The 57,538-nt window shown below is 51.1% G+C and carries 55 protein-coding genes and 1 tRNA gene (2 of these 56 only partly in view); 29 read left to right on the forward strand and 27 right to left on the reverse strand.

The window, feature by feature from the left end; all coding sequences use genetic code 11:
• Both FFS57_RS06240 and FFS57_RS06245 read left to right on the forward strand, forming a co-directional pair.
• Positions 1-1,104 carry the 3' portion of a tetratricopeptide repeat protein gene (locus FFS57_RS06240; RefSeq protein ID WP_137936905.1) on the forward strand. 96 nt of this gene lie to the left of the window's left edge, so only the last 1,104 of its 1,200 coding nucleotides appear in the window; the start codon falls outside the window, past its left edge; its stop codon occupies positions 1,102-1,104.
• Positions 1,101-2,231: a HupE/UreJ family protein gene (locus FFS57_RS06245; protein ID WP_137936906.1), complete on the forward strand. Its 1,131-nt coding sequence runs from the start codon at positions 1,101-1,103 to the stop codon at positions 2,229-2,231. Before FFS57_RS06240 ends, FFS57_RS06245 begins: the two co-directional genes overlap by 4 nt.
• A 162-nt stretch (positions 2,232-2,393) precedes the next feature.
• On the opposite strand, the gene FFS57_RS06250 is transcribed toward FFS57_RS06245, so the two are convergent.
• Positions 2,394-3,167 (reverse strand): dioxygenase family protein, encoded by a 774-nt coding sequence (locus FFS57_RS06250; RefSeq protein ID WP_137936907.1) that lies wholly within the window; start codon positions 3,165-3,167, stop codon positions 2,394-2,396.
• Positions 3,168-3,360: 193 nt separating this feature from the next.
• Here FFS57_RS06250 and FFS57_RS06255 point away from each other — a divergent pair, with 193 nt between their 5' ends.
• From FFS57_RS06255 to FFS57_RS06270, 4 genes are all read left to right on the forward strand, one after another.
• Complete coding sequence (locus tag FFS57_RS06255; protein ID WP_137936908.1) at positions 3,361-3,915, forward strand: sigma-70 family RNA polymerase sigma factor; 555 nt, start codon at positions 3,361-3,363, stop codon at positions 3,913-3,915.
• Positions 3,912-4,625 carry an anti-sigma factor gene (locus FFS57_RS06260; protein WP_137936909.1) on the forward strand — a complete coding sequence of 238 codons (714 nt, stop codon included), beginning with the start codon at positions 3,912-3,914 and terminating at the stop codon, positions 4,623-4,625. Before FFS57_RS06255 ends, FFS57_RS06260 begins: the two co-directional genes overlap by 4 nt.
• Positions 4,626-4,925: 300 nt before the next feature.
• Positions 4,926-5,477, forward strand: coding sequence for a neutral zinc metallopeptidase (locus FFS57_RS06265; RefSeq protein WP_249383918.1), 552 nt, complete (start codon positions 4,926-4,928; stop codon positions 5,475-5,477).
• 94 nt (positions 5,478-5,571) lie between these two features.
• On the forward strand, positions 5,572-6,354 hold the full coding sequence (locus FFS57_RS06270; protein ID WP_137936910.1) for a hypothetical protein: 783 nt from the start codon (positions 5,572-5,574) through the stop codon (positions 6,352-6,354).
• Between the two features lie 465 nt (positions 6,355-6,819).
• On the opposite strand, the gene FFS57_RS06275 is transcribed toward FFS57_RS06270, so the two are convergent.
• The 5 genes from FFS57_RS06275 to FFS57_RS06295 all read right to left on the reverse strand — a co-directional run bounded on the left by FFS57_RS06275 (position 6,820) and on the right by FFS57_RS06295 (position 10,993).
• Positions 6,820-7,299 carry an Hcp family type VI secretion system effector gene (locus tag FFS57_RS06275; RefSeq protein ID WP_137936911.1) on the reverse strand — a complete coding sequence of 160 codons (480 nt, stop codon included), beginning with the start codon at positions 7,297-7,299 and terminating at the stop codon, positions 6,820-6,822.
• A 663-nt stretch (positions 7,300-7,962) separates the two neighbouring features.
• Positions 7,963-8,775 (reverse strand): crotonase/enoyl-CoA hydratase family protein, encoded by an 813-nt coding sequence (locus FFS57_RS06280; RefSeq protein WP_137936912.1) that lies wholly within the window; start codon positions 8,773-8,775, stop codon positions 7,963-7,965.
• A gap of 39 nt (positions 8,776-8,814) precedes the next feature.
• On the reverse strand, positions 8,815-9,309 hold the full coding sequence (locus FFS57_RS06285; protein ID WP_137936913.1) for a DUF4442 domain-containing protein: 495 nt from the start codon (positions 9,307-9,309) through the stop codon (positions 8,815-8,817).
• 142 nt (positions 9,310-9,451) lie between these two features.
• The gene (locus FFS57_RS06290) at positions 9,452-10,048 is read right to left on the reverse strand and encodes a TetR/AcrR family transcriptional regulator (protein ID WP_137936914.1); all 597 of its coding nucleotides are present in this window, start codon (positions 10,046-10,048) and stop codon (positions 9,452-9,454) included.
• A 63-nt stretch (positions 10,049-10,111) separates the two neighbouring features.
• Positions 10,112-10,993, reverse strand: coding sequence for a LysR family transcriptional regulator (locus FFS57_RS06295; RefSeq protein WP_249383919.1), 882 nt, complete (start codon positions 10,991-10,993; stop codon positions 10,112-10,114).
• A 115-nt stretch (positions 10,994-11,108) separates the two neighbouring features.
• Here FFS57_RS06295 and FFS57_RS06300 point away from each other — a divergent pair, with 115 nt between their 5' ends.
• Positions 11,109-11,402, forward strand: coding sequence for a putative quinol monooxygenase (locus FFS57_RS06300; protein WP_137936915.1), 294 nt, complete (start codon positions 11,109-11,111; stop codon positions 11,400-11,402).
• A gap of 33 nt (positions 11,403-11,435) precedes the next feature.
• Entirely contained in the window at positions 11,436-12,455 is a 1,020-nt protein-coding gene (locus tag FFS57_RS06305; protein WP_137936916.1) for a zinc-binding alcohol dehydrogenase family protein, read from the forward strand.
• 60 nt (positions 12,456-12,515) lie between these two features.
• Here the strand turns inward: FFS57_RS06305 and FFS57_RS06310 are convergent, their stop codons facing one another.
• The 6 genes from FFS57_RS06310 to FFS57_RS06335 form a co-directional block, all read right to left on the reverse strand.
• Positions 12,516-12,959: a VOC family protein gene (locus FFS57_RS06310; RefSeq protein ID WP_137936917.1), complete on the reverse strand. Its 444-nt coding sequence runs from the start codon at positions 12,957-12,959 to the stop codon at positions 12,516-12,518.
• A 94-nt stretch (positions 12,960-13,053) separates the two neighbouring features.
• Positions 13,054-13,884 carry a helix-turn-helix domain-containing protein gene (locus tag FFS57_RS06315; protein ID WP_137936918.1) on the reverse strand — a complete coding sequence of 277 codons (831 nt, stop codon included), beginning with the start codon at positions 13,882-13,884 and terminating at the stop codon, positions 13,054-13,056.
• 101 nt (positions 13,885-13,985) lie between these two features.
• Positions 13,986-14,441 carry a GNAT family N-acetyltransferase gene (locus FFS57_RS06320; protein WP_137936919.1) on the reverse strand — a complete coding sequence of 152 codons (456 nt, stop codon included), beginning with the start codon at positions 14,439-14,441 and terminating at the stop codon, positions 13,986-13,988.
• On the reverse strand, positions 14,429-15,169 hold the full coding sequence (locus FFS57_RS06325; RefSeq protein WP_137936920.1) for an SPOR domain-containing protein: 741 nt from the start codon (positions 15,167-15,169) through the stop codon (positions 14,429-14,431). The genes FFS57_RS06320 and FFS57_RS06325 overlap by 13 nt, the downstream gene beginning before the upstream one ends.
• Positions 15,166-15,888 (reverse strand): type III pantothenate kinase, encoded by a 723-nt coding sequence (locus FFS57_RS06330; protein ID WP_137936921.1) that lies wholly within the window; start codon positions 15,886-15,888, stop codon positions 15,166-15,168. The genes FFS57_RS06325 and FFS57_RS06330 overlap by 4 nt, the downstream gene beginning before the upstream one ends.
• Before the next feature lie 38 nt (positions 15,889-15,926).
• Positions 15,927-16,904, reverse strand: coding sequence for a biotin--[acetyl-CoA-carboxylase] ligase (locus FFS57_RS06335; protein WP_137936922.1), 978 nt, complete (start codon positions 16,902-16,904; stop codon positions 15,927-15,929).
• An 814-nt stretch (positions 16,905-17,718) separates the two neighbouring features.
• Here FFS57_RS06335 and FFS57_RS06340 point away from each other — a divergent pair.
• The 12 genes from FFS57_RS06340 to FFS57_RS06395 all read left to right on the forward strand — a co-directional run bounded on the left by FFS57_RS06340 (position 17,719) and on the right by FFS57_RS06395 (position 32,444).
• The gene (locus FFS57_RS06340; protein ID WP_137936923.1) at positions 17,719-19,239 is read left to right on the forward strand and encodes a sensor histidine kinase; all 1,521 of its coding nucleotides are present in this window, start codon (positions 17,719-17,721) and stop codon (positions 19,237-19,239) included.
• The gene (locus tag FFS57_RS06345) at positions 19,217-19,672 is read left to right on the forward strand and encodes a response regulator (RefSeq protein ID WP_137936924.1); all 456 of its coding nucleotides are present in this window, start codon (positions 19,217-19,219) and stop codon (positions 19,670-19,672) included. Before FFS57_RS06340 ends, FFS57_RS06345 begins: the two co-directional genes overlap by 23 nt.
• On the forward strand, positions 19,672-22,269 hold the full coding sequence (locus FFS57_RS06350; protein WP_137936925.1) for an EAL domain-containing protein: 2,598 nt from the start codon (positions 19,672-19,674) through the stop codon (positions 22,267-22,269). The genes FFS57_RS06345 and FFS57_RS06350 overlap by 1 nt, the downstream gene beginning before the upstream one ends.
• Before the next feature lie 424 nt (positions 22,270-22,693).
• Positions 22,694-25,144 carry a nitrite reductase large subunit NirB gene (gene nirB, locus FFS57_RS06355; RefSeq protein WP_137936926.1) on the forward strand — a complete coding sequence of 817 codons (2,451 nt, stop codon included), beginning with the start codon at positions 22,694-22,696 and terminating at the stop codon, positions 25,142-25,144.
• Positions 25,145-25,221: 77 nt separating this feature from the next.
• A complete protein-coding gene (nirD, locus tag FFS57_RS06360) occupies positions 25,222-25,533 on the forward strand; it encodes a nitrite reductase small subunit NirD (RefSeq protein ID WP_137936927.1) in 312 nt (103 codons plus the stop codon).
• A 292-nt stretch (positions 25,534-25,825) separates the two neighbouring features.
• Positions 25,826-27,046: a nitrate/nitrite transporter gene (locus FFS57_RS06365; RefSeq protein WP_137936928.1), complete on the forward strand. Its 1,221-nt coding sequence runs from the start codon at positions 25,826-25,828 to the stop codon at positions 27,044-27,046.
• A 159-nt stretch (positions 27,047-27,205) separates the two neighbouring features.
• Positions 27,206-27,679, forward strand: coding sequence for a GNAT family N-acetyltransferase (locus FFS57_RS06370; RefSeq protein ID WP_249383920.1), 474 nt, complete (start codon positions 27,206-27,208; stop codon positions 27,677-27,679).
• A 67-nt stretch (positions 27,680-27,746) separates the two neighbouring features.
• Positions 27,747-29,429, forward strand: a complete 1,683-nt coding sequence (locus FFS57_RS06375; protein WP_137936929.1) for a bifunctional protein-serine/threonine kinase/phosphatase — start codon at positions 27,747-27,749, stop codon at positions 29,427-29,429.
• Positions 29,430-29,569: 140 nt separating this feature from the next.
• Entirely contained in the window at positions 29,570-30,412 is an 843-nt protein-coding gene (locus tag FFS57_RS06380) for a basic amino acid ABC transporter substrate-binding protein (RefSeq protein WP_137936930.1), read from the forward strand.
• Between the two features lie 2 nt (positions 30,413-30,414).
• Positions 30,415-30,732 carry a 2Fe-2S iron-sulfur cluster-binding protein gene (locus FFS57_RS06385; RefSeq protein ID WP_137936931.1) on the forward strand — a complete coding sequence of 106 codons (318 nt, stop codon included), beginning with the start codon at positions 30,415-30,417 and terminating at the stop codon, positions 30,730-30,732.
• Positions 30,733-30,970: 238 nt separating this feature from the next.
• Entirely contained in the window at positions 30,971-31,828 is an 858-nt protein-coding gene (locus FFS57_RS06390) for a basic amino acid ABC transporter substrate-binding protein (protein ID WP_137936932.1), read from the forward strand.
• 160 nt (positions 31,829-31,988) lie between these two features.
• The gene (locus FFS57_RS06395) at positions 31,989-32,444 is read left to right on the forward strand and encodes a carboxymuconolactone decarboxylase family protein (protein ID WP_137936933.1); all 456 of its coding nucleotides are present in this window, start codon (positions 31,989-31,991) and stop codon (positions 32,442-32,444) included.
• Positions 32,445-32,609: 165 nt separating this feature from the next.
• Here the strand turns inward: FFS57_RS06395 and FFS57_RS06400 are convergent, their stop codons facing one another.
• From FFS57_RS06400 to FFS57_RS06410, 3 genes are all read right to left on the reverse strand, one after another.
• Positions 32,610-32,900, reverse strand: coding sequence for a hypothetical protein (locus FFS57_RS06400; protein WP_137936934.1), 291 nt, complete (start codon positions 32,898-32,900; stop codon positions 32,610-32,612).
• Positions 32,901-33,007: 107 nt separating this feature from the next.
• A complete protein-coding gene (locus tag FFS57_RS06405; protein WP_249383921.1) occupies positions 33,008-34,381 on the reverse strand; it encodes a sigma-54-dependent transcriptional regulator in 1,374 nt (457 codons plus the stop codon).
• Complete coding sequence (locus FFS57_RS06410) at positions 34,378-35,976, reverse strand: two-component system sensor histidine kinase NtrB (RefSeq protein WP_137936936.1); 1,599 nt, start codon at positions 35,974-35,976, stop codon at positions 34,378-34,380. Before FFS57_RS06410 ends, FFS57_RS06405 begins: the two co-directional genes overlap by 4 nt.
• A 213-nt stretch (positions 35,977-36,189) precedes the next feature.
• Here FFS57_RS06410 and FFS57_RS06415 point away from each other — a divergent pair, with 213 nt between their 5' ends.
• The 6 genes from FFS57_RS06415 (at position 36,190) to FFS57_RS06440 (ending at position 42,402) form a co-directional block, all read left to right on the forward strand.
• On the forward strand, positions 36,190-37,461 hold the full coding sequence (locus tag FFS57_RS06415) for a glutamate-5-semialdehyde dehydrogenase (protein WP_137936937.1): 1,272 nt from the start codon (positions 36,190-36,192) through the stop codon (positions 37,459-37,461).
• 189 nt (positions 37,462-37,650) lie between these two features.
• Positions 37,651-38,226, forward strand: a complete 576-nt coding sequence (locus tag FFS57_RS06420; RefSeq protein ID WP_137936938.1) for a TetR/AcrR family transcriptional regulator — start codon at positions 37,651-37,653, stop codon at positions 38,224-38,226.
• Positions 38,219-39,175, forward strand: a complete 957-nt coding sequence (locus FFS57_RS06425; RefSeq protein WP_137936939.1) for an HlyD family secretion protein — start codon at positions 38,219-38,221, stop codon at positions 39,173-39,175. Before FFS57_RS06420 ends, FFS57_RS06425 begins: the two co-directional genes overlap by 8 nt.
• 1 nt (position 39,176) lies before the next feature.
• Entirely contained in the window at positions 39,177-40,100 is a 924-nt protein-coding gene (locus FFS57_RS06430) for an ABC transporter ATP-binding protein (protein ID WP_137936940.1), read from the forward strand.
• Between the two features lie 6 nt (positions 40,101-40,106).
• Positions 40,107-41,240 carry an ABC transporter permease gene (locus FFS57_RS06435; protein ID WP_137936941.1) on the forward strand — a complete coding sequence of 378 codons (1,134 nt, stop codon included), beginning with the start codon at positions 40,107-40,109 and terminating at the stop codon, positions 41,238-41,240.
• Between the two features lie 136 nt (positions 41,241-41,376).
• Complete coding sequence (locus FFS57_RS06440) at positions 41,377-42,402, forward strand: DUF2804 domain-containing protein (protein WP_137936942.1); 1,026 nt, start codon at positions 41,377-41,379, stop codon at positions 42,400-42,402.
• 6 nt (positions 42,403-42,408) lie between these two features.
• Here FFS57_RS06440 and FFS57_RS06445 read toward each other — a convergent pair whose 3' ends face one another.
• Complete coding sequence (locus FFS57_RS06445; RefSeq protein ID WP_137936943.1) at positions 42,409-42,606, reverse strand: YqaE/Pmp3 family membrane protein; 198 nt, start codon at positions 42,604-42,606, stop codon at positions 42,409-42,411.
• A gap of 260 nt (positions 42,607-42,866) precedes the next feature.
• Between FFS57_RS06445 and FFS57_RS06450 the strand changes: the two genes are divergently transcribed.
• The 3 genes from FFS57_RS06450 to FFS57_RS06460 are packed head-to-tail and all read left to right on the forward strand — an operon-like array spanning position 42,867 to position 43,860.
• Entirely contained in the window at positions 42,867-43,178 is a 312-nt protein-coding gene (locus tag FFS57_RS06450; protein WP_171013671.1) for an ElaB/YgaM/YqjD family protein, read from the forward strand.
• A gap of 8 nt (positions 43,179-43,186) precedes the next feature.
• A complete protein-coding gene (locus tag FFS57_RS06455; protein ID WP_137936944.1) occupies positions 43,187-43,567 on the forward strand; it encodes a phage holin family protein in 381 nt (126 codons plus the stop codon).
• A complete protein-coding gene (locus FFS57_RS06460; protein ID WP_137936945.1) occupies positions 43,564-43,860 on the forward strand; it encodes a hypothetical protein in 297 nt (98 codons plus the stop codon). Before FFS57_RS06455 ends, FFS57_RS06460 begins: the two co-directional genes overlap by 4 nt.
• A gap of 132 nt (positions 43,861-43,992) precedes the next feature.
• Here FFS57_RS06460 and FFS57_RS06465 read toward each other — a convergent pair whose 3' ends face one another.
• The 11 genes from FFS57_RS06465 to FFS57_RS06515 form a co-directional block, all read right to left on the reverse strand.
• The gene (locus FFS57_RS06465) at positions 43,993-45,903 is read right to left on the reverse strand and encodes a polysaccharide biosynthesis protein (RefSeq protein ID WP_137936946.1); all 1,911 of its coding nucleotides are present in this window, start codon (positions 45,901-45,903) and stop codon (positions 43,993-43,995) included.
• Positions 45,896-46,936 (reverse strand): MraY family glycosyltransferase, encoded by a 1,041-nt coding sequence (locus FFS57_RS06470; protein ID WP_137936947.1) that lies wholly within the window; start codon positions 46,934-46,936, stop codon positions 45,896-45,898. The genes FFS57_RS06465 and FFS57_RS06470 overlap by 8 nt, the downstream gene beginning before the upstream one ends.
• 4 nt (positions 46,937-46,940) lie before the next feature.
• A complete protein-coding gene (locus tag FFS57_RS06475) occupies positions 46,941-47,909 on the reverse strand; it encodes a UDP-glucose 4-epimerase family protein (protein ID WP_137936948.1) in 969 nt (322 codons plus the stop codon).
• Positions 47,906-49,075: a glycosyltransferase family 4 protein gene (locus FFS57_RS06480; protein ID WP_249383922.1), complete on the reverse strand. Its 1,170-nt coding sequence runs from the start codon at positions 49,073-49,075 to the stop codon at positions 47,906-47,908. Before FFS57_RS06480 ends, FFS57_RS06475 begins: the two co-directional genes overlap by 4 nt.
• A 128-nt stretch (positions 49,076-49,203) precedes the next feature.
• Positions 49,204-51,162, reverse strand: coding sequence for an asparagine synthase (glutamine-hydrolyzing) (gene asnB, locus FFS57_RS06485; protein WP_137936949.1), 1,959 nt, complete (start codon positions 51,160-51,162; stop codon positions 49,204-49,206).
• A complete protein-coding gene (locus FFS57_RS06490) occupies positions 51,147-53,039 on the reverse strand; it encodes an O-antigen ligase family protein (RefSeq protein WP_137936950.1) in 1,893 nt (630 codons plus the stop codon). Before FFS57_RS06490 ends, asnB begins: the two co-directional genes overlap by 16 nt.
• The gene (locus FFS57_RS06495; RefSeq protein WP_137936951.1) at positions 52,999-54,159 is read right to left on the reverse strand and encodes a glycosyltransferase; all 1,161 of its coding nucleotides are present in this window, start codon (positions 54,157-54,159) and stop codon (positions 52,999-53,001) included. Before FFS57_RS06495 ends, FFS57_RS06490 begins: the two co-directional genes overlap by 41 nt.
• 21 nt (positions 54,160-54,180) lie before the next feature.
• Positions 54,181-55,338 (reverse strand): glycosyltransferase family 4 protein, encoded by a 1,158-nt coding sequence (locus FFS57_RS06500; RefSeq protein WP_137936952.1) that lies wholly within the window; start codon positions 55,336-55,338, stop codon positions 54,181-54,183.
• The gene (gene murJ / locus FFS57_RS06505) at positions 55,311-56,804 is read right to left on the reverse strand and encodes a murein biosynthesis integral membrane protein MurJ (protein WP_137936953.1); all 1,494 of its coding nucleotides are present in this window, start codon (positions 56,802-56,804) and stop codon (positions 55,311-55,313) included. Before murJ ends, FFS57_RS06500 begins: the two co-directional genes overlap by 28 nt.
• A gap of 311 nt (positions 56,805-57,115) precedes the next feature.
• Positions 57,116-57,191: transfer RNA gene (locus FFS57_RS06510), tRNA-Phe, on the reverse strand.
• 84 nt (positions 57,192-57,275) lie between these two features.
• Positions 57,276-57,538: the 3' portion of an SRPBCC family protein gene (locus FFS57_RS06515; protein ID WP_171013673.1), read on the reverse strand. The gene runs 214 nt beyond the window's last position; 263 of the gene's 477 nt are visible here — the last part of the coding sequence; the start codon falls outside the window, past its right edge — the gene reads right to left on this strand; it ends in the stop codon at positions 57,276-57,278.

A 57,538-nucleotide genomic window follows, 5' to 3' on the forward strand; every position in this document is an offset into this window, starting at 1 on the left:
GTACCGGCAAGTGACGAAATGGTGGTGGAAACGCTGCCGACCAAAACCGATCCGGCCCTACGTGAACTGAAATCGTTGCGTCTGCAGGCAAACCGGTCACCAGAGAACTTGACGCTGGCCTTGCAGGCCGCACAACGCAGTATCGAGCATGCGCGACACAGTGCCGATCCGCGTTTTCTGGGTTATGCCGAAGCGGTGCTGGTACCTTGGTTACGGCAACCTGTAGTACCGATCGATGCGTTGGTGATGCAAGCGGTGATTTTGCAGAGCAGCCATCGCTTTGCTGAGGCCATCAACATGCTGCAAGTTGCATTGAGGCGTGACCCACACCATGCGCAAGGTTGGCTGACGCTGGCCAGTATTCATCAGGTGCGTGGTGAGTTGACGATGGCTCGTCGGGCTTGCCTGAAACTGGTGCCATTGCTGGACAGCGAGGTGGCACTGGACTGTGTGGCCGGTGTGGACGCGATGACCCATCGTGCAGCCGCCAGCTATCGGCGGTTGCAGCTGCGCGTGAATCATCCCGATACGCCAACCTGGTCACGCCCGTGGCAACGGGTTCAGTTGGCAGAGCTGGCAGTACGTCTGGGGCAACCGGACGAGGCCGGCGCCTGGTTTGCACAAGCCATGCAACAAACGCCAGATGGCTATGTGAAGGCCGCCTACACCGATTGGTTGCTAGATCGTCAAGCCTATCAAGCGGTCGTGGAGGCCCTGGGTAACGATAGCCGAGCCGACTCGCTGCTGTTGCGTTTGGCATTGGCGCGGCAGGGCTTGCGGCTGCCGCAGGCCACTCGGGATATCGAGACCTTGGCCAGCCGATTTGCCGCCGCTCGTCTGCGTGGCGATTCTACTCATGCCCGGGAAGCGGCCCGTTTCGAACTGCATTTACGGCGCCAGCCCAAGCTGGCATTGGCCTTGGCTCAACGCAACTGGCAACAGCAAAAGGAACCTGCCGATGCGCGTATCTTGCTGGAATCCGCTCTGGCTGCGGGCCAGTATGAGGCTGCCAGGCCCGTGCTGACTTGGTTGGCGACAACAGGGGTGGAGGATGCCTCGCTGACGCCACTGATCCGCCAATTGAAAAAAGGGATGACATCATGACGCGTATTCAGTGCATTGGACGCTTGCTCATGGCCCTGCTGTGCAGTGCGTGGGTAGCAACGTCTGCGCAAGCTCACAAGGCGAGCGATAGCTATCTGGTACTCCAGGCTGCTGGCAACACGGTGACCGGGCAGTGGGATATCGCCTTGCGTGATCTGGATGAAGTCATGGGGCTGGATGCCGACCAGGATGGGCAATTGACCTGGGGTGAAGTCCAGGCTCGGCACGGCGCCATCGCTGCCTATGCGTTGTCCAGGCTGGTGCTGACTGGCAACGGTCAGGTCTGCCAGTTACAGGCGGGTGGCCAGCAACTGACTCGTCATACCGATGGCACCTATACTGCCCTGCCGATCCGGGCCGATTGCCCGGCCGGCGCAGATACCTTGCGTATTGGCTATCGGCTGCTGTTTGATATTGACCCACAACACCGTGGTCTGGCCAATCTGACCCTTCAGGGAACGGTGCGGTCATTGTTGTTCTCGCCGGGCAACGTTGAACAGCAGATTGATCAACATGGCCTATGGGATACCGTGCTGGCATTCGTCGGCCAGGGGACTTGGCATATTTGGATCGGGTTTGATCACATCCTGTTTCTGTTGTCGCTGTTGTTGCCAGCCGTGCTGGTATGGCGTGATGGCCGTTGGGAAGCAGCGAACAGCCTGCGTGATAGCGTCGTCGATGTGGTACGGATCGTGACTGCCTTTACCGTCGCGCATTCCATCACCTTGTCGCTGGCGACGCTGGGGGTGATTGGTCTGGATAGCCGTTGGGTGGAATCTGCCATTGCGGCTTCGGTGCTGCTGGTGGCCGCAAACAATGTTTATCCGTTCATTCGGGGTAAACGTTGGCTGGTCGCGTTCGGGTTCGGCTTGATCCATGGCTTTGGTTTTGCCGGCGCATTGGCAGCACTTGGGTTGCCGACCACGCAGCTGACGGCTGCGCTGGCCAGCTTCAATATCGGCGTGGAACTGGGCCAGCTGTGTATCGTGCTGGTATTCGTACCCCTTGCGTTTGCTTTGCGGCAGCGTTGGCTCTATCGCCGCTTTGCGGTGTTGGCCGGCTCGTTGGCCATCATGGTGCTGGCCGGTACTTGGTTCATCGAACGGGCATTCGATGTGGCGATTTAACCTGGATATTTCGCAAATTCGCGAGGTGATGGTGCAGGATTTTGATTCATAGGGAGATGTCGTGAAGGAGTCGCGTAGTGGTTCTTACGCGCGACAGAACGAAAATCTTCATATGGATCAAAAGACAAGCTAGCACTCGCGTCAATTTATGAAATATCCAGGTTAATCAAATCGGAACATGTCCATGGCCAAGACACCGGCTTCTACACCGGTGTAAGGTCGGCAGGCCTTTGCATCTGGCCCGGCTGCACCGGCTGCGACGACCAGTGGCAACCAGTGCTCGTCAGTCGGGTGGGCGCGCTGGGCCGCCGGCGCGTACTTGGACATATCGCACAGTTCGGCATGGCGGCCATGTTGCAGGTTCTCCCATACCCACTGTTGAAATGCGGTGACATAGGGCTCGGCCGCGTTGGCGTGCGGGTCGATTTCGTAAAGATTATGGGTCAGGCTGCCCGAGGCGACGATCAGGATATCTTGGTCGCGCAATGGGCGAAGTGCCTCGCCCAATTGGTAATGGTGTTCGCCAGCGGCCTTGGCCTGCAGGGCAACCTGCACGATCGGGATGTCGCCAGCCGGGAACATTTCGCGTAGCGGTACCCAGGCGCCATGATCCAGACCACGTTGTGGGTCGATGACAACTGGCTCACCCAGCGTGCGCAATTGGGCTGCCACCTGCTCGGATAAAGCCTGACTACCGTGCGCCGCATAGGTTTGTTGATAGAGTGCGGGCGGGAAGCCGTAGAAATCATGGATGGTTGGCAACTCACCGCCATCGGTCAGGCTGATGTGTCGAGCCTGCCAGTGGGCTGATATGACCACAATGCCTTTCAGCCCAGTCAATGGTGCCACGGCAGCTCGCCAGGCTTGGCCAACCTGACTAGCATCCAGCGCCAGCATGGGCGAGCCATGGGAAACGAACAGCACAGGCAATGGCATGATGGGGACTCCACACAGATAATGTCGATAGTGTGGCACCAATGATCACGCCGATAAATCCGCCCGGGCAGGACACACTGTTCCAACCATCACGCCAATGCATCCAAATTGGCATCTGCTACGTATAAAGAAGCTGTTCCCAACCGTTGGTAAAAAACGGGCTTCCAATCAACCAACAGGGCTGCGCTCCATCATGATAGACCCAGGAATGCTGTCGAGCCTGCTGCTGCAATCGGCGCGGGGCGACCAGCAGGCATTTTCGGCATTGTATCGACACACATCGGCGAAACTGTTTGCGGTGGCACTACGTATATTGCAAAGGCGCGACTGGGCGGAAGAAGTGCTGCAGGATTGTTATGTCAAGATCTGGCAACACGCCGGCGAGTATGGCGCGGATAAAAGCCAGCCGATGACCTGGATGACCAGCATCGTGCGTAATCGCTGTATTGATTGGTTGCGGCGGCCACGCGAAGAACATTTGCCGGAAAATGAAGATGGTGAGCAGTGGATCGATCTGGAAGATGAATCCGACGGGCCCTTGCAATTGTTGGCGCAGAACCAGGATACCGCCTGGTTGGCGCGGTGCATGGAGAAGTTGACCCCACGCGAGCGACAGAGCATCTCGTTGGCTTTTTATCATGGCCTGAGTCACAGCGAGCTGGCAGATCACCTTCGGGAGCCGCTGGGCAGTGTCAAAACCTGGGTGCGTCGTGGTTTGGAGCGACTGAAAGGGTGTCTTGCCATATGAACTACCGGAATCCCGAACTGTTGGACAAATTGGCTGGTGAGTATGTGCTGGGTACCTTGCGCGGCTTGGCCCGAAAACGCTTTGAACGATTGATGGAGGATAGCGCCTTGGCCCGTTTGCAGGTCACCGAATGGGAATCTCGCTTGAATTCGCTGGCAACCATTACAGAGGAAGTAAAACCGCCGCAGTGGGTATGGCGGGTGATCGAATCACGGATTCGGTCTAACTCGTCGGCCAAGGCGCGTGTTGCCCAGGTGGGGCGCTGGGGGACGGCATGGTGGCGTGGCCTTGCACTGGCGATGTCGGGTGTGGCGGCCTTGCTCGCGGTTTATGTTGGCATGGCCCCGCCATCGGATACGGTCGCCGTTCGCAGTTATGTGGTGGTACTGAACAACGACAAGATGAAGCCAGTCATGTTGGCGGAAGCAGACCCAGAAAAAGGAGAAATCCGTGTGCGGGTGCTGATTGGTCAGCAATTGGGTGGCCGTAACAGTCTGGAACTGTGGGGCGTGCCGAAGGCAGGGCAACCCCGGTCTTATGGGTTGCTGCCGGCCTCAGGCGTGGTGCGTTTGAAAATGGATAAGCCCATGGATCAAGTGCTGGTAGATATTGCCGCCCTGGCCGTGAGCCTGGAGCCGCCAGGTGGATCGCCAACTGGCCAGCCGACCGGGCCAGTGCTCTACAGCGGCGAAGTGATTCGGCCAATATGATCTGGTAAGCCGGGTGGGTTGTCGGATGGCGGCCTGCCCGTATCGGAAACGAGCCAGTGCAGGCTTGTGCCAATCACCTGCTTTTTGCTACTTCCCCTCGTCAGTGCTTTTTGTTGAATGATTTCGCAAGTATGAATACAAAAAATTAACGTCGTTAATAACTATGCAATCGTCATTTGAGTGTTAGTATGTAAATGGCATTAATTGCCCAGGATCTGCGCCAGGCTTCAGCTACAGCGAACCGTCCCGTCATTTGGCCGGCGTGGAACCATGAAATCCAACACTCATCGGAGGATTGATATGCAACGTCAACGTTCTCGTCGTGTCGTCATGATTGTGGTTGCCGCCTTGACATCCGTATTGACGACCGCCAATGCGGTACCTGTGACCAGCCAGTACATTCAGAAGTCTGCATCCGAAATCAGTGGCATGCTCGGCCGTTATGCACAACCACGTGTGTATGTGAACCAGATGGCGTGCGGTGAACCGCAACTCAGTGCCGTTGCTTGCGGTCCGTACACCATCAGTGTCGGTAGCCAGTTTCTGAATTCCATTGAATCCCGTTTCGGCAACTACACAGCCAAGGCCGTATTGGCACACGAATGGGGGCACAGCATCCAATTCAGCTATGGTATTCGGCTGAATCCGCCCTACCAGGAATTGCAGGCAGATTGTGTTGGTGGTTCATTCATTCGCTATGCAGAAACGACGTTGCGTTACCCATCGTTTATTGCCGGTGCTGCCAATTCAGCCCGTGCTGCTGCCGATTACCGTGAGCACGGTACACCTTCACAGCGCGACTATCACACCAGGGCTGGATACAGCCGTGGTTTCAACTATTGCTTCAGCTAAAGCAATACTGGCCTGATTGTCGGAAAGACGACGGTGAGCAGGTAATTCGTCGTTGTCTTTCCGTATGCCTGATGTCTGGTTTTCTGGAGAGACCATGAGCAAACTACGCATAACTTATAGCCTGCTGGTGGTAGCAGCGATTGGTACGCTGGCTTGGCTGAATGGCCACGAGGAGCAACAATCCGTTCCGTCGGTGGTCAAGGTGCCGGACTATCTGCAGGATAGTGCGGACGAGACCCCGCTCCAAATCGAGCCAGATGTCGGCAAGAGCCCATTTTTGCCAACCGCAGTGCAATCCCCATTTCCGGGTATGCCAATGCTGAATACACAGGGAGGGAAGGTCGCTGGCGAGCCTGATATCCAACTGCCCACGCCAGAAGAAGTGGCGCAAAAGCAGCAAATGGAAAAGCTAGGCTATCTGATACCACCTGAGTATTACCAAATGGAGCTATCCGCCTTGCGTGAATTAGCTGAAAAAGGGGACACTTTTGCGCTGGTGCACTTGGGAGAACGTTACTATTTTGACATCAAGAAGCGTCAATCCGGTCCGGATTTTGAGGCTGGTGTCGATTACACTCAGTTGGCAATCAAATCGTTGGCTGAAGCGCTGGCACGGGGCAATGCCCATTCTGCGGCCATGATCTCCGAAATCTATTTAGTCGAGAATAAACCGGTTGAAGCCACTGCCTGGAACCTGATTGCCGAACGCATGGGTGACCAGCTGAGCGTGGATTGGTTTCGTCGAACCAAGGATTATCAGCAGCTGAGCGCCAATGACCGGCGCACTGCCGCCCAACAGGCTGAGCAATTGCAGCAGGCTTTGGAGCAACAACGGGCTTCGCTGGTGTCTAAATCGCGTGACACCAAGACTTCATAAGGGAAGGTGGTGCAGGGCAAGTCTGTATTGCCTGATGCGTTGTTATGGGTTGCAGTCGATACTGGCCTTTCTGCACCCAGAGAAAGTGTCCAGCACCAGTTCGGCAATTGTTATATCCAACTCAGCCTTATTGGCTTTGGCTTGCTTGATTTGCTCTCGGTGCGTCATCGTTTGCCAATGTCCGGCAAAGTGTATTCGTACAAGGCGAATGAGGTGACTGGCGAGTAAGACCATGCATTGATGGCTGCATTGTCATCCACAAGATGCTTGAGTGTTTCTGTTCCAAGCCATCCGGCTGGGATTGTCTGGTCTGACGCATGCAAATTTCAAATAGGGCCAGACAGTTCAATCTCGTGTGCAATCCTGTCCACAGGCCATTTCAATCGGCTCTCCCAAAGGTACATAGACCCTGAACCAGATTACGCAGCCGGCCTGGGTTGTGACCCAGGCCATTGCCGGCAAGGCTTAATAAGTTGCGTTCTTTTGCAGGTCCCATTTTTTCGGTGTACCTGGCTTGATGGTGTCGCCACTGAATGCGTCATATTGGTAGCTGATCTTGGTGAAGTTCAGCGAGAACGATTCGCTCGGGCGGTCGCCACCACTACTGACAGAGTAGGAGCTGACGATTGGTGCTTCCAATTCGATCTTCAGGTAAACCTGTTGCTTCTTGTCAGCCCCGCCAGTGTGCAGGAAGTGGATCTCAGCCTTGGTTAGCGATTTGCCACAAATACTTTGCATGAACAGCTCAGGCGAAGCAATATCGGTCGCCTTGGTGAACGTCAGTTCGGAAAATGACGGGTTGCTGGTTTCTCGATCTGTTCCACCACTGACAGCGGAAATGGCACGACCGACACCAAACTGCATGGACTCAATGGTGATCCAGTCAGTGTGGCCGTCAATAGTGGATGTACCTTTGATTTCAGTACCAAATTTCAAGAGGATCATGATGTAAGTCCTTAAAGGTTGATAAAAAGCGGCCATTTGGCCTGCCAACGGCGAGTAATCATTGGCATTGGTGTTAAACAGGCGTCAGGGTCATTGTTCTGATCAATTACGGCATCTCATTTTATTGGGGTCGAATATTAGGTGGTCGGATTCTGAAGTGATATGAGCGCTAGTTCAGATGAAATGAGCCTTTAATAGAAGTTCATCATAGAGGCCTGCTTTGTCACGATGCAAGCATATGCTCGCATGTGAATGCGAATGCAATTCGCCCGTTTGGGTGGGATGGATTTAATTTAATTTGTTGTTTTTATTTATTTATTACTCTTTTCCTGTCTGGGGGTACTCGCCGTAACGTACATGTTTTCATTGCCACGGTGTCAAGATCCGACACGCAAGTTTCTTAAAGATATTCATTTGGCATGATGTGTATGTTGGAGGTCGGTACACTTCATTTTCTGCATGTTTCATTGTGGCTGGATGATTGGATGGGCTGAGGTTCAGCACACTGAGCTAGGTGTAATGAAGGCGGAAACAGCAAGGTAGGTGATGAGATAAACGGTCTGGTTGCCCCATTGTGATCCGATACTTGCCAAGCCTGTTTGGAAGGCTGGATGTTTGCTGACGTGAAGCTGTGATCTCCCTCACGCCAGCCAAGATAGGTCGCTAGTCGCGGAACTGTCCGTCTCGTTTCTGCATGGAAGCCATGATGGCTTCCTGAATATCTGCAGACATCAGCATGGCGGCATTCCAGCCAGCCACAAATTTCAAGCCGTCTTCAATAGAATGATCACGCGAGTAATTCAGCACCTGCTTGGTGCCGCGAATGACCAATGGTGATTTCTTGGCAATCTCGGTGGCGATGGTCATGACTTCTTTCATCAGCGTATCACGGTCCGAAAAACTACGATTGGCCAATCCGATCTGGACAGCTTCGGCCCCACTGACACTGCGACAGGTAAAGGCCAGTTCACGGGTCAATCCTTCACCAATCAGGTATGGCAGGCGTTGCAGTGTGCCCACATCGGCGACCAATCCCATGTCGGCCTCTTTTACGCTGAAATAGGCATCATCGGTGGTATAGCGCATGTCTGCTGCGCAAACCAGATCAACCCCGCCGCCGACACAGGCGCCGTGGATGGCAGCCAGCACGGGTTTGCGACAGCGTTCCAGTGAGGTCAGGCAATCCTGCAGGTCCAGAATGATGCGATGCAGTTTTTCGCGTGCCCGTGCTTCACAAGTGTCTTCGATTCGGGTCTTCAAGCCCATCATCATCATCAGGTCGATGCCGGAGCAGAAATGCTTGCCGTTGCCAGCCAGTACTGCTACACGGGCAGAAGGTTCTTCGTCGATCCAGTCAAATGCGCGGCGGATGTCGGCCCAGAGTGTTTCATCCATTGCGTTGGCTTTGTCCGGGCGGTTCAGTTCCACCAGAGCGACGTGGTTTTCAAGGGTGATCTTGATGGTGTCGAGTTGCATGGTGTGTCCTTGTGAGGGGCGGATCAATAAGACAACTACTCAGTTACGTTTTTTGGGTATCCAGGCCCAGATCATCTCGCACTGTATGGGTGATTCACCGCTCTGGTCAGAAATGATCACCGGTACGCTGACTTCACCTTTGTCTTGCGACATGATGGCGGCTATCTGTTCAGGTTGCAGCGCTGCTACGGCTTTCATATCACCTTGTGCACGTTTGAGGTAATCCACTTTCAAGCTTTTGATCAGTGGCAGTTTGTCGTCTGGCAAATGCATACCTACCGCGAAACCGGTGGCTGTTTCCGCCAGTAGGGCCATGGCTGCGGCATGTACACCTTTGATGTGGTTTTGAACGCGTCGCCGATTTCTAAGGCTGACGACGACACGCTCTTGTGATACTTCGTCAAATCGCAGCTTGGCAGTACCCAGAAATGGTACGACATTACCGAGCAGAAAACTTTGCAGGCCTTGTTTCAGGCCGTTGGGTAAGCCATCCAGCTTGCCGACCAGTCGGGTCATTTGGTTACTGGTTGCCATGTCACTCTCCCTTGATTTATCACGGTTTGGTTTTATGGGCCGGCACACTGGTGCAGGCATACCGTGTTGTTGAATATATTGTTCGGTACCCGAAACGGATTGCCATGCGGCACGAGGTGAGTTGAGCTGCATGGTTGGTTATTCAGGCCAGTTGGCCGCCAGCCCCCAAACCAAGGCGAATCTGCTTGATGATATCGTCCAGAATCGCCGAATTTTCCATCACCCGGGCTACCTGTAATCCACCTTGCAGCGCTGCCATGATGGTAGCTGCACGGTCACGTGGCGTCCCTTTGAAGCGGAAATAGCCTTTGGTCTGACCCTCCGTCAGGATCAGCTCAGCCCAGGCCAACAGCTCCCGCATGAAGGCTTGGGTTTCTACCTGGATTTCTGGCGGCAACACGAGGTATTCGGCAGACAGTACACCGGTAGGGCAGATTCGCTGGTTCTGATCGTAATAACGCACGATCAGGTCGAAATACCATTCCAGCTTCTGCCATGGGTCACCTGCCAGGGTTTCCTGTTCGCCAGTCCAGCGTGCAAAACGTCGTCGGTAACGTTGAATCAGTGCCACACCCAGATCAGTCTTGGTCGGGAAATGGTAATGGATGGCTGCATTCTTCATACCCAGTGCAGCAGAGATGTGCTGGTAACTGAAGGCGGAAAAGCTGCGGGTCAGCAGTAGCTCTTCCGCCAGGTCGAGAATGAGCTTCTTGGTATCGGTTTTGGCTGGGGCACGCATGCAATCGACTGTACTTACTGATTAGTAAGCTGTCAATTCCAGAGCCATAACGACACTTGGCGGTTATTCCATACTTCCTTCCAGTTGACGCGCCAAGCCGTATTCCTCAATGAATTGCATGAATGCCAACAAGGCCGCCGGCTGATTGTGGCGGCCTGCTGTGACCATATAGTAGTCGTTGCGAGTGGGGGGATGATTGGGTAGCAGCAACAGCAGCTGGCCAGATGCCAATTCGTGTTGGCATAGAAAGTATGGCAACAACGCAATACCCAAGTCAGCTTTGGCGGTTTCCAGCAAATGTAGCAGGCTGTTACTGCGAAGCACTGCTTTGAGCTCGACGGTTTTTACCTCGTCATTGCTATACAGCGGCCAAGCCGGAACTGCATAGTGCAGCAGGCCTGCATGCCGCGATAGTTCATCCAGCGTGTCAGGTAGCCCTGACTGTTCCAAGTAGGTGGGTGAGGCTACCAGCACCCGGCGAACCGGTCCAACACGGCGTGAGACAAAGGTGGAATCGGCCTGTTTACCGGTCCGAAAAGCGATATCAATACCTTCTTCCACCAGATTGACGATGTTATCGGTTACCAGGCAATCTACCTCGATTTGCGGGTAACGGGTATGAAAGGCCTGGATCATCGCCGGGAACAATCGGATACCCGATGCTTCTGGTACCGTGAGACGAATTCGTCCGGCTGGTGCTACCCGTAGCTGTGAGATGGCTGCGTTGGCAGCTCGGGCGGCGTCTACCATCCGCTGGCAGTGTTGCAGATAGAGCTGGCCGGCATGTGTCAATGTCAATCGCCGAGTGGTGCGCAGCATCAGTCTGACCCCCAGCGCATCCTCCAGTTCGGCTACGCGCTGACTGACCGTTGATTTGGGCAGGCCCAACACCTTGGCTGCAGCTGTAAAGCTGCCATTTTCCGCCACTTGTACGAAAACGGCCATGCGATCCAGTTCCAACATATTGTTCGTCTATGCGGATAATGATTCCTTATTTTAACGGCTAATCAAACCAATTGGGCGCGTTTACACTGCCATTCATCAATCACTGGAGTACACCATGAGTCAACTGAATGTCGTTGCCACCATCGTCGCCAAAGCAGGTGCCGAACAACGAGTGGAAGACGCCCTGAAGGCATTGATTGCGCCAACCCTGACTGAGGCCGGATGTTTGCAATATGACCTGCATCGTGATGTGGATAAGCCCGGCGTGTTTGTGTTTTACGAAACCTGGACAAATCGTGAGCTGCTTGCCGCTCACCTGCAATCCGCACACTTGGTGACCTATCAGCAGGTTGTTGATGGCTTGGTCGAGGCATGGGATATGAAATTGATGACACGCATCGGCGTGTGATGTGCATTGGATTGTCAAATCAGGAGAATATGAATGAAAGCTGTTGGGTTATATCGTTATCTACCCATTGATCACCCTGAAGCGTTGTTGGATGTAGCACTACCAGATCCAATACCGGGGCCGCATGACGTGTTGGTGGCCATTCGCGCCATTGCCGCCAACCCAGTTGACTACAAGGTAAGGGCGCCGAAGGATCATGTCGAAGCGATGCCGAAGGTGCTGGGATGGGATGCAGCGGGCGTGGTTCAAGCTGTTGGTTCCGCCGTCAGCCTGTTCAAGCCGGGGGATGAAGTGTATTACGCTGGGGATCTCACTCGCCAAGGTAGCAATGCCGAACTGCAATTGGTGGACGAACGCATTATTGGCCGCAAACCAGTCAGTTTGAGTTTTGAACAGGCAGCAGCGCTGCCATTGACAACCATTACTGCCTGGGAGGTGTTGTTTGACCGATTGGGTATTGCCCAGTCTGCAGAAGCGAATCGTGGTCGTTCCATTTTGATTCTGGGGGGGGCCGGTGGCGTGGGTTCCATTGCCATTCAACTTGCAAAACGGGTGGCTGGTTTGCAGGTGGTGGCAACAGCATCCCGCCCGGATTCAGCTGCCTGGTGCCGCGATTTCGGTGCAGACGAAACGGTGAACCACTTTGCTGACATGCCGGCACAGTTTCGCGAACGAGGGTTGCCAGCGCCGGATTACATCCTGTGCCTGAGCGATACTGATCTGCACTTTGCAGCGATGGCAGAGCTGATCAAACCACAAGGCAAGATTGCCAGCATTGTGGAAACCACACAGCCGGTAGCGCTGAATTTGTTAAAGGGCAAAAGCGCCAGTTTCCATTGGGAGCTGATGTTCACCCGGTCGTTGCATCAAACCGATGACATGATCGAACAGCATCGTCTGCTGAATCAGGTAGCGGATTTGATCGATAAAGGTACATTGCGCACCACATTGGGTGAGGTGATACGGCCGATCAATGCCGCCAACCTGAAGTTGGCCCATGCCAAATTGGAGGCGGGGCGGGCTATCGGTAAAATTGTGCTTAGCGGGTTTTGATGTTTTATTCCTGAAACCGCCATTTGGCAAATCAGCGGTGCCGCGTGGCGGAATCTGCGATCAGCAACCGGCTTGGGCTACGCCGGCCGCGCGTTTTTTCAATTCGTCGTGCGACAGATTTTCGATGCGGCTGGCCAGGTACCAAGTGTTCCCACATGGGTCTTTCACACCAGCATTGCGATCGCCATAGAACTGGTCGGCTGGTGGTGAAATGGTACTGGCACCAGCTTGCAAAGCGCGGGTATAGGCTGCATCGACATCAGGCAAATATAGATAGAAACTGCTGGTTTGCGCTGGCCAGGTTGGCTGTGAGCTGGAGAGCATCAGCATCGAACTGCCAATGCGGAATTCAGCATGACGTATGGCACCTTGGTCATCGGTCAACATCTCAGTTTCTTCCGCGACAAAAGCTTCCTTCAGAAACGCAATCAATCTTGGTGCATTGTCGGTAACCATATAGGGAGTGATGGTGTGATAGCCATCAGGGATGGGCTTGACTGACATGATGGGCTCCTATGTTGGTTCGTTGAGAACTGGCTGGATAACGTTGATAGTGTGGCCAAGTCGTGCCGGGTACGTCTTGTAAAAAACGGAAATGTTAACCCTGTAGACTGACATCAAGCGGTACGTGGTTTGGATGACGCCCGCGTTGCTGCCAGTAAGTACCGGGAGCCAAGCCGGAGAATGCCCGGAAATCATGACTGAAATGGGCCTGATCGTAGTAACCACATTGCAGTGCCAGATCGGCCCAGTCCACCTGTAACGCCTGGAATGATTGGCCGACAGCATGTTGAAAACGTTGTAACCGATAGAACTGTTTGGGCGATAGCCCGACATGTTGCTGAAATAGTTGTCCTAACCGACGTGGTCCGATGCCAAGTTGATCTGACAATTGCGGGACAGATATCGGATGCGGCGCAGACAATACGTGGATGGCATGATCGAGCATGGGGTTGGCTGTTGACCATTCGGCGAGCTGGGTCAGCAAAGCTTGCTCCAGTAATTGGAAGCGTTGCTGGATGGAAGGTGTTGCCAAAATCCGTTCACGCCATTCATGGCCACGCCGGCCCCAGATGGTATCCAGCGAAACATGCAGATTCCGCAAGCTGCTCAACGGGTGATGAACAAACGGGTAGGCACCACCCGGTCGAAAGTGGGCACCAATGACAGCGGTCGTGCCATAGGTATCCAGCACGAAATAGCGACTGTGTGGGCCGGAGATGACACTGTGTTGGAAACTGATCGGGTCGGTGGCATCAGTATCCACGTAAACCTGCATCGGCTCGTCCAGCAGGTTGATGACCAGTTCAACAGACCCGGTTGGTAATAGTCGTTCACGTTGGTATGAGGTATTGACACCTTCTGCAAGCCACAGCAATTCGACGAACTGGCTGAGTGGTGGGCCTGGCGCATAGCTTAGATAACGCATGATGCCTCCGGTGGTCGGGCAACTGCGATCAAAGACCTGGGTGATCCTGCTAGGTCACATTCAGAATATGTTACGGTCTTGCTGAGTGTGCAAACAGGGTTTCAGGCCAGCCAATAGCACACATCCGGTACACCCTCTTCATTATCGCTGCCATCGCCATAGCGGATGGCGACGAAACCATGGCGCTCATAAAATCGACGGGCACCGTGGTTGTCGGCAAAGGTATACAACATCAATGGCCGGCCAGCACGGTTCATGGCGTGAGCAAGCAAGGTACTGCCAATGCCTTGACCGGTGACGTCCGGTAACAGATAAAGTTGATCCAACCACCAGCCTTCCGCATGCTCATTCAACATGTAAAACCCGACGATGCGTGTGTCTTGCATGGCCACCATGATGATGGCCGAACGAATCTGTTGGGTCAGCCATTGTTGAATGGACTCATCGCTATGCTTGAGGGGGGCATAGGGTAGGTATTCACGTCGTGACGCGGTGAATACCCGCGTAATGTCGCCCGCATCGGCTTCGGTAGCCGGGCGTATGGTTAACGTGGACATTCTGCCAGATTGACCTCGCTGCCCTTGATTTCTGCTGAGGCGCCAGCCAGCCGACTGCCGGTACCCTCGTCAGCTTGCGCGATGATCAGACTGGCGAAGCGAAGGGTATCACGTATACCAACACGTGCACTTTTCACCCCTTTTTCCTGTACCGCGTCCAGTCGTTGCCGGGCTGCATCCTGCGTGGAGTAAACACCCAGCGAGATGGCGTTGCGCCAACGACCTGCATCATTGACGATAAAGAAATCACGTTCAGACAATCCCAGCGCCTGCAGTTCTTCTGTTTTTTTCTGTGCATCGGATAATGACGACTGCGGCAGGATATACACCCAAAAGCGGGTTTTAGCCTCGATACGGGCATTGCCAAGTGGCTTGCCGATTTTCAAGGTATCCAGTAATTGTTTGGCACGTGGCAGGTCTGCCATTGGGATTGCGTCCCAACGGATGCACTGCTGAGCGGACGCCATGTTTGCCGGTGTTTCGGCCACTTTGGTTGGAGTGGGTTGGGTTGTAATGGTTGCATCGGACGCAGGCGGTGTAACCGGTGTTTCTACCGATTTCTCATCTTTGCCTGTGTCAGTCGTCATTGGGGCGGTGTCCGTAACCAATTTCACACTGTCGGCATGAAATTCGCGCTGGTGCCAATCCTGCACTGGTGGTTCAGAGAGATGGGTATAGCCGTATACCAACAGATTGGTAACAACCAGACCAAAAAACAGCCATTTCATTCGCGTACGATCCTTAGCAAACCTTCCAATACCAGATTATCGACCATGATGACCGTCAGTGAGAGGTGTGGTTGTAATAATGAGGCGTCACCGCCGGACAAGACACAACTGACTGGTGGGAATCCGGCCTGCACCATTTCGTGCTGCATTCGGCCAATGGTGCCGATCAATGCTTGCATGATGCCCCCGTGGATGGCATCGGCCGTGTTGGTGGGGAAGGGAATATATTGTCCATCACGGCGACCAAGCTCCGCAGTTCCTTGCGCTAAGGCCTCTCGCATCAACCGAAACCCCGGCGCGATGATACCACCTAGAAAGTGGCCGTCGGCGGTCAATGCATCTACCGTCATGGCCGTTCCGATGTTGATTACCAGGCAATGTCCCTGAGTCAACTTGCGTGCGCCTAGCAGGGCGGCCCAACGATCTGGCCCAAGTTGCAATGGGTTGGTATAGCCGTTGTGTACATCCAATTGCTGGTGGGTCGGGGTCAGCCATTCAATCTTGTTGATGTGGCGGGCCAGCAGATCGGTCAATTGGGTTTTGACTGAGGTGCCCGCCACGTTGGCAGCCATGATACGCATGACGGGGGGCAGGTCAACCCATTGCAGAGCCAATTGCTCCAGCTGGTTCAGCAGGGCGTGGCCACGTGCTTGCCACGCATGGCCATCATGCAACGCCCATTTGACACGGGTATTGCCGGCATCAATCAAAAGCCACATGGTTTTCAGTTCATTGGTCAGTGTTAAGCGGAAGTAACTCAGCGGCGCTGTCGCAAGCTCAGTTCCCCTGCATGAATACGTTCGATACCCGCTGCATCCTCCACGATCAGTGCGCCGTCCGCATCCACCCCGCGTACCAGTACCGTACGTCGAATGCCGGCGGGGGACAGCAAATCCACCACTTGCTGATGGAACAGGTGTGCTGCCTGCCAATCGGCTTGGAGTGCAACAAAGCCTTTTTGTTCGAATGTCTGCATGACGTCGTCCAATGCCTGCAGGATACGTGCCAGGACCAGATTGCGCGACACCGGTGGCGACAATGTACTGCTCAAATCCGTGACGACCTGATCGATGTTCGCTTGGGCTGTGGCCGACAACTTGCAGTTCAGGCCAATACCTATCACCGCACAGGAAGGGCCCAGTGAATCCCCTTGCACTTCGATCAAGATACCAGCTAGCTTACGGCCATCCAGCAATACATCATTTGGCCACTTCAGGCCTGCCTGTCCGATACCTAGCGACTGCAACGCCTTGACCAACGCCAGACCGACCGCCAGGCTCAAGCCTGACAAATAGGAGACGCCTTGTTGAAAACGCCATAACACGGAAAAAGCCAAGCTGCCACCTAACTCGCTAACCCAACTGCGACCTAGCCTGCCTCGACCTGCTGTTTGCTGTTCAGCGGCCAGGATGGTGCGGTGTGGTGCACCCAGTGAGGCCTGTTGCATCAGGACGGTATTGGTCGAGCCGATCTCATCCTGGATATGCAGATGAAACGGGGTGGTGTGCGGGCCAAGCGCCTGATTGATCTGTGCGGCATCCAGCCAGTCGATCGGCCGAGGCAGTCGATAACCGCGCCCTCGTACTGAATACAACGTGATGCCCGCAGCTTCGACACCTTGCAGGGCTTGCCAGATGCTGGCTCGCGACAGATTCAATAGCCGGGCCAGATCTTCCCCGGAATGGAATTGGCCGTCGGATAACAGGCGAAGGACATTGAAACTATGTGCGTTCAAGGCTGGGTGCAAGGTAGCGGTTGATCAGGTGCGGAATGTTAGCACAGCAAGGGTATCTGGCTGTTGCCAGTACACCACGGGGCTTGACCGTCCATCCAATTGCAATGGGGAAAAGGTCAATATCTGCAAACGGTGGGCTGATCAACGCTGACTGATGGCGGGTCGAATCGATTCATGCACTTCTCAACATTCCATTCTCCGTTCCATCATGGTGCATTCGGTGGTGGTGGCTGTTCGGCCCGGTGCGTGGGGACTGGCCTTGAAACGGTTGCCTGGCAGGGAGTGCTGGCTGGCCAGCACGATAGAACATCTTGTGAATCAGCAGCGTTTTATGAAGGATATCAAGGTGGCATGGTATCTGCTTCAGTTGGGTTGAGACTTGTGTAGGTCTCCTCCAAACTAAGCTGGGGTGAACCAGGCTGTGACAGCTGGATTACCACCCATACCAAGGCGTCCTGGTTATCCTGTCAATTACAGGGTAATCATGGACGCCTTTTTTTGCCAAGTGATCTGAGAATTGGGTGACGTTCGAAAGCGGCGCCATCTGCAATGCCAACATGTTCCCGTCTGCATGCAGGAATTCCTTATCAAGTCGTGGCGGTGTATTGAAAAGGCTCGCTGATGACTTGGTGATAAGTGATGGGAATGGGCTTGAATTGCAGTATTTATTTACTAAGTGCGTATATTCAAAATGATGTTAATTAACACTTTGATTATAATGGGTAAATTATCACGTATGACTGTGCTTTTGCATTGATTTGGCAAGGCCGTGAGGCTATACCGGAAAAGAGTGAATTCTGGTCTGGGAGTTGATGTGCTGCACAAATACGGCCTTCGCCTGTTTGTTGGCGGGTTTGGCTTGTCGGTGATTTTGCTGATGATCCTGGCCGTCATCACTACCCGGCAATTTGTTGCATTCAATGCACATATGCAATGGGTATCGCATACCAAAGATGTCCTGCGAGCATTTGAAGATGTCGAAGCTGGTCTACGCGATTCGGTTCTCGCAGGCAGGGAATTTCTCACTACAGGCAGGCCGGAAGCGCGCCGTGACTTTGACGCCGGGACTGTCCACTATGTGCAGGCCATGAATCGTGTTCGTGACCTGACAGCCGATAACGAGGTGCAACAGAAAAATATTGACGAATTGTCCCCTGCCTTGGCTGGGCGGATCGCGTTGTGGCGCGAGCAAATGGAACAACGGGGGCAGCCTGGAATGGATTTAGCCCGCGCCATGCGTCAAGTTACATTGGGTGATTTGCACAAGCAGTTGTTGAAACTGAAATATGCCGAACACGACATGCTGAGCGAGCGGATTGGTACGTCAATCGCTGGTGCCGGGGCTAGTGAACGGTTAGTGATCATTGGCAGTGGCATGGTGTTGTTCATGCTGCTGATTGCCTTTGTATCAATGTGGCTGCAGTTTACCCAGCGTCTGAAAGTGGAAACCGCCTTGCAGCAGGCGAATGCTGAACTGGAATCACGCGTCAAACAACGTACTGAAGAATTGGCCTTTGCCAACGAGCTGCTCAGGCAAGAGATTGGCGACCACCTGGTGGCGCAGCGGCAGATCAGTGAATTGAATATGTCGCTGGAGGCTAGAGTGGCAGAACGAACTCAACAACTGGCGGCCGCCAACAAAGAGCTGGAGAGCTTCAGCTATTCGGTATCGCACGATCTGCGTACACCGCTACGGGCTATTGCGGGCTATTCCCGTATGTTGAAAGAGCGGATGAAAGATCGTATGGATGATGAGGATCTGCGGTTGATTGGCGTGATTGTCGACAGTGGACAGAAAATGGGCAATCTGATTGACGATCTGCTCACCTTTTCGCGCTTGGGGCGCACCCCGTTGAATAAGACGCGGATCGATATGACACAACTGGTCACCGAAGTGCTGCATGACCTGCAACAGGAACATGACAGGGTGCAGCTACAAGTGGTGATCGAACCGCTACCCTTTGCTGCAGGGGACCGGACCTTGCTGAAACAGGTCTGGGTCAACCTGTTGTCGAATGCTATCAAGTTTTCAGCAGGGCAAGCCGAACCACATATTGAGGTCCGTGGGAGAGAGACCGATTCGGCAACAGAGTATGAAGTCAGTGACAATGGCGCAGGTTTCGACATGCGCTATGTCGAAAAATTGTTCGGTGTTTTTCAGCGGCTTCATCAAGTCGACGAGTTCCCAGGAACAGGTGTCGGCCTGGCGATCGTACACCGTGTCATTGCACGCCATGGTGGTACCGTCATGGCTGAAGGAGAAATCGACAAGGGGGCTTGCTTCCGTTTCATATTGCCTAAGGAGAAAATCGTTGAGCGAGTATACGCAGGTTGAAGTGCTGTTGGTGGAAGATAATCCGACCGATGCGGAACTGACCCTGCATGCCCTGCGGAAAATCAACATTGCCAATCGCATGTTGTGGCTGAAGGATGGTGCGGAAGCACTGGATTATATTTTTGGTAGCGATTCTGCAGGTCATCCACAGCATTTGAACTTGCCCCGGCTGGTGCTGTTGGACCTCAAGTTGCCCAAGGTGGATGGCGTGGAAGTATTACGTCGTTTGAAAGAGGATGACCGCACCCGGGCTATTCCGGTCGTGATGTTGACCTCGTCCGCCGAAGAGCAGGATGTGATTGAGTCTTACCGGCTTGGTGTGAATAGCTATATTGTCAAACCGGTAGATTTCGACGTGTTTGTCGAAACCGTATCTCGTGTCGGCTTTTACTGGATGCTGGTCAATCGGGAGCCGCTGATAGGGGGCAGTTGATGGCAAAAACCCCGCTAAAGACCTTATTGGTAGAGGATGCAGTCACTGACGCCGAGCTGATCCTTTACGAACTGCGCCATGGTGGAATCGAGTGCGAAGCACGCCGTGTCGAAACCGAAGAGATGCTGACCAGGCAGTTGCATGAATTCAGGCCGGATCTGGTGTTATCCGATTTTTCACTGCCGCATCTGGATGGGGGCAGGGCATTGGACACAGTCCGTCGTTTTTCGTCGGATATCCCGTTTGTGTTCGTGTCAGGCACGATTGGCGAAGAACGAGCATTTGATTTGATGCGGCGTGGGGCGACCGATTACGTGATCAAGACCAATCTTGACCGTTTGACCCCTGTCATTCGCCGAGCCCTACAGGAGACAGCTGAGCGTAAGGCGCGAAAGCTGGCTGAAGAGCGACTGGCGGAAAGTGAACGGCATTTTCGTTTGCTGGTGGATGGCCTGCGTGATTACGCACTGGTATTACTGGATGCCGAAGGCCAAGTAATGAGCTGGAACCGGGGAGCCAGCCGGCTATATGGTTACAGCCAAGAGCAGGCCACCGGGAAGCATCTGTCACTGCTGTATGGTCCCGAAGACGACATGCGTGCAGCTCATCAGCTGATTGAGGCTGCGAATAACGGCCGTAGTGAAGACGAGTGTTGGCAGCGGCGGCAGGATGGCCATCACTTTTGGGCAAATGCTGTGACTACACGGCTTGCTGGCGATGGTGAGCAACCGGCCTACTTTGCGCATATTGTTCGCGATCTGACCGAGCAACGGGAGCAGGAGCTCAAGATTGCGCGTCTGAACCGTTTGTATGCCGTGCTGTCAGGTATCAACTCCATCATCGTCCGTTGTCGTGACCGACAAAATCTGTTGATTGAGGTATGTCATATCGCCGTCAGCCAGGGTAATTTTGCGATGGCCTGGGTTGGGCTGAAGGAGAACGACCGGTTGCAACCTGTTGCCTGGCTGGGCAGTGACGAGGCCATTCTGCGGAATGCCTGTCAGCATTTGGCCTCCAATTGTGCGGCACTTACCGCCATGCAACAGCTCAGACCCGTGTTGAATAATCATTTCCCATGTGACGACGACGGTGGCCAAACCCTGCCGATCGAAATCATTGAGCGCTGTGGATTTCGGTCCAGTGTTGCCTTGCCGTTGGTTGTGGATGGTGAGGGGATTGGGGTGCTGGAGCTGTATTCCAACGAGCCTGCGTTCTTCAATCAGGATGAAATGCGTCTGTTGCTAGATCTGGCAGGCGATATCTGGTTCGCCCTCGAATACATTTCCCGTGAGGAGAAGCTCGATTATCTGGCGTTTTATGATGCCTTGACCGGCCTGCCCAATCGAAGGTTGTGCGGTGATCGGGTCAACCAGCTGGTGCATGGGCTGGCAGAGCATCATTCGCTGGCCCTGATTTTGCTGGATGTTGAACGCTTCCATTTCGTCAACGACACATTCGGCCGCCATCAAGGTGACCAATTGTTGAAAGTCCTGGCGACCCGGTTGGTCGAAACGACAGGTGAACCTCATTTCATTTCGCGGTTGGGAACAGACTGCTTTGGCGTCGTTTTGAGTGCCGTGACCAGCGAAGCTGATGTGGCTCGCTTTCTGAAAGAGCGTCTTTTCCCACTCTTTTCCAAACCGTTTCAGGTTCGTGAGCAAGAGTTGCGCATTTCGGTCAAGATTGGCGTGGCATTGGCACCTGGAGATGGTAATGATGCGGAGGGGTTGTTCTCCAGTGCTGAAGCTGCGCTAAAAAAGGCCAAGGCATCGGCAGAGCCTTATCTGTTCTATCGGCCCAAGATGCAAGAGCGTATTGCCGAGCGCTTGGCAATCGAAAGTGGTTTGCGTCGAGCGTTGGCCGAAGATCACTTTGTTCTTTACTACCAACCTAAGCTGGATTTCAACACACTGCAGATTGTGGGACTGGAGGCATTGATCCGCTGGCAACATCCGGAGCAGGGTTTGATTCAGCCATCTCGTTTCATTCCAATTCTTGAAGAAACCGGGTTGATTCTGAAGGTCGGGGAGTGGGCGTTACATCGTGCTTTGGTTGATGCCGCCAGTTTGTCTCAACAGGGTGTGCGGGTACCTCGCATTGCAGTCAACGTGTCGTCGCTGCAATTACGGCAGGATGAGTTTGTGCAGATCATCGCACGGTTGGTGCATGAGCAGCATGCCGCGTCAGTGCTTGATCTGGAAATCACCGAAAGTCTGCTGATGGAGGACGTCGATACCAATATCGACAAGCTTGAGGCACTGCGCAAGTTAGGAGTGAAGATCATGATTGACGACTTTGGCACGGGCTATTCCTCACTCAGTTATATTGCCCGCTTGCCAGTCGATGCCTTGAAGATCGACCGTTCCTTTGTCGAAAACATGACCGAGAGTGCCAACAGCCTGAGCATTGTTACATCGGTGATTTCACTGGCGCACTCGCTGAACTTCAAGGTGATTGCGGAGGGGGTGGAAACCGAAGAGCAAGCCAAGTTCCTGCGATTGTTGCGTTGTGATCAGGTCCAGGGTTATTTGTATGGCCGACCAGAGCCACTGGCCGTCATTGCAGACCGATTGATTACCAACGCGATACAACGCTGAGCATTCCCTTCTGGGTGAATCTAACCCTACCCCGTGCCAACCCCCAGATTCCTGTTCGAAATCGATATTGTTCATTCCTTCTGGTGTTGACTATCTCATCGGATCAGCCATGGTGCATCGCGGCAACATAGTCTGCTTTTGCACAAGCTTGTCTCTGTCATGTCGCTTGGCAGCGTCATCCTGTGCACCATTTCGGGTAGTGTTGACCATGTGTCAGTTGCTGAAGTTGCGTATGAATAGTGCATTGCAGCAAAACAGTGCACTTTGACTGTGCGGTCATCCAGCCACCTTAGCAAATTTATGTTTGCATATGTAATTGAAATTATTGAAAAAATTATAGATATGGAAAGTGGCACGTCCCTTGCTAACTCATTGGCAGGTGTCGAGTTATGTGCTCGTCAAAGGGGAAATCAGGGAGTGTGTCATGAAAAAAATGAAACTCGTCATGGTTGGCAATGGTATGGCCGGGGTGCGTACGTTGGAGGAGTTGCTGAAACTCACTCCAGATCTGTATGACATTACGGTGTTTGGTGCCGAGCCCTATGCCAACTACAACCGCATTCTGCTGTCCCCGGTGTTGGCCGGCGAGCAGACTATCAAGGACATCATGTTGAATGATGTTGATTGGTATGCCGAGCACAACATCACACTGCATTTGCGCAAAAAAGTGGTGAAGATCGACCGCGCCAGACGCATTGTTTATGCCGAAGACGGTACTGAGGCAGTCTATGATCGATTGATTCTCGCGACTGGTTCAAATCCTTTCATCCTGCCAGTACCTGGGAAGGACTTGGATGGCGTGATCACCTTTCGTGATATCTATGATGTCGACAAAATGGTGGAAGCCGCGCAGCGGTATCAACACGCCGTAGTGATCGGTGGGGGGCTGTTAGGGCTGGAAGCTGCCAACGGCCTGAAGCTACGCGGCATGAATGTCTCCGTGGTACATATTGCGGAATGGTTGCTGGAGCGGCAGTTGGACAAAACGGCAGCACGACTGCTGCAAAAGAATCTGGAAGACAAAGGCCTGAATTTCTTGTTGCAGAAGCAGACCGCTGAACTGATTGGCAACGACAAGGAGAGGGTGTGTGCCATCAAGTTCAAGGATGGCACGGAGGTTCCGGCCGACCTGGTGGTGATGGCAGTCGGCATCCGTCCCAATACCGATCTGGCGGAATCCTGTGGCTTGCAGGTCAATCGCGGTGTTGTGGTTAGCGATACTATGCAGACATTCGACCCGCGTATCTATGCCGTGGGTGAGTGTGTCAATCACCGCGGTGTGGCTTATGGCCTGGTGGCGCCGCTGTTCGAAATGGCCAGGGTGGCAGCCAATCATCTCGCCATGTTCGGTATTGGCCGTTACCAGGGGTCGGTCACCTCCACCAAGTTGAAAGTCACAGGTATTGATCTGTTCAGCGCCGGTGACTTCATGGGGGATGACAGCACTGAAGAAATCACGTTGTCCGACCCCGTGGGTGGGGTGTATAAAAAGCTGGTGATCAAGGATGACAAGCTGGTCGGTGCCTGCTTGTTTGGGGATACCGCTGATGGGGCCTGGTACTTCAAGCTGGTTCGTGAAGGCAACAATATTGCGGAGATCCGTGACCATCTGGCCTTTGGTGAGCGGGAACTGGTTGGCGATGTTGGCCATCAGGGCCAGACCAAAGCCGCGACCATGGCCGATGATGCGGAAGTTTGCGGCTGCAATGGCGTGTGCAAAGGTACCATCGTCAAGGCGATTCGCGACAAGGGTCTGACCTCGGTCGATGAAATCAAGAAACACACCAAGGCAGCGTCCAGCTGTGGTTCCTGCACTGGTTTGTGTGAACAGATCCTGATTTCCACGGTGGGTGGGGCAGCGGATGTGAAGCCAAAATCGGAAAAAGCCATTTGTGGCTGTACCGATCACAATCATGGCGCAATCCGCAAGGCCATCAAGGATCATCACCTGACCAGCATCCCTGATGTGATGCGCTTCATGAACTGGCGTACGCCCAATGGCTGCGCCAGCTGTAGACCCGCCCTTAATTATTACTTGATTTCAACTTGGCCCGGCGAGGCACTGGACGACCCGCAAAGCCGCTTCATCAATGAGCGAGCCCACGCCAATATTCAGAAAGATGGTACCTATTCAGTAATTCCGCAGATGTTGGGTGGGGTGACCACGCCTGCACAGTTGAAAAAGATCGCTGAAGTGGCCGAGAAATACCATGTTCCCACGGTCAAAGTCACCGGCGGTCAGCGTATCGACCTGCTGGGGGTGAAAAAGGAGGACCTGGTACCGATGTGGGCCGATCTGGGCATGCCTTCCGGCTATGCCTATGGAAAATCCATTCGTACCGTCAAAACCTGTGTTGGTGCCGAGCACTGCCGCTTTGGCACACAGCGATCGATGGATATGGGGATTCAGTTGGAAAGCGAGCTGCATAACATGTGGAGCCCGCACAAGGTCAAATTGGCAGTGTCCGGATGCCCGCGCAACTGCGCTGAAGCCGGTATCAAGGATGTCGGTGTGATTGGAGTGGATTCGGGTTGGGAGCTGTATATCGGTGGTAATGGTGGGATCAAGACGGAAGTGGCCGAGTTCTTCGTCAAGGTCAAAACCGCAGAGGAAGTGCGCGAATACACTGGTGCCTTCCTGCAGCTTTATCGTGAGGAAGGCTTTTATCTGGAGCGCACGGTGCATTACCTGCATCGGGTCGGCATGGAGCATATCAAACGTGCGGTGCTGGAGAATCCAGAACAGCGCAAGGCACTCTATGAGCGACTGTTGTTCTCGTTGTCGCTGGAACAAGACCCGTGGTTGGCCCGCGCGCAACACGGCGTTGCACGGCAGGAATTCAAAATGATCCGGCTGGAGCCCGTGCCAGCCTGATCTGGCCAGGTCTGCAACCTTGCCGATGTTGATGTCCTGGCTGGGTCACGAATATCAGTCTTAGGGGAGTACTCCACATGGCCGAATGGCACAAAGTCTGCAATCTCAGCGACATTCCGAAATTGGGTGCGCGGGTTGTCAATCATTCTGGTGGCGATATTGCTGTCTTTCGCACCGCTGACGACGACGTATTTGCTTTACACGATCAATGTCCACATAAAGGCGGACCACTGTCGCAAGGTATTGTTCACGGCAAAACCGTGACCTGTCCGTTGCATAGCTGGAACATCTGCTTGGAAAAAGGTGAAGCACAGGCGCCGGATAGTGGCTGCACCACCCGTTTCGATACTCGCATCGAAGGCGGCGTGGTTTACCTGGCTATCAGCTAACCAATTTTAGAACCTGTTCAATGTCTTATTGCGCGACTACGATCGGGGCTCATGTGCTGCTCAAAATCCTCATGTATCAAACGTACACCCCGGTTTTTTGTGCTGCGCTTCACCCCGCTGGTGGCCGCTCATCACAGACCTTAAACAGGTTCTTAGGCAGATTGGCACGCAAGCCTTCCTACGTGCCAGTTGATCATCGTTGATTCAGACCGGTTCCCGCATGCATGCCATGTGGTGTGCAGGGAGCTGTCTTGCCCAAAATAATCGACCAACCCGCTTCAAGGAGTCACCCATGACCACTCAGCACAAGGGTTTTTGGCAGTCAGGCCATACACCAACGCTATTTGCAGCATTTTTCTATTTCGACCTGTCGTTCATGGTCTGGTACGTCCTTGGTCCACTGGCGGTGCAGATCGCGACCGATCTGCAGTTGTCCCCACAGCAACGGGGTTTCATGGTGGCCACCCCTATCCTTTCTGGTGCGCTGTTGCGCTTGGTGATGGGTATTCTTGTGGATCACCTCAAACCCAAGAAGGCTGGACTGATTGGGCAGGTGATTGTGATGGTGGCGTTGACGGTAGCTTGGCTGTTCGGCATTCACACTTATGAACAAGCACTATTGCTGGGCGTAGGGTTGGGGATGGCTGGCGCGGCTTTTGCAGTGGCATTACCGTTGGCCTGTCGTTGGTATCCGCCTGAACATCAGGGCAAGGCCATGGGGATCGCCGGGGCAGGGAATTCCGGTACCGTGTTCGCGGCGTTGCTGGCACCAGGTCTGGCGACCCTGTTTGGCTGGCAGAATGTGTTGGGGTTGGCGGTACTGCCGTTGGGCGTGGCGTTCATCGTGTATGTGTTGATGGCAAAAGATGCGCCGGAGTGTCCACCAGCCAAGACACTGGGGGAATATCTGCATGTGTTGGGCGATAAGGACAGTTGGTGGTTCATGTTCTTCTATTGCATTACCTTTGGTGGCTTTGTTGGGCTGGCAGGTGCCTTGCCTGGGTATTTCCACGATCAGTATGGCTTGGATCCGAAGGTTGCCGGTTTCTATACCGCGGCCTGTGTCTTTGCCGGTTCGTTGTTTCGGCCGTTGGGCGGGGCGATTGCAGACCGCATTGGTGGGGTTAAAGCCTTGCTGGCCATGTATACCATCGCTGCCTTTTGCATTTTTGTCGCTGGCACCAACCCCACTTCAGTGGTGGTTGCGCTGGCTTGCTTTGTGACGGGTATGTTGGCATTGGGGGCGGGCAACGGGTCGGTGTTTCAGTTGTTACCACAACGTTTCCGGAAAGAAATCGGCGTCATGACTGGTCTGGTCGGTGCAGCAGGTGGTATCGGTGGTTTTCTGCTTGCCTCTGGATTGGGCATGTCGAAACAGCTCACCGGCAATTACCAGCTGGGCTTGTGGCTGTTTGCCAGCTTGGGTCTGGTGGCTTGGTTTGGGCTGACCAGCGTTAAAACGCGTTGGCGCACCACTTGGGGTGCAGCAGCGGTAACGGCTGCTAAAGTCTAATCGCACATATTCGTGCTAATGATCGGCACTCGCCATTGTAAGGCGGGTGCCGGTTTGGTTGTCATGACGCAGGTCCGTTGGCCCGATGCCCGAACTGCATTGATACTGAACAATCGAGGTTGCTTTTTCACCAGCCTCCTCACTTTTTGATGAGATAACGTGACAACACATACTACACTGCATATCACTATCCAGCCTGTCGATCCAGCCGAGCCAGGCCCGATGGCATTGATTCAGGCGCTCGACGATTATCTGATCGCCCTCTACCCTCCGGAAAGCAATCATCTGCTGTCCGTTGAAGCACTGCGCCAAGCCAATGTGACCTTTCTTGGTGTCATCATCGATGGCCAAGTGGCAGGCTGTGGTGCGTTCGTCAATCACAGTGACTATGTCGAAATCAAACGTATGTATGTGCAGCCGGCGTATCGCGGATTGAAACTTGGTCGCCGATTGCTGGAAGCACTGGAAACACGTGCACAGGCGTTTGGCGTGTCACTAGTGCGATTGGAATCCGGTATTCATCAACCAGAAGCACTACAGTTATATGAGCGCATGGGTTACGCCTATCGCACACCATTCGGTGACTATCAGTTGGACCCGCTCAGCGTATTCATGGAAAAAGAGCTGGCCTGAGCATGCGTATCTGGCCAGTGTGCTACCAAATCGTCCATCAAAGATCCCACCAGAAAGTCTTGCCACCATGCCGCTATCCATTGATGTCGGTAGCCATACGCTGATTGGTCCCAAGCTACGTAACGAAGATGCCCTGGGCGTTGTGACACCAGAACAGGATTTACTGATGACCAAGGGGGTTGCTGTAGTGGTGGCCGATGGGGTGTCGGGTTGCGAACATGGAGATGAGGCTGCGAAGGCGGTGGTTAAGGGTATTTTGGCAGACTACTACGCCACACCGGAAACCTGGGCGATCCCACAAGCGCTGGATCGCGTATTGACGGCCCTGAACCGATGGCTGGCAGGACAGAATGGTCAAGGTCAGCAACGATTTGTCTCGACCATGGCGGTGTGGGTGGCGCGAGGACAACGCTATGTGATTGGTCATGCTGGTGATACCCGGGTTTATCGATATCGGCAAGACCAGCTTCAATTGCTGACGACTGACCACGTGTGGGACAGGCCAGGCATGCAACATGTACTGAAGCGGGCCATCGGGTTGGACGATAATCTGGTCGTGGATTTCAGCGAAGGCCAACTGCAGGTGGGTGATGTGTTTCTGTTGGTCACTGACGGGGTGTGGGAACCGCTTGGTGATTTACGGCTACATCAGCTGTTGCAATTGCATGATGACCCGCAATGTGCCGCCGCTGCCATCACCCAGGCAGCGCAGTCCGCCGGTAGTCAGGACAATATGAGCTGTGTGGTTTTGCGAGTGGCTGCCATGGCGACCGAGACTTTCGCTGACCGTCTGGCTGGTATGCGGCACCTACCCTTGCCGGGACGTCTGAGGACGGGCACATTGATTGACGATTTCGAAGTGTTGCGGCCATTGCATGAATCGCGTAGCACACGGCTGTTACTGGTGCAGCAACAGCGCAGTGGTCGGCGTTATGTGCTGAAAACCTTGCAGCCACAATTGGCCCCAGATGAAACGGCCCAGGCTGCATTGTTGACGGAAGAATGGCTTGGTAAGAAATTGACTGGTCACTACTTTCCGCAAATTCTGCCATTGGTGCAACGTAGCACACTCTATTACGTGATGAGCTGGCATGAAGGCCAAACGCTCGCGCAGCGAGCAGTTGCCGGACAACGCTTCAGCATTGCGGAAGTCACTACCTTGGGTATCCGCCTGGGTAAGGCTTTGGGCGTATTGCACCGGTTGAACATTCTCCATCGTGATATCAAACCGGAAAATCTATTACTGACAAACGATGACAAATTGAAAGTGCTGGATCTGGGGGTGGCCAGTTGTCCAGGCCTGACGGTGGACGATCCGCACAGCACGCCCGGTACACCCAGTTACATGGCGCCTGAACTGTTTGCAGGACAGGTGACCAGTGTACAAAGCGATCTGTATGCAGCGGGGGTGACCCTGTACTGGTTGCTTACTGCGCATTATCCCTATGGTGAAATCGAACCCTTCCAGCATCCCCGTTTTGGGGACCCGGTACCCCCTACCCGTTACCGACCGGATATTCCTGTGTGGTTGGAGAATGCGCTGTTGAAAGCGGTGGCGCGTGATCCCAAGTTGCGTTTTGAAACTGCTGAGGAATGGGGATTGGTTATGGAGCGTGGGGAGCACCAGCCAGTGTTCACCCGCAGGGTCTCACCACTGGCAGAACGTCAACCGTTACGGGTGTGGCAATCGGTTTCAGGTATCTTGTTGATTTTGAATCTGCTATTGCTCTACCTACTGGTTGCACGCTAAAGTTTCAGATTGTTTCAAAATATGGCTGGATATTCACATATAAAAAAGTCAATTGAAACAAAGCGCGAAGAATCGCGTGAGTGAGTTGACCAGCATGATGCTGGCTCATACGTACATCATGAATCAGGAGAGCGTTGTAGATGAAGCAGATCAAAAATGGCCTGTTGTCGGCCTTGTTGTTGTCGGTTGCCCTGATGGGGTGTGGTAAAAAAGAAGAACCCGCTGCTGATACGGCAACGGTGCAATCGACTACACCAGCGGCCACACCGGAACAGACGCCAGCCTCGACCAACAAAAACGAGCTGGTGGTGGCGACCGAAGCACAATTCGAGCCATTCGAGTTTCGCAATGAACAAAAAGAACTCGTCGGTTTTGATATCGATCTGGTCAAAGCCATTGCAGCCAAGCAGGGCATGACCGTGAAGTTTGAAGACATGCCGTTCGAATCAACTTTTACCGCGGTACGTGATGGCAAGGTCGACATGGTGGCGGCGGCGGTGACCATCACTGATGATCGTCGTCAGACCCTCGATTTCTCTGAGCCGTATTTCCAGGGTGGATTGGCCATTGCAACCAACAACACCGGCGTCAATTCGCTGGATAGCCTGAAAAAGGTGAAGACCGGTGTGCAGGAAGCGACCACGGGCGAAAAGCTGTTGACCAAGTTGGCTGGTGGTGCAAGCCCCAATATTGTGGGTTTCAAGGATAATGACAAGGCCTTCGAAGCCCTGTTGAAAGGTGATGTCAAAGCCGTTCTGGCCGATAACTGGGTGGTCAGTAAATTTGTGGCAACGCATGCTGACAAGCAATTGCGCATGGTTACCGATCCTGCGATCCCGGTTGAGCCATCTGGTTTTGTGTTCAAGCAAGGTAATGCCGAGTTGAGCACCAAGATCAATGCCGGTTTGAACGCGGTCAAGGATGACGGAACTTACAGTAAGTTGTATCAGCAGTACTTCGGCCAGGTACCTCCTACCAAGTAAGCATGCCTAGCATCACCTTCTTCGGCGGCCCGATGGCCGCCGAAGTCACCCTTGAATACGAGCCCGATGGCGAGACCACGGTGCTTGATCTTGCCCGGCTGGAAGGCTTGCCAATCTATTGGCACTGCGGACTTGGTACCTGCGGCACCTGTGCTGCCCGTATCACCGTACTGGATGGCACAGAGCGGAACATGGGCAACAAAGAGCGCAATGTCCTGACCCGATTTGAGAAACCGGCAACGGTCATTTCTGGTGTGGCGAATTGGCGTTTGACCTGTGGTTACCAACTGACCGGCGAAACCTTACGAGTAGAGTGGTAGCGGACTTGTCGCAAGGCTGCAACATAAACCTGGACCGGTAACACTGTGTATCGCATGTGCGTTGTCGCAAGTAAACAGCTGCGTTATAGTCCGCCAATCATTAAGTCATTGATCCGTGTCCTTGAGATCCCGATTTGATGGTGAATCGACCTGTGCATCATGCAGACGATCAATGACAAAATGAACTAGCATGAGTCCAGCATCTACTAAACCAACCTGAACCGGGGAGAAAACGACCATGAACAATCTAACCAGCAAGCTGCTGGCCGCGCTGATCGCGGGCGCAGTAGTGTTGAGTGCGTGTGGCAAAAAGGAAGACAAGCCAGCTGAGCAACCTGCAACGCAAGCTCAGGCACAGCCTGCTGTTGAACCTGCCAAGCCGACGGTGAAGGAACTGGTGGTGGGGACCGATGCTGCTTATGCACCGTTTGAAAGCGAGAATGAGAACAAGGAAATCGTTGGATTTGACATTGAAGTGGTGAAGGCAATTGCTGAAAAGGTTGGCCTGCAGGTCAAGTTCATCAATACACCATGGGAAGGCATTTTCAAGACCCTGGAGCAAGGTGATCGCGATTTCCTGGTTTCTGCCATCACCATCACGGATGAGCGCAAGCAGAGCATGGATTTCTCCGAGCCCTATTTTGAGGCCAAGCAACTGATCGCAGTGCCAAAAGACAGTAAGGTACAAAAGCTAGATGACCTGAAGAAATTGAAGGTTGGTGTGCAGACTGGTACCACCGGAGACGAAGTGGTGCAGAAACTGCAGGGTAAGACCAGTGTTAACATCAAGCGCTTCGAATCGACCCCGCTTGCGTTGAAAGAACTGGAAGCAGGTGGTGTGGACGCCGTTGTGGCTGACAACGGTGTGGTGATCAACTACGTGAAGAACAACTCTGACAAGGGTTTCCGGATGGTGGAAGATGCTTCGTTCGCGAAGGAGTTCTATGGTCTGGCCTTGAAGAAAGGCAATACCGAACTGGCCACCAAGCTGAATGAAGGGCTGAAGAAGATCAAGGAAGACGGTACCTACGACAAGATCTATGCCCAGTATTTTGGTGAAGCCAAGCCTGCAGCAGCAGAACCAGCCAAGCAATAAACTGTTAAGTCATGTCAAGAAAGCGCAGCCTTCGGGTTGCGTTTTTTTATGGGTGATGTGCTTTGGTGTGTCGATTGTCACAAATCACGGAGTTGTTCCGTCTTGTGGGGGTAAACCGAACAGGATAGGCCTGATCGGTCATTTTCAACAGGAACAGAACATGCAAGCAACTCCCCGTATTGATTTCGCGACAATGGCCCCTCAAACCTACCGGATACTGATTCAGGCCAAGCATATGCTGGCTGAGTCGACATTGGGCAAAGAACTGATCGATCTGGTCTATCTACGTATTTCACAGATCAACGGCTGCGCTTTTTGTGTTGATTTGCATGCACGTGATTTGTTGTCATTGGGGGAGCCGTTCCACCGCATCAACAATCTGATTACCTGGCGGGAAGTGGATTTCTACACCGAGCGTGAACGTGCGGCATTGGCTTGGGCCGAGGTACTGACTCATATCACCCAGTTCCATGGTGGGGATGCTGAATTCGCACAACTCAGTGCTTACTTTACAGAAAAGGAAGTGGCGGAGCTTACGCTGGTAGTGGGGTTGATGAATGGTTTGAACCGGTTGGGCATCAGCTCCCACATGCCAGTGATTGTGCCGGAGGAATAAAGGTAGGCCACTCAACTGATCCAATCCATGGATGGTAAATTTGTTCAACACTGTTGAACGATTTGCTGAGATCACCAGCCATTGGGGATGGACTCGAAGCTGTGACAACTTGAAAAAATGGCCTCGATGTCCAGCCTGTTAGGCGGAATCGAGGCACGTTGTCGATTACTTGAAAAATCCTCGTGTCTTCATCCGGTCACATGGATTACGACGCATCATCGGGCCGGGCCGATTCTGCTCCTTGGCGCGATCACTCATCTGCTTATGGTGCTCTTCCATATAGGACTTACATTCGTCGTAGGTTTTGAATGACCGCATTTTGTCATGATGAGTGGTACGTTCTTCCGGTGTCATCATGCCCCAACTGGGACTCAATTCCTTATCCCGCGGCATTTTCGGTTCAGCCGACAAAGCCGATGTGGCAAACAAGCATAGTAGTAGACCTGCAGTTTTCATCTTGAGCTCCTAAAGGAAGTGAATACGGCATGGTTCCAATTACCTCAACTACATTTTTATACACATACGGAAAAAGTATGGTTAGCGCATTGGCCATCTGCGACCTATCAATTGATACCTAGTCGTTCCATCCGGTAACGCATGCTTCGGAAGGTGATACCCAGCGTCTTGGCTGCAGCGGTTCGGTTGAAACGTGTTTTCTCCAATGCTTCCAGAATGGCTTCCCGTTCGACACGGTCCAGATAATCCTGCAGGGGATACTTATCCCCGCTGCCCGCAACAAATGTGTCATCGTCCCCCGATTGGGAGTCCGGCGTCAGCTGCAAGTCGCCTTCCTCGATGGTGTGGCCATTGGAGAGTGCCAATGCCCGTTCCAGAATATTCTCCAGTTCACGCACGTTACCCGGAAAGTTATAGTGCATCAGTGCCACTTGTGCGCCATTGCTTAACTGAGGAAGGGGCATGCCCAATTGCTCTGCGACACGTCCCAGCACTGCCTTGGCAATGATCGGTACGTCATCACGCATTTCACGAAGTGGTGGCATGCGCAGCTCGATGACATTCAGGCGGTAATACAGGTCTTGCCGGAAACGGCCATCATCCACGCGTTGGGCCAAGCTTTGATGCGTGGCGCTGATGATGCGTACATCAATTGGCTCCTCTGCCGGGCTACCTAACTTGCGTACCTTCTTTTCCTGAATCACCCGCAACAGTTTGACCTGCATCATCAATGGCAGGTCGGCTACTTCGTCCAGAAAGAGGGTGCCACCTTGTGCAGCCTGGAAAAAGCCTTCACGTTCCTGGTCTGCCCCTGTGAACGCGCCTTTCTTGTAACCGAAGAATTCACTCTCCATCAGGTTTTCCGGAATGGCGCCACAGTTCACAGCGATGAAGGGTTTGGCGGCACGCTGGCTTTTCTCGTGGATCATGCGTGCGGCACGTTCCTTACCTGAACCCGATTCACCACTGATGTAAACCGGCGCATTGGAACGGGCTAATTTGTCGATCATATCCCGGACATTCTGCAGCGCTTGTGAGTTACCCAGAAAGCGGCTGGATGCATCACCTGACCGACCACTTGTCTGCGGGGCCGCCTGATCCAGATTCAGCGCGGACTTGATCAGTGTACGTAGTTGATCCAGTGCGATCGGCTTGGACAGATAATCGAACGCCCCGGCTTTCAGTGCTTGAATGGCATTTTCGGTTGAACCATAGGCAGTGATGACGGCGATTGGAATATCCAGATTCTGGCTTTGGATATGTTTGACCACCTGCAGCCCTTCGCCATCAGGTAGGCGCATATCGGTCAGACACAGGTCAAATTGGCCTTTGCTCAACTGTGCCAGTGCTTCCTTCACAGTGCCGACGGGTGTCACTTCCAATCCCATCCGCAAAAGTGTCAGTTCCAGCAGTTCCCGGATATCCGGTTCGTCGTCGATGACCAATACATGGCGGGTGCTGCCCGCGTCGCGTTTACTCATTGCCATATCCTGCAAGTCAAACGGAATGTCGCCCCATGACTGGAGTCGACATAATCCAGCATGGCATGGTTGGCTGCCGCCACTTCACGGGCAATATACAGACCTAACCCACTGCCATGACTATCGTCGGTGGTAAAAAAAGGCTCGAAAAGCTGGGTGCGATGATCTGGCTTTACGCCTGGACCATCATCGCATACGTCAATCCAGGCTTGGTGCCCATCATGTTTTGCAATAATTTGGATGCTGCCGGTTTCCTGGCGGCAGTACCGCCAGGCATTTCGGGTCAGGTTCCACAAAATCTGGTGAAGATGATTGCGATCGAAACCGACCACCAAGTCTGAAGCGGCTTGCATATTGATACTGCCTGATGGCATGTGCTCGGCCTGGGTCAGTTCCTCTATGAAGGTGGTCAGAAAGGTCGCGATTTTGATTTGTTCCGGTTGGGCGCGATCACGCCGATTTAGTTGCAGGATATCCTGTACCATGCCGTCCAGCCGGCGCGTATTGTCACGGATGATACGGGTCAGCTTTTGTGTCAGTGGATCGCTTTTGTCCTCAGCCAACAGATCGGCAGCGTGGCCAATTGATGAAAGCGGGTTTCGGATTTCATGTGCGATGTTGGCTGTCAGGCGGCCGAGTGCCGCAAGCTTCATTTGCTGTGCCAGCGCTTGCTGGCGATGGACATCTTCCAGAAAGATGACAGCTCCCGCGGCACGATTTGCGGCAATCGGTACGAAACGCGGGTGAATCTGCTTACCGACACCGGTCTTCAGTACCAAATCTCCCTGAGTGTGGCCCTCCTGCCAGCTGTTAGCGGCCAGGGCAAGCTCAGGCAGGTAATCGCCCAAGGTCAGTCGCTCCCGAAAAGGCGGTGGCCCCAGCAAGCGATCAGCTTGCTGATTTCGGCTGCGGATGATGCCTTTCTCATCGATGACAATCACACCATCAGGCATGTCCTGAATCACCAGTTGATTGATTTGTGCCAGATTAGCCAAATCAATGCCACGCTGCAGTGCGACCTTTTCACTTTCCGTTGCATATTGAGCCAAGCGATAACCTAGCCAGGCCGTGGCAAAGTAACCGATGCTCAACAATACAGGCTGACTGAAGTCGGTGGCGCCGTTGTCACGGCCCAGTAGCCTGAGCGACTGTTCCAGCAATACCCCGATGCACGCAATTGATGCATGAAACAGGGTCATCTTGCCACGGCTGATCAACCCGGCCGCAGCAAGATACGGCATCAGCAACAAGCCCAACCCGCTACGTATGCCACCATTCAAATGCATCAACGTGACCATGATCACAATATCCACCGACACTTGTAGCGATAGCTGAAGATTGAAGACCGGCCATCGTGCACGAATGGTGCCAAAAGAGGTCAGGCTGAACAACCAGTAGCCGGACACAATGGGAATCAGCGAAATGGGTTGCAATTCCAGATCCGGATCGCCCTTCAATTGAAAGGATAGTGCGGCAATCATCAGAATGCTGGCGACCACCATGCGGTAGACATTGAAAAACAACAGGGAACGCCAGAATGCAGCGGGGTAATGCTGGTTGGCACCGCGTGTATAGGAATAGGGCAACAGTCGCATGAGGAAATCCGTCCAATCTCACATTTTAGGGCGAAATGGCGAGTTCTTGCTGGCAACCTGGATGCCAGCGGCTGCCGTTGATCATAAAGTCCTTGTCTGGCGCGGTTTTCGGACGGGTATTGGCGGCAATTGACAGTGGCTGCTACTTCCCGCACTGAATCAATCATGTAACAATCGACTCAAATACAAATGATTTTTCCTGCTGGAGCCGTCATGGATATCAAACAATACATGCAGCAAGTCGGGGAAGCGGCCCGTGCCGCAGCCCGTGAGGTTGCCCGTGCCAATACCAACGTCAAGAACCAGGCTTTGCTGGCCATCGCTGATGCGCTGGAACGTGATGCCGGTAAGTTGGTTGCCGCCAACGAGCAAGATGTGGCTCGTGCCCGTGAGAATGGCCTGGAGCCTGCCATGCTGGATCGACTGACCTTGAATGCCAAAACGGTGGCCAGCATGGCTGAGGGCTTGCGGCAAGTGGCCGCGCTACCAGATCCAGTTGGGGAGGTGAGTGAGATGAGCTATCGCCCAAGCGGCATTCAACTGGGCAAAATGCGCGTTCCACTGGGTGTGATCGGTATCATTTACGAAGCACGCCCCAATGTCACGGCCGATGCGGCCGCGTTATGCCTGAAAGCGGGGAACGCTGCCATTTTGCGTGGTGGGTCTGAGGCGATCGAATCCAATCAGGCGATTGCTGCGTGCGTACGTGAAGGGTTGGCAGTTGCCGGGTTGCCACAAGCGGCAGTGCAGGTGATTGAAACGACAGACCGCGCGGCAGTAGGCGAGTTGATCACCATGCGGCAGTATGTGGATGTGATTGTGCCACGTGGGGGCAAGGGCCTGATCGAGCGTATCTCGAATGATGCCCGTGTGCCGGTGATCAAGCATCTGGATGGTATATGCCATGTTTACATCGACGATAAGGCTGATCTGGATAAGGCTGTGCGTATTGCAGACAATGCCAAGACGCATCGTTATGGCACCTGTAACACCATGGAGACATTATTGGTCGCCGAAATCATTGCAGCAGAGGTCATGTCGCAGCTGGGCCGTATCTATGCGGACAAAAATGTGGAAATGCGCTGTTGTCCCAAGACTCGTAACCTGATGCAGCAACTGGGTTTTGGTTGGCTCAAGGCGGCGACAGAAGAGGACTGGCATACTGAATACCTGGCACCGATCCTGTCGATTCGGCTGGTTGCAGGGTTGGACGAAGCGATTGACCACATCAACAGCTACGGTTCGCAGCATACGGATAGCATCATCACGGAAGACTATGGTCGTGCCCGTCGTTTTCTGCGTGAGGTGGATTCGGCATCGGTCATTGTCAATGCGTCCACTCGCTTTGCCGATGGCTTTGAGTATGGTTTGGGGGCAGAGATTGGTATCTCCACTGATAAAATCCACGCTCGCGGTCCGGTGGGGCTGCATGGGTTGACCAGTCAGAAATGGATTGTGCTGGGAGATGGGCAGATACGTAGTTGATCAGATCATTTTCAGGTAACAAGCAAGGGGCGCCCAGTTTGGATTGGTCGCCCCTATTTATTGATATCGTCTTTTTGCATTGACGAATGAATACCATCATTCCAGTGAATCGGGGATTGATTTGGTATATTTACCAAAATTTGGTATATTCACCAAATAAATTGTTATTGCTGATGATTGGAGTACGCTATGGGTGTCAAAGAGTCGCTTCTCGCTGCGGGTGTCATGCTGTTGCGTGAAAAAGGCTTCGCGGCCCTGACCCAACCACAAGTCGCTGCTGCAGCTGGGGTCAAGCAAAGTCACCTCACTTATTATTTCCCGACACGTAACGACCTGTTGCTGGCCATTGCCGAGCATACCGTTGACACCTTGCTGGCAGAGGCCGCGACCCATTTGGCTGCCTCGCCCAAAGGCCAAACACTGACCGATATCATTATTCGTGTCATGCTGGAGGGCGTACCGCCCAGGGTTATTGTCGGGTTGATTGCTGCTTCCGATACTGATCCTGCCATTCGTCAATCGCTGACCCGCTTGATCAACCAAGTGAGGATGGCCGTGCCTGCGATCTTGATGGCTGCAGGATTGCGTGTCACACCTGATGATGTCTTGATGTTTCATGCCACGTTGGTGGGTCTGGCCATCATGCATCAGGCGCGATTGAGCGACGAATCGGCTGCGGAAGTTCGCGTTGGCGTGACCGCATTGATTGAGCGTCTGAGTGTCAAGCCGCCATCGGTTCAAGCAAAGGACATTCCCCATGCGTAATTGCCTTGCTTGGATACTGATGTCAGTGGGGCTGGTAGGTTGTGGTGAGCCGACGGTGCAAACCTGGCAGGGCTATGTCGAAGGCGAATATCTATACCTGTCTTCCCCGGTCAGTGGCTACCTTCAGGGGCTGAATACCTCACGTGGTGGCCGGGTTCAATCTGGACAGGTCTTGTTCAGCATTGCTGCCGAGCTGGAAACAGCTGGCCTGCAAGAAGCGCAGGCGCGTGAGCAGGCTGCACGGGCCAAGGTGGATAACCTTAGAGCGCCACGCAGAGCGTCGGAGGTTGCTGCAGTGGCTGCGCAATTGAAAGCCGCAGAAGCGGCGTTGAAGTTATCGGAAAGCCAATTGAAGCAGCAGCAGGCGTTGGCTGTAGATGGATTTGTGTCTTCTGCACGGCTGGATGAGGCTCGTACCATACGGAATCGGGATGCAGCCCAGGTCGCATCAATGAGAGAGCAACTGACCAGTGCCCGCATCACGATTGGCCGTCAGGCCGAAGTCCGTAGCGCCGATGCGGAGGCGGCGGCGGCAGGTGCCTTGGTGGCACAACGACGCTGGCAGGTTGATAAGAAGGCGGTGCTTGCCCCAACGGTTGGTGAGGTTGTGGAAACCTATTACCGTATAGGGGAATGGGTACCGGCTGGCCAACCCGTTGCAAGCATATTGCCGGATGATCACCGTAAAATCCGTTTCTACGTGCCGGAAACACAGCTGGCGCAACTTCGGCTTGGTCAAGGCATTACGGCGCACTGTGACGGATGTAAGACGCCCATTCAAGCCAAGATCACCTTTATCGCTGCACAGCCCGAATACACCCCACCTTTGATCTATAGCCGTGAGAACCGCGCCAAGCTGGTGTTTCGCGCAGAGGCACAACCTGCTCGTGAACTGGCTCGCCAATTACGGCCCGGTTTACCATTGGACATTCGTGCTCAGGAGCCCTGACATGGCGCTCACTATTGATGTGCAGGGCTTAAACAAGCATTTTGGCGACAAACATGTGGTACGCGATCTGTCGCTGCAAGTGGCTGAAGGGGAGATCTTTGGGTTCCTGGGCCCCAATGGTAGTGGCAAGACGACCTCCATTCGCATGCTATGTGGTTTGTTGACGCCTGACAGAGGTCAAGGTGTGTGCCTGGGATACGACGTGCTCAGGCAAAGTGCGGAAATCAAACGCCATGTCGGATACATGACACAAAGGTTTTCGCTATGGGAGGACCTCACCATTGCAGAAAACCTGGATTTTGTGGCGCGAATGTTTGGCATGCCGGATCGGCGCATGGCAGTTGATCAAGCTTTGAGTGAGCTGGGTTTGGGCGGGCGTCGCAATCAACTGGCGGGCACCTTGTCCGGTGGCTGGAAACAGCGCTTGTCGCTGGCAGCCTGTTTGTTACATCGGCCCAAATTGCTGTTGCTGGATGAGCCAACCGCTGGCGTGGACCCAAAAGCACGCCGCGACTTCTGGGAAGAGATTCATCGCCTTTCCACCAGTGGCATCACCATTCTGGTATCTACTCACTATATGGATGAAGCGGAGCGATGTCATCGATTGGCTTATCTGGCGTATGGCAGCCTGCTGGCATCGGGCACCGCGGCTGAGGTCGTTGCGTCACAGCACTTGGTGACCTGGGCGGTGACTGGGGCACATGAAAACGGGTTGTCCGCTGCCTTGGCTGCCTTGCCAGGAGTGGAGCAAGTGGCAACATTCGGCTTGGTTCAGCATGTCAGCGGGCAAGATGAGGAATTGCTTGGTCAGTACTTGACAGCATTTGGCCAGGACCATGGCTTGACGATTACGCGAGTGGCCCCGTCGCTGGAAGATGCTTTCATTCATCTCATGCGTGATACACGCGATCAATTCCAGGGGTAGACCTTCATGATTGCTCTTCGCCACATGGCTTGGCACCGCTGGTTGGGTATCGTGATCAAGGAATTCATCCAGATAAAACGGGATCGACTGACATTTGGCATGATTGTTGGTATCCCGATGGTGCAAGTGCTGTTGTTTGGTTTCGCCATCAACAATGATCCCAAGCATTTGCCAACAGTAGTCGTGATGGCGGAGGCCAGTCCGTTTGCCCGCTCATACCTGGCAGCCATGCAGAATAGCGACTATTTCAGGGTGATCGATACCGTGGCCAATGAACAGGAAGCGGATCACCTTCTGAAGCGGGGCGATGTACAGTTCGTGGTGACTTTTCCGAATGGCTTCCAGCGTGCATTGGTACGTGGTGAACGTCCGGTGATTCTGGTGGAGGCGGATGCTACTGACCCGGTTGCAGCCAATGGCGCGCTGGCGGTACTAGGGCAATTGGGCAGTGATGTATTTACACCAGATCTGCCGGGGTATCGGCAACCGGTCAAACCGATGATCGATGTTCGGGTTCACCGTCACTACAACCCAGAAGGTGTGACTGCCTATAACATCGTACCAGGCCTGATCGGGGTGATTCTGACCATGACCATGGTGCTGATGACTGGCTTGGCAATGACCCGTGAGCGTGAACGTGGTACTTTCGAAAACCTGTTGGCGACCCCTGCAACACCGATGGAAGTGATGACTGGGAAGATCGTGCCTTACATTCTGATCGGGTTGACCCAGGTTACCCTGATCTTGCTGGCCGCGCGTTGGGTGTTCAACGTACCTATGCTGGGAAGCTTGCTGCTGTTGTATGGTGTCGTGTTGCTGTTTATTTGCGCCAATCTGACGCTGGGCATCACGTTCAGCTCGGTTGCACGCAATCAGCTGCAGGCCATGCAGATGACGTTCTTCTTCTTTCTGCCGTCAATTTTGTTGTCCGGCTTCATGTTTCCGTTCCGGGGGATGCCGGATTGGGCGCAGATGATAGGCAGCTGTCTGCCATTGACACATTTTCTGATCCTGGTGCGCGGTATTCTGCTGAAGGGTAATGACCTGCCACTACTCTATGACCATATCTGGCCGATTCTGGTGTTTATGGCAGTGGTGCTGGGGGTGGGGCTGAAGACTTTCCGCAAGACGCTTGATTAGCCATGTTGCGAATGCTCGCTGGTGGTGTTGCCTTCTATTGGCACCGCCATCCATAGCGAGGTGATGTGCCGTGTTTACCGAAGGCGATGTAAATAACGATGTTAATATGTCTGACAAAGCCCCCTGAGAGGATGCCATGTCTGTGCCATTTGAAGCTGTCTCATTGTTGCCTGCTGCCCCCAGCCAGGTTGTTGACCAAGGGGTGCCAGCCACAGGTCGTTATGCCGGAGTAATTGAGCAAATCGATTGGACCTCACTGCAAGGCGAGTTTCGTCGATCAGCTTGGTGGCGAAAGGTACATCACAAACGTTGGCACTATGTGGCGATTGCCACTGATACCTGCTTCATCGGTTTGGCAATGGTGGATTTAGGGTGGACGAATACCGCCTTTGCATATCTGTTTGATCGCTGTCAGCGCAAAGTAGTTGGCAACTTCTCGCAAGATGGATTGCCAGGTTTGACAGCCAAGGTAAGTGATCGTCCGGGATATGGCGCACTGAGCTGGTTCAAACATACCCGTGGTGCCATGCGTTTTGAGCACCGTGGTGGTACGCATTACCAGCTAAGTCTATGGACCAAAAGTGGGTTCGAGATTGATGTGGAAATCAATACCAGTGGCAGTGCTCCACCGCTGTTGGCGATAGGGCCGATTGGTGAAGGAGGCTGTGCTCATGCAACACAAAAGTCTAGTGCATTAAAGGTAACCGGTACGGCAAGGGCAGGTGGACAAAGCTTTATACTTGATCATGGGGTTGCCAGTATTGACTATTCAAATGGCTTGCTGGCACGGGAAACTCAATGGCGCTGGGCATCTGCACATTCACCTGACCTTGGCTTCAATGTGCAGCAGGGCTACTTTGGCACGCATGAAAATGTCTTGTGGTTGGACGGTCAATTGATCCCGCTGGGGCGTGCTGAGTTTGATTTTGACCCGCGTTATCCGATGCTGCCATGGCAGGTGCGAACGGATGATGGTTTGCTGGATTTGGTTTTTGAGCCTGAAGGGGCTCGCCAGGAAAGTAAGAATCTGTTGATTGCGGCCAGCTATTATATTCAGCCAATTGGCACGTTCAATGGTATCGTCAAAGCCCATGCCGACGCACCGGGGCTCCAGGTCAATCAGTTGGTGGGCGTGACAGAAGACCATCTGTCACGCTGGTAAGTAATATCAATGCCGTACGTTGGATAATGCTTCCTCAATTTTTTTATCAGTTTTGTACTGACTTAACGCATAAACTGACCAAATGGCAGCAGGTAACCAGCCGATCAACGTAATCTGCAGAATCAGGCAGACCACGCCCGCGATCGGACGGCCAATAGTAAAGAATTGCAGCCAGGGCAGAATCAGGGCGAGCAACAGTCGCATAACATATATTCCTTTGCTTCAAAGATTTGCTGTAACGGGTTTGAGGTATCATCCGGGTGTGGTCAGGCAGTGATTCGATAATTCGTACGATGTAAATCATCAAGCAATGGTTGAGATTGGCATCATATGCTGACGGTTATTCCTGATCAGACCAAGTCTCGCAATGTTTGTTCACACGCCAATATCATTGTGGCATTCACCAAAAAGGTGTCCAATAATACAAGATGATTCCATCCTATTCTGAAACTGGAGAAACCGTCATGGCAACTGATACCCGGCTGGATAACGACGCGCTGATTGATGACTTGCGCGATGTATTGTCCGACACCGAAGCGATGTTGAAAGAGGTTGAATCCGATACCAGTGAACAAGCTGCGGCATTGCGTGAAAAAGTGCTGGCCAATTTGCGCAGCGCCAAAACCAAGTTACTGGAAACAGAGCGGCTGGTTGCTGCAAAAACAAAGGCTGCAGCTAAAGCCACGGATGAGTATGTACATGATCACCCATGGCAGGCTGTGGGCGTTGCCGCAGGGGTGGGATTCCTGCTTGGCTTGCTGGTCGCACGACGTTGATCTGACCGATGCAGGAGGCAAATCACGACAAACGTCCCCCCGGCCCACTAAAGGCGTTGACCGGCAGTATTTTAGGGTTGCTCCACACGCATCTGGAACTATTCAGCCTGGAGCTGGAGGAAGAGCGTGAGCGTTTGCTGCGAGCCTTGGTATTGGGTGTAGTGGGGGCGGGTGCCTTACTCTTGTTTCTGACCACTCTGACCATCGGTATTCTGGTGCTGGTCAGACCTGAGTGGCGTGGCATGGCGGCATTGGCGCTGACTTTGTTCCATCTGATACTTGGTGCATTCTGTCTCAATCGGGCCTGGCGGTTTTACACACTGGGCCCAAGACCGTTTGCAGCCACTCTGGACGAGATCAACAAAAACAAGAAATTCCTTTCCCGATGAGTGCTTCAGCCAATCGCCAAAAGATTCGAGCAACCCGTAAATTGTTACTGCAACTACAGGCAGATGCCTATCGTCTGGAAATTGCTGCGCAGTTAGGTCAACTGCGGGAACCATTTAAGCAAGCCAGTACAGCCAGCACTTGGATGGTTTGGTTGAAGAATCCGCTCAAACTGTTGCCCTTACTGGCTCCGTTTCTGGGTAAGGGAAGAGTGGTGGGAATGTTGAAGCTGCTACCGATAGTTATCACTGCCTGGAAAGTGGCCAGTGTGGTCAAAAAGCATTTCCGGCATTGACCCGCACTGGCTATTATCCGTCGCATAGTAGATTGGTAGTAGCCAAGTGAGGGGCTAGGTGGTTACCTTACTCCTGTTGACTGAGCTTTTGTTGAGATGAAAGCTACTTAAATGGCAATCCAATACTGTCGACTACATGTTGATGGCATCGATTGCAACAACGGAATCTTCAAGCGCAACCCGCATCAGCAAGGCACGCATGCTGGCCTCATCCTGATTGTCCATGGCAATTTTCAGCTGATGGATCAAATCGGTGAGTAATTCGCCGGATAGACAAGGTTCATTCGCCTTCATGATCTTGGGTCGCCCAGTCGCCTGGGCATTGCTGCTGGCAATCAAAAGTTCTTCATACAGTTTTTCACCAGGCCGTAATCCGGTTACCACTATATCAATATCACCATTTGGATTCTCATCATCTCGAACTGCATGACCTGCAAGTCGGATCATGTTCCGGGCCAGATCCATGATCTTGACCGGCTCGCCCATGTCCAACAGAAAAATTTCTCCACCTGTTGCCAAGCTACTGGCCTGAATTACCAGCTCGACTGCTTCGTGAATGGACATGAAATAGCGGGTCACTTCTTCATGTGTAAGGGTGACAGGGCCACCTTGTGCAATCTGTTCTTTGAACAAAGGAATCACTGACCCTGATGAACCCAGTACGTTTCCGAAGCGGACAGCGCAGAAACGCTGATTTCTGCTGGCAGCTTTGGCTCGTTGCGCGTAGTCCTGAATAACCAGTTCTGCCCAGCGCTTGGTGGCGCCCATGACATTGGTAGGACGAACGGCCTTGTCTGTGGAAATCAGTACGAATGTCTCAACCCCAGCTTCATAGGCTGCCTGCGCAACGGTGAGGGTGCCCAACACATTGTTATTGGCTCCTTCTTGTACGTTCGCTTCAACCAGGGGCACGTGCTTATGTGCTGCTGCATGATAGATGGTCTGAATACGGTTTTCCGCTATCAGGCGTTGCACTAACCCTACATCTCTTGCTGAGCCCAGGCAGGGAACAATGTCGCAATCGGCTACCGCACGCAATGCGCGGTCAATTTGGTATAACGCATGTTCACTGGCTTCCAACAGTACTAAGCGGGCAGGGCCTACCGCTGCAATTTGCCTGCATAATTCCGACCCAATCGATCCCCCGGCACCAGTCACCATTACAGCTTTGCCACTGATACAACGCCCTAACAAGGCCGGATCTGCAGCAATCGGATCCCGTCCAAGCAAGTCGCCAATGTCTACTTCTCGAACCATATTTACCAAGTGGCGCCCACTGGCAATATCAGTCATCGCCGGAAGGATACGAACTCGCAGCGGATAACGTTCCAGCAAGCTGACGACATCACGTCGTCGGGCACTGGATGCCGATGGTAAAGTAACGATTACATCGTGAACATCGAAACGCTTGATCAACGTCCCGATTTGCTTCGGATTGTAGACGCGAAGGCCATCGACATCCTTACCATGCAGCGTAATATCATCATCGAAAAAACCAGCTGGAAACAAATCCCGACCTTTTCGCAATGACGCTGCCAATTGGCGGCCAGCGTCGCCTGCACCGTAAATGAATACTTGGCGACCGGCAAACTGGCTTCGAACCGGAAGCCAAAGTAGCCAACGTGCAGCAAAACGCGAACCACCGATCAAAACCATGCCAATCAGCCAATATAGGATAAGCACGGACCGTGGTACACCAGCCATTCCCGTTTGCTGTGTCATGAATGCGAGGCCAGCCCAGAGTAAGGTGGCCAGTCCCATACTTTTAATGACGGACCAGAATGCCTGTTCCCCAAGGTATCGAATGACGGACCGATAGAGTCCCAGCCGAAGAAAAACTGGAATGGCAAGAAATGGAGCACCAAGCATTAGACCAAGCTGAGCTGGATTCGGCTCGAAAAAATAACCAAAACGTAATGAGTAAGCTAACCATGAAGCGAAAAACAAAAGTACGGTATCTGTTACCAGCAGCAGAGTTTGCTTGAGTACACGCGGCAGCTTTACCAACTTTTGGGCGATACGTGATGGAATCAATTTAGGCATGATCAGGCCTCCCTGCACCAAGATAAATACAACCGATTACAAGCGGTGCATATGCTAGCAGCAGCCAGAGCAAGGGCCAATTGGGAAAATACAGGCTTGCCCACGCCAATGGTGCTAGCCAAAGAATATTGACTGCCAGGGTCAGGAGTGTAACCAAGCGATGTCCAGCTTTTCGATTGCCTTGCCAGCGTCGTGACAGATGCTGGTATGCGTGGCTACGATGGGCCTCATACCAGCGTTCTCCATGCATGACTCGGGTAAACAAGGTCACGGTGGCGTCGCTGACAAATGCCGCAGCTAGAATCAACCAGGATATATAACTCATCCATCCAGCGTGAATGGTCATTAATGCCAGTGTAAAGATAATGAAGGCAAGCCAGGTGCTGCCAACATCACCCATAAAAATTCGTGCGGGTGGCCAATTTAGTATTAAGAAACCTAATGTTGCAGCGGAGGTAGTGAGCATCAATTGTAGGATTAAGTTGCTGTGGCTGGCTGATGTGGTCAGCATTGAAAGCATCACACCTGTTAACAGCATTGATATTGCTTGAGTACCGGCAATGCCATCAATGCCATCCATGAAATTGAACAGATTTATCCACCAGATACCAAAGAAAATTAAAGCAACATTAAATAAGATGCCTAGGAAGGATAAGTCATTTGATCCTGATAATATGGGTTGGTAAGTGAAAGCGGTGACTAATAAAGTATTCAGAATGAGTTGAAGACCAAAGCGTAACCGAGCTGGGGCTGGATAGATATCATCAATTAAGCCAATAATGGCTAGTGGTAGGGCTAATATAAAGCCTATGAAAAGCTGCCAAGGCTGCGTAAATAGAAAATATGTGGCGGCGAGTGTCCCTGTAATTACAATACCTATCCCACCGCCGCCAGGTGTCGGTTTTTCATGGCTAGATCGATGATTAGGAATTTGTACTAGCTGCAGATGCTCGGCACGCTGAATTACCCAAGTGACGATTAGCCATGAAATTAAGATTGTAATTAATAGAATAAATAGGAAGTTAAAATTCATTATTTTAGAAGTTCAATTTATTTTCTAAAAACCATTCAACAGTACTGCTTAGTCCATCGTCTAGTGAATAAGGAGGTGCCCATCCAAATTGTTGTCGGATGAGACTGCTGTCAACAGCCAAGGAACTGAACAGGCGCTGAACTTCGGGACTTTTACCAACAATACTCGCTGGTAAGTTCATTATTGACCTTGGAACAGGAACTAGCCAAGCCTGTTTTTTCATGTAAATGGCCAAGCGGCGTATTAAGTCAGGGGTTGATATATTTTCACCGTCTGATACCAAGAATGTCTGGTCCGCTGCTTGTGGATGATTCAGTAAAAATATTATAGCATCTACTAAATTATGGACATAAATCAGGCTCCGTAAATTACGAATTGCTCCAAACGGAAGCGGGATCCCGCTATGTACTAACTGCATCAATCGTAAGAAGTTTGCCCCAACATTTGGACCATATACTAAAGGTGGGCGAACAATGACAACTTCCATTCCAGTCTCTTGAGCAATGGCCATTAGTCCTTGTTCAGCTTCCCACTTGGATACGCTATATGCATCGGATGGTCTTGGCGTATCTATTTCAGTAAAAGGATGATTGATCGTTTCTTCGCCGTTTACTTTGATGGAACTCATAAATAGAAAACGTTTTACACCAGTCTTGGCCGCTTGTCTGGCAAGTTGCAATGTTCCAAAGGTGTTGACTGCTCGAAATGCGGCAAGCGGGTCGTGCTCAGTGTCGTGCATCACATGTACACGAGCTGCAAGGTGAATGACGCTGTCGCATTCCGTTAAAGCTTGCGACCAATCTGTATCGGGTCCAATACTACCAATTGCAATGTTTTTGCCTTGATCATATTGTCTTGTAACCGGTGTAAAGTCTTGCCCAATTAAGTAGAGTTTTTGGCATAGGGCATTGCCTACAAAGCCATTCGCACCAGTAACGCAAATTCTATTGAACTTAGAAAGTGTGGATGTCAATTGTTCAAAATCTCATGATAAATTCTTAAGGTTGCTGTCAGTACGTTAGCTTCGTTGAATTCCGATTCAGCACGAGTCCGGCTGTTTTTTCCATACTCCTGACGTTTGACAGGATCCGTAATAAGTGTTCTAAGTGCAGATGCCAGTGCTGCAGAATTTCCGATGGGTACCAATAGTCCATTGAAACCGTGGGTCACAACTTCACGACATCCTGGTGCATCTGTCGTTACTATTGGTTTGCTTGAAGCTGCAGCCTCAAGAAGTGCTTTGGGTAATCCTTCTCTATAAGACGGTAGGCAAACTATATCGGATTGCGCGAAAATAGCTTTCATGTCATCACGCCATCCCCAATACTCGACAATCTGCTCAGAAACCCATGCATTCAATATGTCTTCTGACAAGGAAGCTGGGTTTTCCGGGTCCGGGGACCCAACTAGGACGAAACGAGCCTTAATACCTTCCTGCTTCAATTGACGAGCAGCATCTACAAACTCGTGCACACCTTTGTCTTTCAACATACGAGCAGGCAGTATTACCATACAGGAATTATCACTTCTTGCTTCAGTATGATAATGATCAGGATTAATGCCAACGCCTCTGATAATTCGGATTGCTGATTGCTTAACCAGCTTTCTTTCAATCATTAATTGGCTATCGTCATTATTCTGTAAAATTAGAACATGATGATTTCCACTCAGCGCAGTACGTAATAACCAACTGACAACTGGACGGATTGTTTTGGCTTTGATTGAGCTGGATGTAAATACAAAACCCAATCCCCCTAACGCATTTACAACTCTAGAAATACCCACTAGTTTCGCTGCAAGACCTCCAAAAATCACAGGCTTGATAGCAACATGATGAATTAAATCTGGCTTCAGATTTCTATAGAGTCGTATAAGTCTTCCAAAATAGGCTAGCCCTTCAATAATTCCTAGTCCAGCACGCCTAGCTGGTAAATCGATTAATCCAATACCTGCAGAGCGAATTATATCAGCATGCTCATTTATGCGTGTAATAACTGAGACTTGATAGCCTGCTGTAAGTGCATTTTTCGCAAGAATAAGGCGATGTGAAACAAAGTACCAGTCCTCTGTGACTACAAATACCAAGTGAGGACGAGGCAAATCTATAGAAGACATAAACGTGAAATCCCAATAAGGCATCTACTACTTTTCAAGTAGAAAATACCTATCTTTACTGGCTAGAGGCGCAGTAAATAATGCAAGCAGCCTAGAGGCTGAAACCTAGGGTGACATAGTTCATAGGGTAGTGCATATCATTTGGAGCCTTGTCAAACAACATCCCGATAATGGGTATGCCATGCTTGGAACGCTAAGACATCCCACAATAGATATTGCCAGTTGCGTTCACCCGATTGATGTTCTTGCCATGCCTTTCTGACTAGTTCAGCATTGAAAAAACCATCTGCTCGGAGTTTAGTTTCATCCAATAATTCCTCACCCCAAGCTCGAAGCGAGCCCCTTAACCAGTGGTCAATTGGAATACCGAAGCCCATTTTGGGACGCTCGATGAGTGTACGCGGAACATAGCGGTACAGCACTTGGCGGAGTGGCCATTTTGACTGCCCTTCCCGCCTTAAAATAGCAGTTGGCAATGTCCATGCGAACTCTACAATACGATGATCTAGCAGAGGAACTCTGGATTCCAAGCTTACACCCATGGAGGCGCGGTCAACTTTTACAAGGATGTCATCAGGAAGATAACTCATTAGATCAAGGTACATCATGCGATGTACAAAGTCCGGCAATGCTGGGCCATTTTCAAGCCCTGTCAACATTGTTGGTGGTTCAATGGCGCCCGGAACGATTTTGCTCGGATCCTGCCAATGTGAAACCAATTGCCGATAAACATCGTCTTCGCTTCTTAATGCAAGCACACTAGCCAATTTGTGTAGCTTATCGCCAGGATTCTTAAAACGATATCTAGATGGAGCCAGTTTAAGAGGAAGGGCCAACGCGCTGTCCCATACACTAGGCTTCACTGCATGAATGGCTGCGGCGCCAGCGGAACGTATAGTTCGAGGTAGCATTGACAGGCGGCCCCACAGTTGTTCCGAAATGGCATAGCGTGAGTAACCTGAAAAAAGTTCATCACCTCCATCACCAGATAGAGAAACAGTGACATCCTGACGTGCTAGTTTTGAAACGAGAAATGTTGGAATTTGTGAAGAATCAGAAAAAGGTTCGCTATACAACTTGGGAAGTTGTGGAATAACATCAAGCGCTTCTTTGGGGGACACATACAGCTCTGTGTGAGCTGTTCCCAAATGTGTAGCTACAGCCTTGGCATGTACTGCCTCGTTGTACCCTTCTTCATTAAAGCCTATAGAAAATGTACGAACTGGCTGAGTACTCATTGATTGCATCAGCGCGACGACTGTAGACGAATCAACCCCTCCCGACAGGAATGCTCCTAGTGGGACATCTGCCATCATTTGTCCAGATAAAGATTGGCGCAGTAAATACTCTAACCTATCCACCACTTCTTCGGGTGAACCCTGAAATGTCGATGCTTGTCCTGTCGCCGCAATTGACGCAGCATCCCAGTAACATTCAATTTTGGATTCTCTACTGCCACAGGTCAAAGTCAGCATGTGTCCTGGGCGCAATTTAGAGACGTTCCGGAAAATTGAGTAGGGGGCAGGTATATAGTTGTGGCGCATCATAAGCGCCAAAGCATCCCGATTGATATCACCCTTCCAATGAGGATGCTGATATAGCGCAGCCATCTCGGAGGCAAATACCAAAGTATTACCTAACCAACCATAGTAGAGTGGTTTCTCGCCCAAGCGATCTCGGGCCATGAATAAGGTACGGCTCTCACGGTGCCATAGAGCAAAAGCAAACATGCCAACACACTTTTTAAGAGCTTCATGCACCCCATAAAGTGAAATAGCGGCTAACAATACCTCGGTATCAGAATGCCCCCTCCAGCCATTTGACCAACCATTTGCTTCAAGTTCTTTGCGTAGTAATTCGTGATTATAGATTTCACCATTGAATGCAATGACCCATCGGCCACAGCTTGATTCCATTGGTTGATGACCCATGGGGGAAAGATCGACGATGGATAACCGGCGATGTCCCAGTGCAATGCCCTTTGGCAGATCCAACCAAATTCCCTGATCATCTGGACCTCTATGAGTAATGGCGCTTGCCATACGAGATACCCATTGTTCTGCATCGGATGGAATTCCAGCCCAATCAATAAACCCTACGAAGCCGCACATTCTTTATGTCCTTCTAAAACAAAACTGTGTCGTGCTGCCCAGTACCATACCGCAGACCATATAAATAAGATAGTAACCATTAATATTAATAATGGATGTATGGTCATGTTGGCCTGTAATTGATATTTTCTGTTGTTATGAATTGGAGATGAATTGTCTGTCGTGGAAAAGACGATTCCTCTATCTTCGTATAAGCATTTTCCATTACCTTGAAATACAATTTCCTCAATTTTTGAATTGCATGAAATCATTGAATGACTATTCTCGAATAGCTTTACTCCGTATTGATTGTTTATGGTATTGGTTCTTGAGTCTTCAATTCTAATAGCGCCGGAGAATTTGTGTTGAGGTATTCCAAAGTAATATGTATTTCCCATGTGTAAGCTAATGTCTTTCGTATTTATATCAAAATTTAATGGTTTTTCTGATATATTTCCAATATTGAAAGTAATAATTGAAGTCAATAGCAATGGAATTATGGCGACAAGAAGAATTACTCTCTCTTTCTGATGGTGGGCTATTTGAATTTTCAATGAAAAGCTATTTGAAATAGCACCAGAGATAACTATGACAATAGCAGCAACAGAAGGCACGCTAAGTAATATGTCATGAGAAAAGAAAGATGCACCTAAAATTGCAACAGCAGAAGGGATGCATGATTTGCTATTTGAGATAAGCACAAGAAATATAACAAGGCTCGGTATTATTATCCAGCCCAGATGTCCAAAGGCAACGGCAAATAAGACAAAGCTATTATGTGGGCCAAGTTTAAATGCCTTTTCCAAGCCCATGCCAAATGAAGGGGCAGATTTGTATGCGTCCAGTGATTGCTTTAGGAGCATTGCACGTGCTACTGCGGAATTAGTGTGCTCGATATCATTAAGTGTGGGATTGGTAACTGTTTCTGGCTTAGTTGGTAGTATTCGAACATTGTCATTGGGGCTACTAACGGGAATCTCCGCTTTAAGTCTTGATTCTTCTGAAGGTGATAATGTATTTTCCTTATTCTCATGCCACATAGCATTTGCGGAAATTAGTCCTTGTAAGGCATTTTTTGTGGCTACGCCAAAAGATTTATTGTTCGCATAGGCAAACGTTATTGTAATAAGAACAAATATAAAAGAGAGAATAGCTGGTTTCAGGCCTTCTCTAATTTCCTTTATTTTCGACCTATTAATTGTTATCATTCCTGACAATAATGCAAGAAGGCCGATAATCATTGTAGTTCGAGATAGTGTTACATATATTGCGCCGGAGGTAAGTAGAATAACAGCAGCTCGCCATTTCAATTTAACTGACCAGATTGATCCAGCTATCCCAATTAGTAATGATATGGCTGCTATATTTGGATTTATAAAAATTGACGCAGCTCTTCCTGTTGTGCTAGTAAAACCATCGAGAAAGCATGCGTCCAAAAGGCAGTAAATAGACATTAAGCAAACTAATGCAATAGCATATTGAGCTACTAGGCGCACACCAACTGCACAAGATATAACTGTAAAGGTAAATATTGATGCAATTCCGACTATGTAATTTTTAGAAATAGAGTCAATTGGCGACGAATTTAGAAAAATGGGAAGTATTAAAATTAGGCTTAAAATCAATAGATTCAATGCAATTCTTCTTATCTCTTGATTGTAGATAACGAAAAAAATTGAAAGAAAAGCACTGGCTCCATATGTAAAATAAATAATGGATGAAATTGATTTTGGAGTTGATTGTAATTGAGAGCTAATATAGGTCAGTAATCCTGTTTGAAATAGAAATAAATAAATTGTTAGTAAGGCAATGCCGAATCTTTCTGTTAGATGTCCTGGCAAAATTACTTTATTTATATTAGCTATTTTCATGACGAGGGCTTTGATATAGGTTTTCATGACTGTTCACCATTTCCGCAACTGAGAATCTACTAATGACTAGTTCAGTGCGTTTTCTTGATGAGATAGATGGTAAACATTCTTCGCCAAGAATTTTTCTAATTCCATTTGCAAGCTCTATCGGATTTTTGGGTAAAACTAATTCACAACCTGGCATTCCATACAATACTTCAACATTCCCACCAACCGACGTTGCAACAATTGGTAAACCAGCAGCCAATTTTTCTAACAAAGCATTTGAACATCCTTCTTCATGTGAAGCCATAATGCCGATATCCATGGCGCAGAGAAGTATATTTACATCATTTCGACGCCCCATGTAGGTTATTGCCTTGTCTACCGAATGCATATGCGCAAATTTCTTTAGCTCACAAAGTATTCCACGATCCTCCCCTATTAAGTATAAGTGAACATTGGGGTTGGTTTTGTATATTATTGAAAAAGCTTCTATTAAATCTTGATGCCCCTTGTATGGAATAAGGTTTGCTACAGAAACTAATGCGATCTGATCATCTACAATGCCTAAATTATTTCTAATCTCATTTCGCTTTGGGCATTCGACGTTATTTCCAGAGAAATGCAAGCCGTTATATATAAGTCTAATTTTTCCGGGATTTACTTTATCTCGAGATATGGTGTCGTCGACCACCGCTTGTGAATTTGCAGTAATTGAGGTGGAGCATATATTTGCAATTCGATCACACCATTTCCACCATGGATGCCGATCTTGATGAGTTCCTAAAGCGCGGCGAGATGTGATAACTGTCTTGACTCCAAGTAATCGCCCTGTAAGAGCTCCCATAAAATTTGTCAGTGGTAGAAACGCATGCAGTGCATGTGGTCTTAACGTGAGTGTAAGCCAAAACAACCGCCACTCTGCACGTAGTAATGAGAAAACCTTTTTCCAGCGTGAAGCCTGGGAATTATAACCACCTGTATGGATTTGAACCCCGGCGGCCATCAATAAAGCTTTTAAGGGGCCGTCATCTTCTAAAGAGAAAAGATGAGCCTCTCGACCTCGCTTAATCAGCTCACTTGATAGCATTAACAATTGGTTTTCAGCACCACCTATGTTTAATGAACCAATAACGTAAAGAACCTTAAGAGGAGATGCACTCATTTGGGTATATCCGGAATATGTTTAGCGTGCGGATTCATTTTTTCGTTCTGCAATGACATTTGCACAGACTCTTTGCCATTGAGTGTAAATCCTATCAGATGAAAACCGCTCTGCAACTAGTTTGGCTTCTTTGCCTAAGCGTTCTCGCTTTTTCTGATCATTGGCAAGTAGTTTTAACGCATTACTCAAGGCGAGTATGTCACCATTGGGTATGAGCAATCCATCTGTTTCATGACGGATAATATCTGCAGGCCCACTATTACAATCGAATGCAATACTTGCAAGCCCACATTGCATTGCTTCCAGAAGAACATTTGGAAAGCCCTCATAGCGAGAGCTTAGTACAAAGATGTCCCCATTCTGTAACCAGGACTCAGGATCGGTCTGGGCTCCAGGGAGTTTAATATTTTTATTCAAATTTAACTGCTTTATGAGTAATTCAAGCGAGCTACGTTCTTCACCTTCACCTAAAATTACAAGCGACCAGCCTTGTAGAGCTAAGTCCGTGTTAGCAAACGCACTAATTAAAAGGTCAAATCCCTTTTGAGGAGACAGCCGGCCTACCCCAAGGATTATGTTACCTGGCGGCATATTGAGTGGGCGTTGGCTGCGGGAAACAAAAGATGGTCTCACCGCGTTCGGTATGATATGTACCTTTTGAGAGGGATACCAATCCTTGGCCCATTCTGCAGCACTTGTTGTTTGAACTATCAGCCGATCTGCAAGTTGGTAACTGAGTCTGCGCAGAATATCCCAACTCTTACCAACTCTATGATGTCTAGGATCAATGCGTTCCGAAATAATTATTGGTATTTTGGTGAAGATAAGAGAAAGTAAAACACGAATATTTGTAAGGTCAATGAAGCTTATTACAATATTAGGGGATTGTAATGTTACTTCGCGGCGTATCATTCTTAGTCGTTGCAGAGAACTAACGATGCTGGTCAATTTGTTATTTGACGGCCACATTATATTTAGTCGAATTCGGGAGACGGAACTTGATAACTTATATCTATCTTCCCGCTCTCCTTCAAGTGTGACTAGCGTGACACGTATTCCTTGAGCTACTAGGAATTCAGCAAGGTCTACCATTACTCGTTCAGCCCCTCCACCACCTAGGCTTGAAATAATCAACATAATGTGAAGTGGGGTTACTGGGCTGTATTGAGTTGTATCCATTCAGTTGCCTTTAATAGCCTACATGCAAGTATAAATAGAAATAAGAACGTTGTTACTCGAATGACAAATGCTATGAGTGTATCGGTATTGGTTAGTAATTGCCGTAGTATTAATTCTGAAGTTATTGCAGGTGCAATAATTAAGAAGCATTTTGTAATGGCATTAATGCTCTGTGGTGGGATGCCTGACGTTGAAAAAAACTTTTTGAAATTGAAAGTAAAGAAGGTTAGTACGAATATTTGTGCAATTAAGGGTGAGAGTACTATGTTGGTTATACTGGATGTACTGGCGCCTGCAAAACACATTAGACTAGTGAAGATTAGCGAGATAAGCGATGAAATTGAAAGTAAATGTGGTCGCTGCATTGCTTGAAACAGCTTTGCATAGAAAGTTGCTAATGCAAATGGGAAGAGTGAGAGAGTTAAAAGAGTCCATGCCTGCCAAACGCTATTACTTAATGTCTGATCGAATTTGCCACGACTAAATAGCGTGCTGACAGTTGACTCACCTAAAAACACAACACCACTTAGTATAAATAAACATACAAGCAGTGTGGCTCGACTGATTTTCCAGAATAGTCTGACGATCTCATCATGCTGTTTTGTAGAAAGTAAGCTTGCCAAGTGTGGTAGTAGTACCGTACTAATCCCAATTATTAAAATCTGAGTTAGTGCACTATGTAGCCTGGATGCATATCCATAAACTGCAACGGCACCCTCTCCAAGCCTTGAGCATGCAATTTGAATGAGAACAATCGTTCCATTTGAAAGAACAACTGAGGGCAGAGTTGGAATGGCGAGTTTAAGCGTAGCTTTGACTTCTTCTATTACACCCTTGGGTAGTAACAGAATTGCTAAACCAATTCTGTTGTATGCGTAAAGCATAAAGAGGAGTTGGGTTATCCAGCCAAGTATTAGCGTTATCAGCAGCGTGTTAAGGTTGTGTAGTGGCCATAACCAAAGCGCAAGCGCGGATACTATAGCATTGAGGACAGGGGCGGCAGCGGCGGCACCAAAGCGATTATGGCAATTTAAGACTAAGCCTAGGAAGTCAGAAAGTACGGTTGGAACCAAAGACCAAATTGCAATAGAAAGTGCAATATCAATCATTGGTTTACGCGGATCACCGCTGATTGGTACCAGAATATCGGTCAGTTGTGCCTTTGCGATAAAAATGACAATTGACAGTAATATGGCAATTATCAAAACAACTTGGCCAATTGCTACCCGAAATGTATTGGCAAATTCTGGATTTTCGTGATTTAACGCTATGTAGCGACCAACAAAACCTGATTGCAACCATCCGCTGATGACCCCAGACAGTAGTGTGGGTGCGGCAAGTGCAAGGTTATATGCGTCAACTTCACCGGATGCGCCAAAAAAATAAGCAATAAGAGCGGTACGCAAAAATGCAAATACCTGCGCAATAATTGTAAAAAGCGAAACAATTCTGGCATTGCTCAGCATTTGCTTTCCTGGTTGCGGCGATCATCCGGCAATTAGCTCATTTTCTGTCGAGCCTTAGATCATAGTGTTAAGATCGGTAGTCGTATTCTTGAAATGAGAAATCGTTTCTCATAAAACATAAGAAAATTTTGCTTTTAGGATTTCTTTGGAAATATTCTATGATGTTACTTTGTAAATTCTACCATTCGATCAGTCTTGTAAACAATCATCGCTGTTAACGGTAACCGAGGCCGATAAATTCGAACTTAGCTCAAGAAACATTTATAACTGCAGAACGTGAAACAGCCCACATTAAGTGGGCTGTAGTATTCTGGTGGCCAAGGGCGGAATCGAACCACCGACACAAGGATTTTCAGTCCTCTGCTCTACCGACTGAGCTACTTGGCCTTCGAGAGGTCGCCATTAAATACTATGGGGCTGTTTGAGTCAAGCTGTTTTTACAAAATAGTGAAGAAAAATGGATGGGGTCGCCTAAGAAAACGTTTGTGCAGATGGATGGCGCCGTCGCATTTCGTTGAGCATGCCTTGAAATTGCTCGGAAATTTCATTTTTGATGAAAGCAAGTCCGATACCAGGAGGAATCCATGTGCTTGGGGTGCTGACCGAATGAAATGTGATATGTGTGCCGGTGTTGTCGTGACTTAATTGGGTGATGCCTGTCATGGCGCGTACGTTGCCGCTGATGCTTTTCGAGCGGATCTGGGTAATGGGTTTGAGTTCAATGTCTCGAGTCG

This window comes from Chitinivorax sp. B (genome assembly GCF_005503445.1).
GTDB lineage: Bacteria > Pseudomonadota > Gammaproteobacteria > Burkholderiales > SCOH01 > Chitinivorax.

What these genes read in the sequence shown, in the direction of transcription:
- FFS57_RS06245 (WP_137936906.1), top strand. Translation starts at nt 1,101, where the DNA reads ATGACGCGTATTCAGTGCATTGGACGCTTGCTCATGGCCCTGCTGTGC.
- FFS57_RS06250 (WP_137936907.1), bottom strand. Translation starts at nt 3,167, where the DNA reads ATGCCATTGCCTGTGCTGTTCGTTTCCCATGGCTCGCCCATGCTGGCG.
- FFS57_RS06255 (WP_137936908.1), top strand. Translation starts at nt 3,361, where the DNA reads ATGATAGACCCAGGAATGCTGTCGAGCCTGCTGCTGCAATCGGCGCGG.
- FFS57_RS06260 (WP_137936909.1), top strand. Translation starts at nt 3,912, where the DNA reads ATGAACTACCGGAATCCCGAACTGTTGGACAAATTGGCTGGTGAGTAT.
- FFS57_RS06265 (WP_249383918.1), top strand. Translation starts at nt 4,926, where the DNA reads ATGCAACGTCAACGTTCTCGTCGTGTCGTCATGATTGTGGTTGCCGCC.
- FFS57_RS06270 (WP_137936910.1), top strand. Translation starts at nt 5,572, where the DNA reads ATGAGCAAACTACGCATAACTTATAGCCTGCTGGTGGTAGCAGCGATT.
- FFS57_RS06275 (WP_137936911.1), bottom strand. Translation starts at nt 7,299, where the DNA reads ATGATCCTCTTGAAATTTGGTACTGAAATCAAAGGTACATCCACTATT.
- FFS57_RS06280 (WP_137936912.1), bottom strand. Translation starts at nt 8,775, where the DNA reads ATGCAACTCGACACCATCAAGATCACCCTTGAAAACCACGTCGCTCTG.
- FFS57_RS06285 (WP_137936913.1), bottom strand. Translation starts at nt 9,309, where the DNA reads ATGGCAACCAGTAACCAAATGACCCGACTGGTCGGCAAGCTGGATGGC.
- FFS57_RS06290 (WP_137936914.1), bottom strand. Translation starts at nt 10,048, where the DNA reads ATGCGTGCCCCAGCCAAAACCGATACCAAGAAGCTCATTCTCGACCTG.
- FFS57_RS06295 (WP_249383919.1), bottom strand. Translation starts at nt 10,993, where the DNA reads ATGGCCGTTTTCGTACAAGTGGCGGAAAATGGCAGCTTTACAGCTGCA.
- FFS57_RS06300 (WP_137936915.1), top strand. Translation starts at nt 11,109, where the DNA reads ATGAGTCAACTGAATGTCGTTGCCACCATCGTCGCCAAAGCAGGTGCC.
- FFS57_RS06305 (WP_137936916.1), top strand. Translation starts at nt 11,436, where the DNA reads ATGAAAGCTGTTGGGTTATATCGTTATCTACCCATTGATCACCCTGAA.
- FFS57_RS06310 (WP_137936917.1), bottom strand. Translation starts at nt 12,959, where the DNA reads ATGTCAGTCAAGCCCATCCCTGATGGCTATCACACCATCACTCCCTAT.
- FFS57_RS06315 (WP_137936918.1), bottom strand. Translation starts at nt 13,884, where the DNA reads ATGCGTTATCTAAGCTATGCGCCAGGCCCACCACTCAGCCAGTTCGTC.
- FFS57_RS06320 (WP_137936919.1), bottom strand. Translation starts at nt 14,441, where the DNA reads ATGTCCACGTTAACCATACGCCCGGCTACCGAAGCCGATGCGGGCGAC.
- FFS57_RS06325 (WP_137936920.1), bottom strand. Translation starts at nt 15,169, where the DNA reads ATGAAATGGCTGTTTTTTGGTCTGGTTGTTACCAATCTGTTGGTATAC.
- FFS57_RS06330 (WP_137936921.1), bottom strand. Translation starts at nt 15,888, where the DNA reads ATGTGGCTTTTGATTGATGCCGGCAATACCCGTGTCAAATGGGCGTTG.
- FFS57_RS06350 (WP_137936925.1), top strand. Translation starts at nt 19,672, where the DNA reads ATGGCAAAAACCCCGCTAAAGACCTTATTGGTAGAGGATGCAGTCACT.
- nirB (WP_137936926.1), top strand. Translation starts at nt 22,694, where the DNA reads ATGAAAAAAATGAAACTCGTCATGGTTGGCAATGGTATGGCCGGGGTG.
- nirD (WP_137936927.1), top strand. Translation starts at nt 25,222, where the DNA reads ATGGCCGAATGGCACAAAGTCTGCAATCTCAGCGACATTCCGAAATTG.
- FFS57_RS06365 (WP_137936928.1), top strand. Translation starts at nt 25,826, where the DNA reads ATGACCACTCAGCACAAGGGTTTTTGGCAGTCAGGCCATACACCAACG.
- FFS57_RS06375 (WP_137936929.1), top strand. Translation starts at nt 27,747, where the DNA reads ATGCCGCTATCCATTGATGTCGGTAGCCATACGCTGATTGGTCCCAAG.
- FFS57_RS06380 (WP_137936930.1), top strand. Translation starts at nt 29,570, where the DNA reads ATGAAGCAGATCAAAAATGGCCTGTTGTCGGCCTTGTTGTTGTCGGTT.
- FFS57_RS06385 (WP_137936931.1), top strand. Translation starts at nt 30,415, where the DNA reads ATGCCTAGCATCACCTTCTTCGGCGGCCCGATGGCCGCCGAAGTCACC.
- FFS57_RS06390 (WP_137936932.1), top strand. Translation starts at nt 30,971, where the DNA reads ATGAACAATCTAACCAGCAAGCTGCTGGCCGCGCTGATCGCGGGCGCA.
- FFS57_RS06395 (WP_137936933.1), top strand. Translation starts at nt 31,989, where the DNA reads ATGCAAGCAACTCCCCGTATTGATTTCGCGACAATGGCCCCTCAAACC.
- FFS57_RS06400 (WP_137936934.1), bottom strand. Translation starts at nt 32,900, where the DNA reads ATGAAAACTGCAGGTCTACTACTATGCTTGTTTGCCACATCGGCTTTG.
- FFS57_RS06405 (WP_249383921.1), bottom strand. Translation starts at nt 34,381, where the DNA reads ATGAGTAAACGCGACGCGGGCAGCACCCGCCATGTATTGGTCATCGAC.
- FFS57_RS06410 (WP_137936936.1), bottom strand. Translation starts at nt 35,976, where the DNA reads ATGCGACTGTTGCCCTATTCCTATACACGCGGTGCCAACCAGCATTAC.
- FFS57_RS06415 (WP_137936937.1), top strand. Translation starts at nt 36,190, where the DNA reads ATGGATATCAAACAATACATGCAGCAAGTCGGGGAAGCGGCCCGTGCC.
- FFS57_RS06420 (WP_137936938.1), top strand. Translation starts at nt 37,651, where the DNA reads ATGGGTGTCAAAGAGTCGCTTCTCGCTGCGGGTGTCATGCTGTTGCGT.
- FFS57_RS06425 (WP_137936939.1), top strand. Translation starts at nt 38,219, where the DNA reads ATGCGTAATTGCCTTGCTTGGATACTGATGTCAGTGGGGCTGGTAGGT.
- FFS57_RS06430 (WP_137936940.1), top strand. Translation starts at nt 39,177, where the DNA reads ATGGCGCTCACTATTGATGTGCAGGGCTTAAACAAGCATTTTGGCGAC.
- FFS57_RS06435 (WP_137936941.1), top strand. Translation starts at nt 40,107, where the DNA reads ATGATTGCTCTTCGCCACATGGCTTGGCACCGCTGGTTGGGTATCGTG.
- FFS57_RS06440 (WP_137936942.1), top strand. Translation starts at nt 41,377, where the DNA reads ATGTCTGTGCCATTTGAAGCTGTCTCATTGTTGCCTGCTGCCCCCAGC.
- FFS57_RS06445 (WP_137936943.1), bottom strand. Translation starts at nt 42,606, where the DNA reads ATGCGACTGTTGCTCGCCCTGATTCTGCCCTGGCTGCAATTCTTTACT.
- FFS57_RS06450 (WP_171013671.1), top strand. Translation starts at nt 42,867, where the DNA reads ATGGCAACTGATACCCGGCTGGATAACGACGCGCTGATTGATGACTTG.
- FFS57_RS06455 (WP_137936944.1), top strand. Translation starts at nt 43,187, where the DNA reads ATGCAGGAGGCAAATCACGACAAACGTCCCCCCGGCCCACTAAAGGCG.
- FFS57_RS06460 (WP_137936945.1), top strand. Translation starts at nt 43,564, where the DNA reads ATGAGTGCTTCAGCCAATCGCCAAAAGATTCGAGCAACCCGTAAATTG.
- FFS57_RS06465 (WP_137936946.1), bottom strand. Translation starts at nt 45,903, where the DNA reads ATGCCTAAATTGATTCCATCACGTATCGCCCAAAAGTTGGTAAAGCTG.
- FFS57_RS06470 (WP_137936947.1), bottom strand. Translation starts at nt 46,936, where the DNA reads ATGAATTTTAACTTCCTATTTATTCTATTAATTACAATCTTAATTTCA.
- FFS57_RS06480 (WP_249383922.1), bottom strand. Translation starts at nt 49,075, where the DNA reads ATGCCTTATTGGGATTTCACGTTTATGTCTTCTATAGATTTGCCTCGT.
- asnB (WP_137936949.1), bottom strand. Translation starts at nt 51,162, where the DNA reads ATGTGCGGCTTCGTAGGGTTTATTGATTGGGCTGGAATTCCATCCGAT.
- FFS57_RS06490 (WP_137936950.1), bottom strand. Translation starts at nt 53,039, where the DNA reads ATGAAAACCTATATCAAAGCCCTCGTCATGAAAATAGCTAATATAAAT.
- FFS57_RS06495 (WP_137936951.1), bottom strand. Translation starts at nt 54,159, where the DNA reads ATGAGTGCATCTCCTCTTAAGGTTCTTTACGTTATTGGTTCATTAAAC.
- FFS57_RS06500 (WP_137936952.1), bottom strand. Translation starts at nt 55,338, where the DNA reads ATGGATACAACTCAATACAGCCCAGTAACCCCACTTCACATTATGTTG.
- murJ (WP_137936953.1), bottom strand. Translation starts at nt 56,804, where the DNA reads ATGCTGAGCAATGCCAGAATTGTTTCGCTTTTTACAATTATTGCGCAG.